Origin of the sequence: Bradyrhizobium cytisi (assembly GCF_008123515.1) — a bacterium.
In the GTDB taxonomy this organism is placed as follows: Bacteria; Pseudomonadota; Alphaproteobacteria; order Rhizobiales; family Xanthobacteraceae; genus Bradyrhizobium; species Bradyrhizobium cytisi.
The window spans coordinates 1-57,671 of sequence record NZ_VSSR01000074.1 but is presented as its reverse complement, the minus strand read 5'-3'; the positions used below and the strand labels follow the sequence as shown (position 1 = coordinate 57,671).

Genomic DNA, 57,671 nt, shown 5'->3' with positions numbered 1-57,671 from the left:
GGAGGTGTAAATGCGACGCATAATCGGAATGGATATCCACCGAACTTTCGGCGAGGTGGTTTTCTGGGAAGATGGCAGACTTCGACCGGCCGGTCGCGTCGATATGACCCACACGGCACTGGAAGGCTTTGGCAAAAGCCTTCAACGGATAGACGAGGTGGTGATCGAAGCGACCGGCAACTGCATGGCGGTGTCACGGGTGCTGTCGCCGTTCGTGAAGCGGGTGGTCATCGCCAACCCATTGCAGGTGAAGGCAATCGCGCATGCCCATGTGAAGACCGACAAGGTCGACGCGGGCACGCTGGCCAGCTTGTACGCGGCCGGCTATCTGCCGGAAATCTGGACGCCGGACGCGGCCACAGAACGGCTGCGCAGGCTGATCGCCCGGCGTTACCAGGTCGTGCGGCATCGTACCCGGATCAAGAACGAAGTGCACGCAATCCTTCACGCGCACCTGATCCCAAAATGTCCGCACGCCGATTTATTCAACGGCCGCGGCCGCGATTGGCTGGCGCACCAGCCAGTACCCGACGACGAACGGAATGCTATTGAGCGGCATGTGCGCGAGCTCGATCGGCTCGCCGAAGATCTCACGATCCTCGATCGGGAGATCGCCACAAACAGCCTGGACGACGGCTCGGTCAGGCGGCTGCTGACGATCACCGGCGTCAATCTGGCGGTGGCGGCCGGGTTGATGGCGGCAATTGGCGATATCACGCGTTTCAAGAGCCCGCAGAAACTGGTCAGCTACCTCGGGCTCAATCCGCGTGTGCACCAGTCGGGCCTCGGTGCCGCTCATCACGGCCGGATCAGCAAGGTCGGACGTAGCCACGCCCGGGCCATGCTGGTAGAAGCCGCCTGGGCTGCCGCCAAGACACCCGGACCGCTCCACGCTTTCTTCGTGCGCATCCGCGCCAGACGGGGCCATCAGGTGGCCGCCGTCGCCGTAGCGCGCAAGCTGACCGTCCTGTGCTGGCATCTGCTGACGAACGAAGAGGATTACCTCTGGGCCCGCCCCAGTCTTGTCGCTCACAAGATGCGCGGCATGGAGTTACAGGCTGGCCGAGCGCAGAAAAAAGGCAACACGCGCGGACCTGCCTACGCGTACAATATCAAACAACTCCGCGATCAGGAGATGCACGTCGCCGAGCAAGCGCAGAGAAGGTATGAGCACTTTGTCGAAGCCTGGCGCCCGCGCCCGCCAAAAGAAAAGGCGCGCGGGCGCCTCAACCCGGCAGGACACAGATAGGGCTGCCCGACGACGCTTACAGCCGACGCGCCGCTCTTCGCCACGAAGTCACCCGCGCACGACAATAACAATCGCCGTTTCGGGCTAGTTCCCATCCCCCTCGGACACTGGGCCGGTGAGTCATTGTTTCTTTCCAGGCCCGATCCGATCGAGGATGCCGCCGTGCTCGGGCCGGTCAAGGCCGAGCCTTGCGGTGGCCGCAAACTGCGGCCAGCCTTGACCGCCCCTGCGCGCGGCAGCTGCGAGAAGGGCGGTCGGGACGGAAGAATGCCGGCGGCGCGGTCGAACAAAAGAATGCATCTTCCGGAGCCCGCTAAAAACTGCTTGTCGATCTCATCCGTGGTCCGTAAGTGTTTCCAATGCTCGGCCGGGAAGTCGTAGAATGCCAGCAGCGTATCCCGATCCTTGGCCAGGCAGTCGGCCGCCTTGTCGTATTTCAACGCGTAGCTCTCGATGAAGGCCTCGAACGCCAGTTCGGCGGCGGCCTTGGTTTCGGCCATCCAGATCTCCTGCAACGCGCGTTTCGCTTTCGGCTGCTGGCTCTTCGGTAACTTGGCGAGCACGTTGGCGGTTTTGTGCACCCAGCAGCGCTGCTCGCGCGTTTTCGGCCAGACCTCGCCGGCGGCCTTCCAGAACCCGAGTGCGCCATCGGCGATGACGAGCCGCGGGGAAGCATCGAGCCCGCGCCGCTTCAGATCGAGCAGCAGATCGCGCCAGTCGTGCGCGCTCTCGCGGGCGCCATCGGTGAAGCCGACCAGTTCCTTGCGGCCTTCCGGCGTCGCGCCGATCAGCACGAGGATGCACTGCTTTTCGTCCTCCAGGCGTGCTTCGAGATGGATGCCATCCGCCCAGATGTAAACGTAGCGTTTCGCCGACAGATCGCGCTTCTGCCAAGCGGCGTGTTCGTCGAACCAGCCGTCCTTCAGGCGGCCGATGGCCGATGCCGACAACCCGGCAGCATCCTTGCCGAGCAGCGCCGCCAGCGCCTCGGAGAAGTCGCCGGTCGAGATACCCTTCAGATAAAGGATCGGCAGCAGCGTCTCGATCGACTTCGACCGGCGCATGTAGGGCGGCAGGATCGACGGCGAGAACCGGATGCGGCCGGGATCGCCGGCGGCGGCTTCGCGATCACGCACACGCGGCTGGCGGACGGCGACCGGACCGATACCGGTCATCACCTCGCGTTCCGGCAGGTGACCGTGGCGGACGACGCGCTGGTGACCGTCCTGGGTCTTCAAATCGGCATGCTTGTCGAGAAAGTCCGCGACCTCAACCTCGACCGCTTTGGCGAGCAGGGCTCGTGCCCCATTACGCAAGATTTCGGTGAGTTGATCGTCGAAGAATCCTGGCTGAATCAGTCTGGTGACGTTATCGTTGGGCACGGCATATCGCTCCTTTGGTGGAGAAGTGGAGGCGTCAAGCACCCCCACGATATGCCGCCTTCCCGATTCCCGCCGTCACCAACTTTCGGCGATAGCTCCCGGGGAGCAACGGAGAAGACTTTCGGTCGCAGCCGAAACGTGGACGAGAGACCAGCCATCTCACTGCGCAGTCGGCGTGCTGTTAGGACGCCTGGACTATTTGCGCGTCGGGGCGGCCGGCAGGCGGTCGCACTGCAGTGCAAGGGGTGCCGCACTCATCCTCTGAGCCCGAGGGTCTGAATTGCAGGATTCTGCCTTGAGGATGTCGAAGAAGTGGTCCTACCACCTCTCCCGCGGCCTGCCTGCTGACGAGACGAAACTGTTAGGAAAAGGAGGCTGCCTGTATACACAGCGCTTGGCGATCTCAAAAGAACCCCCGGGTTCTCAAAGCAAGGCGATGTCTTATTGCGGTTCGAGTTTATTACCGTTCGAGTGCTTTGACGTACGTCCTTAAGCAGAATTCCGCCAGGTGCTAGGTGGAACCTCGATTTGATTAGAAGAGGAAGCGTTGAACGTGTGATCAATCAAATCGCCAAGAACGCAGGCGCCATGATTTGGGTCGGATTTGAGTTCACTTGTCGTTCCCCTAGCTAGAACAAGTTTTGCGATTTGCGTACGATTGGCGATAGTACGGCAATCTGGCGGTAAAGCCGCGACTGCCTCGTCGAAAAGTTTAGCTAGGATGCGGAGGTCTTCTGGATAGAAGAGGCCACCGTATTTTTCCGCTGGGACTGTTCGCCTGCTGGCGCTCGCCTCGCCTATTGCGCCAAGTTCCAGTTTTGCCGCGACCAGTTGGCTTGTGAGTTCGTCGAGCAGCTTGACCGCTCCGAGCGCGAATTTGTCCTGGCAGATCAGTTGAGCCACGACCTCCAATTGTAGAGCAATGCGGTGTTCAAGGTGCTGAATGCGCGACATGCAAACAATCTCCTTCGGTTTATCTGTTGTGGGGGCCGGGTACAAAAATTTGCCATGCCTTCCATGTTCGTCGGGCAAATCTGGCGGTCTGCGCGAGAGCCAGTCGCTGTTGCTCAAGGTGCAGAGCGTATAGGCTTTCATCGGGAGCAGGAGGAAAATGTTGATCGGGGTGTGCAGCGAGAAGCCGAGAAAGCGAAGCTCGCCGGCACGAACGGCCGCTACGCTGCATCGAATCATGGTCATCGCGACGATGGTCATACCGGTCCACCAGGGCACGCTGCCCGTGAGCGCGAGCTGAGCGAGCGCAGCAATCGATGAGATGGCGAGCAGCAGCGGCCCGAGGTTCTGTCCGAGCACATCGAGCGTGAGGTACCGATCGAGGCCGGGCAGCAGGTGCAAACCGAGCAGCGTGTCGCGGTATGTGCTCCGCGCCCAGCGAAGTTGCTGCCGCAGATACGGCAAGAGCTTGTCCGGGACCACCGTGGCGGCGATGGCGTCCGGAACGTACTCGGTTCGAAACCCTACCTTGAGCATGAGGATCGTCAGATGACGGTCCTCACCGAAATCGCTCGGCTTTCCCCGGAAGAACTGCGTCTCGTACTGGTCGAGCAGCAACATGAGCGCGGAACGGCGGTACATGGCACACGGCCCGCAGCAGCACATGACGGCACCAAAGCGCGTCTGCGCCGCGCGCTCCTCGTTGCAAGCCAACCAGTACTCCATGTCGATCAGGCGGGTCAGCCAGCTGTGGTTCCGGTTGCTGGCCGTCAATTGGCCCATCGCCGCGCCGACGGCCGGATCCTGCATCTTGCGTACGAGCTTGCTGACGACGTCGCTGGCGATTTCCGTGTCGGAATCGACGTTGAGCACGAGATCGCCGAATGACCGGCGTATAGCGGCGATCTGTGCCTTGCGTTTTCCCACGTTGCTTGGCAGCAGAATGACACTGAACCTCGGGTCATATGCGTAGCTCGCGTGCACGGGTGCCACTGCACCGACATTTGCAGAGCCATCATCGACCACATAGACCTGCAATCGCCCTGGGTAGTCCTGGCTCGCGATCGACTTCAGGCAGGCCGCCAGCGTGCGCGGGTCCTCGTTGAAGCAGGGCACGATGACATCCACGCTAGGCAGAGCACCGGTGTCAATCTGGTCGTACGGCGGCAGTGAGGCGTCGGTTCGCCGCGCGTAAAGCGCCTGCGCGCTCTTATGGACGCTGGAGAGCAACGCGTAGGAGGCAACAGCAACGGTGCTGATTGTGGCAAGCAGGCTCATGGGAATTGATCTATTCAGTGAGGTTGAGGAAGCGACCGGATTGCAAATCCACGGTCATGCAGTGCTGGAATAAGCCGGGCGAGCGCCGTCACAGTCTGGTCGCGCCGACCAGCATGAGGGCAGCGTCCCAACTCGTTGGGTGGGCATCCGTCGTGCAGGAGGACGATTGCCCCCGGCCGGACCGAGGAAAGCACCGCGGCAACAATCGCCTCGACGCCAGGACGAGACCAGTCTTGCGGGTCGACTGACCAGGGCAGCGGTGCCAGTTCGGCCTTCGCCGACGCGGCGAGGGCCTCCTTGGTCCATATCCCATACGGCGCGCGCATGTGCCGCGGCCGCGAGCCCACATCGTAAACACAGTTCCTTGTTGGCTCGCAAAGGGCTCTCGATCGGCGCGACGCCGGACCGACCGGTGCGCGTCAAGCGCAGCCATCCGGGATCAGGCTGCCAGAGCGCTGCACCAAACGGCGCTAGACCGCCCTTGTCGCTATCGGCTTGCGCTGCGCTGCTCCTGCTAACGTTGGCTAGAGATCTGAAGGCGAGCTGCCCACGCTGTCTCAAGGCTGGTGTTGGAGCCAGATGAATGCATGCAAGCAGCTCGCGCGTGCCACGATAGCGAGACCAAGACTTGCCTCTATCTGGACGCAAGGGGTGGTCATGTGCTGGCGCTTGCTCGTCATCCGCACATTGCGTTGAAAATCGCGAATACGTCGTCACGCGCCTTATCCTGAATCATCCTTGCTATAGGCGGCGGCTAGCTATGTGGATACGGAGGATATCGGTAAAATCTATTGTTTTGATGAGAGGTATTCATGCTGCGGATGGGCCAAGAGGATACATCAACGTCGGGTGGGTGAGCCGATGCTCTTGATCCGATTGATCAGGCGCATACCGAAGAATGGCTCAACATGGGACCTTCGTTCGGTAAAGGTCGTCGCCAAACATCGAAACCATCGCGCGAAAACGCGAACCATGATGCTTGAGCTGGATCAACTCGAGTGCTATGTCCCACGAACAGAATCGAGTCTGCGCCACTGCCCGATGACGACGAGTGGCCGGCCCTTGCGATGAATAAGCTACAGAGCTGAGGGGAATCGCATATTGGCTCGACGCAGAGGACGCTAAAGATGGCCAGAGAGAGCCTGCTTCCGGATGCTTGAGACAAACCGGAGCCTGCAGCATTTTCGGCGGGTTCCAACCCAGCCTGCCGGTCCAAGGAAGACATTAGATTCAACAACTAGCGAGGTCGCTGTCGCTCGATTCCACCAGCTTCAAAGCTCCTCATCAGGAGTTCAATCGAAGCGCCTCGGCTAACATCAACAGTGCACAGCCAAGTGTTGCGGCGGGCGATGGCTGAGCGGGCATGGATCAATGCATCTTGGGATTAGCGCTGCAGATACCGACTTGGCTAAGAGGATCCTGAGTGCGGCGCCCTTCGCTGGTCATAAACATTTTCATCGCAAAATCGAGCGACCCGTATGCTCGGTCGCGCGCCGCCTGCGGCAAATCAGGAGTCGCGTCGATCGCGGCGCGCGCGTCGCTCATAATCTTATCTTTTGCGGAAAGAAGCTTTGCGTCCAATATTACATGAAGCGTATCTCGCATGTCAGGTGAGATCGAGCTGTCGCCATCGATCAATTCTCGAAATTTCCAAAACATACGCTCGACTGCTACCATCGACCCGAGGACTGACATCAGTCTTGGTGACATCATTGGCCATCTCCTTCTCCAGCCAGATTCTGGCGACCATCCCAGCGAATTCAGATCTGTCCCTGTTTGACACCTGCGCGCGAGGCGACCAGGCAAATGACTGGGCTAATTTCCTCTGCTACGCCCCAGGGGGCGTGAGCCGGAACGTTCAAGATATGCCTCAGGGGAACTCGCAAAGAGTGCGATTGCGAGCAAGCATCTATCTCTCCTGTGCTCGAGGCCGTAAGCTGGGCGCGTGCGGTGGCTCACCTTCAAAACCGACATGGAGGGTGTGCGCAGTTTTCTGTTGCCACAATATTGCCAGCGAATCGGACTGGACTTCTATGCCACGCGACCGCGCTCTTCCGGTTGTTCACTCGGATCGCTCAGTTAACCAGTCGGAATCGGCTGAGTGATCCTGGTCACGCAAAGGTGGTCATTCGATATCCCGGTGCTCGGGGCCGGCGCGTTTTGTGATTGCATGGGTGCATCGAGATCGAGCCTCCCGATCTGTCGACGGTGTGTTGGTCGTGCGCTACGTTGACCTCGATCGATCTCTTGAGTCTTCATCGGCCGTCCGGTCGAGCCCAGAAGAGATACCAACTTAAACGCACAGATCATTTCCATGTGCCGGATTCCGTATCTCGGATTGATTCATCCCGTCTCTCTTACTGTTCTCGTCACTGCACGGCTATGCAGTGCAAACCGTGCATTTCACCCACCAGCGGCCACCGCGTTTCTCCGCGCGCAACTTGCCGCGGCGGATCCGAGAGAGCACGGCTTCGGGGCTTATGTGGTTCATCGCTGCGAACCGCTGAACAGTGAGGTAGTCCTCATCGAGAGGTCGCGGGGTGCTAATGCCGTGCGCGGCCAGCAGAATGCGCAGCGAAGCCAACTCCGCCAGCACGATCTCGAGCTTACGCGCGATCTCCTCCGTCTGGGCGGAGCGCTGCCGGGACCGCGTCACGACAGGGCCGCTCGGGCGATAAGCCACACCTTGGATTCGTGTGGAATGAGATCGAGGAATCGGCGCGCCAAAGCGGGATGAACGTGAGCCAACTCACCTGTCCAAGCAAACCACTGCTCCGGCAATGTCAACGCACGCAAAATGAGGGCGAGGCCATTTATTGCCGTCAAGCCTCCTGTTTGGTGATGTAGTCGAAAAGGTCGCATGCGCGTAAAAGCCATTTGAACCATAAGAGCGGCCTGATTGATGCATTCGGCTGCGGTACTCATTGGCCTCGGTGTCGCCATTTATTGCCGGGTCAAGGGCGAATTTATTGGAACCGCTGTTGGGTCACCGTCAGCGATCTGCCGCTATGAGCTCGGAGTGAATCGCAGTCGCGGTGTTGAGGCAGGCATCCAGTGACAGAGATCCGAAGGCGAGCTGGCAAAGGAGATAGTTCGCCCCTGCCTCTTCCAGATGATCGAGAAGAGTTTGGCGCACCGAAGCGCGGGTTCCGACAACGCACAGTTCACTCTCAATTGCGGCATCCAAGGTCAGCGGCAGGTTGGATGGAGGCGGGATGTCATTGAGCTCGTACAGGAACTTAAAGCTCTTGAGCCATGTTTCGTAGGCTGGCGCCGCGAGGGAGCGGGCCGCTGCATCAGAGCTGGCAATTACAACCATGCGGAGCAATGCCAGAAATGGTGCTGCACCGCTGGTGTCATGCTCCGCGTTTCGATGAGCGCGATAGACATCGGTTATCTTGCGAACGGCAGAAGAGGGACCCATGCACGCGAGATTGGCGCCATTTGCTGCAGCCCAGCGGGCTGAGTCTGGCCGATTTGTAGCAATCCATGTCGGGGGACAAGGATGCTGGTGAGGTGAAAGTGTCAAGGGAACGTCGCTCAGCGCAAAATGTTGCCCTTGGTATGAGAGCGGACCGCCATTCATCGCGCCAACGAAGATTTGGGAAGCTTCCTCGTAACGGCTCGAGGCAACATCGGCTCCAACCCCAAAGTAGCTCAGTTCGATCGGTAGGGAGCCGCGACCAAGGCCGACCTCAACTCTGCCGCTGCTCAGGTGATCCAACATGCAGATCTCCTCGAATGCACGCAGCGGATGATAGAGGTTGAGCAGCATGACCAAGGGACCAACGCGAAGTCGCCGTGTGCGTTGTATGACGCTCGACAGAAACAAGTTCGGCGATGGACCCCGTCCATGAGGAGTGCAATGATGCTCCGCCAGATGATAGGCATAGAAACCGAGCCGGTCGTAGGCCTCCGCGAGGGTGAGGCGGTCCGCGTATTGCCGTGCGATATCGCGCCCGTCCTCGTCAAGATGATCAAAGATCCCGCAGGTTAGGTGTGAGGGAAGAACGTTTCTCACTCAGTTATCTCCTATATAGAGAGGACCGGAGTCCGCCGGGTTTCGGGGTGCAAGAGGTGCTCGCTCGGAATGCGCTGCATATGCTGCGGAGCCGTTCTCAACAGCTCGCAATGCGCCGACTCGATAAAAACTGACTCCGGCTGCGTCGCGAAGCTGCATCAGACGTTCGTCCGGATCGATCACGAACGGGGATCCGTGACATGCGTGGAACGGGCACTAGCCACGGCATCCCACTTTCTTAAGAATGCTGCCGACAGCCGGAAGAAAAGCATCCATCTGGCGCTTTGTACCGATGCTAACCCGAATGCACTCTTCCAGGCCGGCATCCGGAAAGAAGGCAACAAGGACTTTGTGGTCTTCCAACGCCGCCTGCCACCAACTGCCACTCTGGCCTACCGGCACACGGGCGAGGAGAAAATTCGCGTGGGAAGGCGTTACAGAGAACCCAAAGTCTGAGAGGGCGGCCGCTACGCGCTGCCGCTCAAGCCTGACGTGGCGATGGTTCTCCTCGTAGGCGTCGCGATGCGCAAGGACGCTCATGCCCACCGCTTGAGCGACCACATTCATGTTGAAAACATTCTGGATGTTGCGAAGCCGCCCAATCAGCTCGGGATGGCCGAAACCGAAGCCGACGCGAATGCCAGCGGCGGAATAACTCTTGGAAAACGTGCGCAGGACCAGAAGATTCGAATGGCGCTCAACAAGGCGTAGGCCGTCCTCAGGTGCGAAATCGACATAAGCTTCGTCCAATACGATCAATCGGTCAGATCGTATAACGAGGCGTTCGATCTCAGCGAGCGGAACAAAGGTTCCGGTCGGATTGTTCGGATTGGCCAGCAGAATGAATTTGGCATGTTTAGCCGCACCGAAAAGCAGCTCGTCCATCGGCAAGCAGTCAGGTTCAGACCAGGGAATTTCAATGAAGCGGGCCCCTTGCAACATGGCAAGCTTGCGATTGAATGAGAAGCCGGGCGACATCATTGCGATACCGTCCCCCGGGGCAAGAAAGGCTCTGTAAATGAGACTGAGGAGTTCAGACGATCCATTGCCAGCCATCACGCGATCAGTTGCAATGCCATAGGCAGCTGCGGCCGCTTGTCTCAAGCTGACATTGTCGTCCTCTGGATAGAGGTATTGCAACTCAAGAGCTGCAATTGCGCTTCGCATCACGATGCCTGGCAAAGGAAATGGGTTCTCATTCGTGTTCAGTTTAACGCAACCATTGTCCGGGGTGGGCCGCCCGGACGGCAGAGCATCCAATTCGCGAGCGACCGGCGAGAGCGAGGAAAGCATAGCTTGCAGTTTGGCATCCAATTTGGTGTTCTCCCTTTTGTCGACGCGAGCAGTTGACGGCGTTCATCGAGCCTATGTGGCGCGTGCTATGTTCGGAGCCGGGAAGCGCAAGGCGTGCATGAATGTGAATGTTGGGTGTTCAATAGGCGGGCTTAGATCTAAGGGCCGCACCGGATCAGAGCCTGCCCAACTCAAAGTCCGGTAGCGATCAGCACGGATCAGGCGCCGCACGGCGTTATCCCAGCGAACACTGTTTCTGGGAGGGGATGGAACGCCACGTCCACTCGGCCGAATAGCGCTGCTAACGCTTGGCTTGAACTCGCGTAATCGGCAGACAGACTGCGCGCGACTGACATCTTGCCACATGGTGCGTTCCTTCTGAAGAGGCCCGGACAGCTCACTCCCGAGAGCAAGACGCGCATCAGTTTGACTAGCTGGAAGAAGGTGCCGATGTTCGTTGGCCTTACGAATGTGAAAGTGGTGCTCACTGCAGTGGCACCAGGCGAATGGGAACGTACTCTTCGGACGGCCGTACGGGCTCGCACGACAGCTGTGATAGCATCGCCGCGAGGGTGAGAAATGCTGCGACTGCGGCGACTGCGAGGCACGTGAGCAGCGCGCAATCGCTATATCGAGGATGGTTCATCATTCGAACGCTCCGTGCGGTGTTGGGACGGGCGATCAGTTCTGCTCGACCGCTTCGACGGTATTGTCGCGCCAGCGGTAAGTGATGAAGCCAGGAGCGGCATTGTCTCCCCTGGAGTCGAATCGAACCGTGCCAATGGCCGTTTCGATTGAGCCCGAGCGTAGGGCCGCAGCGACCCGGGTGGCATCGAAGGTGCCGGCCCGTTTGACGGACTCTGGCCTGCTTGCACCGCGGCATAAGCGTAGAGCGTGTAACCCGCGGCAGATAGGCTCGAAGCCTTGAGCCTGGCGACAGCGGCTGCCCCTGCAGCATTCTTCGTCGGGTCCGGCATAAAGGTGAAAAGCGTGCCGTTTGCGGCCTCGCCGGCAATGGCCAAAAAGTCGCTTGTCATCAGCGGATCGTTGGCGATCACAGTCAGGCGTGCGCCCGCCTCCGCAGCTTGACGCACGATGAGGCCGATCTCGTTGTAATAGCCGCCGATATAGACGATCTGGATTCCCTCTCTCTTTAGTCTCGAAACCAGAGCGGTGTAATCCTTCTCGCCGGCAACATAGCTTTGTCGAACAGTGTGCTCGCCAGCTGCACGAAGCCGCGATTCAACGATATCGGCGATGCCTTTGACTGCTATACTCTTATCGTCGAGGACCGCGAGCTTTACGCCTTGGTGGTGCCGCACGATGTAGTCGGCCGCAACCCTGCCTTGTTGGTCATTGCGGCCGCAAATCCGAAACAGCGTGGTTAGGCCACGCTCTGTCAGGCGTGGATTCGTCGAGCCAGGTGAAATCTGAATCACCTTGGCTTCGGCGTATATATCTGAAGCCGGAATCGACGAAGATGAACAGAAGTGCCCAACGACAAGCTTGATCCCGTCAGTTGTCAAGCGATTGGCAACAGCGACGGCCTGCTTGGGATCGCATGCGTCGTCGGCAATCCTCAATACGAGCTTTGTGTCAGGCAGCAGACCCGATGCATTTATCGAATCCACGGCCGCGGCCGCTCCGTCGCGTATCTGCGCGCCCAGCGCCGCAGTACTTCCCGTCATTGGGCCCGCTACCGCAATGTAAACATCTTTTGCCCAGGCGCTCGAACCCAGGATCAAGGAAAGGAGCGCGGCAGTTGCAAGACTATGAACGCGAAGGATCGACATGTGGAGCTCCCGATATCGCGCCACGTCTTGGTCTGCTTCGCCATCCTGGTATGACGCGGCGACCAGCAGTCCGGCGCAATGATGTTTGAATCGATCTCAGATTGGTACGAATAGGCTCAGGTTGTTGCCAGGTTCAGCCATAAGTATCGGGCGGGGACGGACGAACGGACGTTCCGGGACTGGTCAGGAGAATCCGTCCTCTAGGCGTTGACAGGACCCATATCGAACATCCTGCCGGCATCCGGTACACTCGCCAATGTGCTCGGCAGATGTGTGCCGACGAGGCGCTTGAAAGGCCCGAACGATCATCCACCGACTTGTTCTCGCCGAGGCGTCTCACCGGGACGTTCCGAAAGTGGTGCCGCTCATTGGAGTCTCCCTCGGTCTAGCCGACGCTCTGTCCGCCCCGACGCTGCGACGATGCGTTAGACGGTACAATATGACGCTACGTGCGAATCAAGTACTTCGAAGCTTGCTCGTCGAGGTTGTTTGCCAAAAGATACGGAGAGAAGACCCAATGAGTGCCGACAATGGAGAGTCGGAGAGGAACTGCTACAGGCCAACGATCTTGTCAGTCAGAATTGAACGGTCACCATCAACTCATTGGGTTTAGAGTCATTCCGACAACCGAGAGCGCGCGCAACCGCGTCAATTCTGTCCCAGCTGATCCTCCAGCGCGGCGAGGGCGAGATCGAGGTATCGCATGAGGCTCGCATCCCAGCCGGCGAGATTGTGTGGTTCGGTCAATCGCGTCAGCACCTTGAGTATCATTGAGACAGTCGAATCAACTCCTGCGATCTCAGTCAGGAGCGAACGGGCCTGACGCGCGACTGCATTTGCCCGCTCACTGCATGGAGGCTCACCCTGATCCATGCAGCTTCGTAGCTCGTCGCGAATCTTGCGCCACCGATCTTCGCGGCTAGCGTTAGAGGCGCATGTGCAGATCGCCGAGGGGGTGCGCTTCTCAATCCGTGACATTGCGTCTAACGTGGCCGGCAGTTCGTCGACACTGACTTGTGTCTCACCTTGCGTCGTCATATTGCGCAATCGGTCCCTTAATAATGTCGTCCGCGCGACTTGAAGTTCAATCCGTTCCAGATGGTTGCGCAACAGGTCCGTGAGAGACGTCCGCCCCTCTATTGCTTTGCGGATCTCAGGAAGTGAGAAGCCGAGCTCACGCAGCGCGCGAATCTGAGAGACGCGTTGTAGGCTTTCACGATCGTACATGCGATGACCACCATCGGTACGTTCCGAGACCGTCAACAATCCGGTATGTTCGTAGTGATGCAGAGTGCGTACCGTTACGCCGGTCGCCTCTGCAAGCTCTCCAATGCGCCATCGGCGCCGTCGTGGTGTGGCGTTTGTCATGGTCCTCAATTTTCAAGCCTACAACCTGACGTCACGTGAGAATCAAGTTATTTCAATGATCTAGATGGTGCGTCTCTTGCTGCGGACCGCAGAAGGACTGAGAGCATGCTGTTGATCAAGCGGCCGAGACAAGTGCAAGCATCAAGTTCGCTAGTGACCCCAATTCATCCCTCGCTGCGCGTTGCAGAACGAGTCTCGCGATTGCCGCGCGGTTCTCGCCGGTTCGCATGCATGTCGGTAAACATGTGATTGCTTGATCAAAAAGGTGTCCCAACATCGCGAGATCCTCCGGATCGTAGACTCCACTCGACTCATCCAAGAGTAGGCTCCTTTCATTGTCGCACTCGCGCCGCACGTGACGAAGCCGTTTGGCCGTGGTGGGGCAAAAACGAGACGGACCGGCGACGTGCGCGAAAGAATGCGACAGGGAGGGGTCGCGTGATGCCGTTGTGCAACACGGCGTGTGCTTACTTTTGTCCAAGACTGCGCTAACCGGAAACTGTGCAATTTCTCCTGGATGCTGCCGCAGCGGTAGCCATCTGCTGTCTGATCCGCACGAGAAGCGAGCGCAGGTGCATGCAGCTCCGCTTGATCTTAAGATACTGCGTCACGAAACGGCGGACCCAGACACAGTACTGATCTGATCTGATGGGCCTATTTCGATCGCAATCCTCGCTGTGGTGTCTATCGTTGAGCCGGGCGTTGATTGGTCAATCATCGCAGATCAGTTCTACCACCACGTCGTGGCGCGGCCGCCGGCTCAGCGCCTAAGAGCGTTTTCAACACTCTGCTAGTGCTGTTGAGATGGCATTGTGGGCGCGAAGGCGTTGCTCGCGCATGGCTACATCTGTTTTTGGAATGCCACAAGATGATGGCTGCTCTTTATTGGCGCAACTCCGCGGCCGCAAAGCGTCGGGAGGATGAGCGAAAGCGGGCCTCAAAACCATTCCCGGCATGCATCTCAACGCAAGCGTATCTCGCGCGGCTGGCGAAACGTTGTTCGCGATTGAGGACCGAGTCTCGAAGGAGCACTCCGGCATCCGCTGGACGTGGAGGCGCTCGAAACGGGTCTACGGGTGCCCCCGGCACAGCGGCCACGCCCGGCGAAACGACGACGTACCGTGGCTCCGACAGCAATAACTCGCATATCCAGACCCGTGCCGGGTCAGTGTCGCGGAGCGCAGTACATCGGACGGCCTCGCCAGATGCAATGCACTAGAAGTGCAAGGATCCGTAGCGGCATTGTCTTTGCACAAAGCTTGGCGAGCCGTGCTGGCAGCCGCGCTATACGGGTCGCAATAGCAAAGGAGGACGATACTATAGCTTGGACGAGAATCTTAAGGCGCATCTTAAGACCATGCTCAAGCCGAAGGTACCCCTCGAATCTGGGGGGCCATTGTCTGGCGAATTCGCCGCAAGTATCCTATCGAACATAAGGCTGGAAGTTCTCTCGCGGTATTGGCTTGCTTGTCCGGCAGCTCAGTCACTCAATTCCATCCTCGAGCAGTATCGCTTTGGCGTGCGCGCGCGCTGGACATAGATGCTTCGGGTAAGATAGGCAAATCATGTTACCGCGCCGAAGGAGCCCATCGGGCTCAGCGGTGAGGGGCAGCAACTCGAGACCGACGGCGGTGGCGTCGCGCGCGTCACGCCACGACACTTTCGAAAGAAAGTGTCTGTCGCGAGATCCGAAAGAAGGACCCCGCACGCATGATCCGGTTTGGCTTGGGTGAACATGTCGGCCGAAATGATCAAAAGCTGTAGGTGGAGCAGGGGTTGGCGAATGGGAGCGGCGAGCCTTTCCGTTCCGTGCGCGGACATTGGTACAGTTGCCGTCCTCTCATCATAAACACTCATCACCGAAACACGCGCGCAGCGGGACAATGCCGCGAGTTCATGGCCGGCGGATCCAGGTTGAGCCTGCGGCCAGCGACTTTGCGGTTGCGCTCGATCATGCCGGATCGAGTACAATAAGAGTAAGATAAGCACCGTTGAGATGACGTGTCCCAACCTCCATTCCAGCCTTGCGCAATACCTCTCACTTGCCGGCTCCGCTCTCCCGAGTTTACGTCAGCTCGCGTTGGGCTTCGCGGGCGCGACAGTGGAGGGCGTTGGCGTTCGGCAGAACAAGTTGTTGGTTCGACGCACACGAGCAGGCATCGCCCTTGTAGGTCGCCCGCCACATAGACGTCTAGCTACTGGCGTGCTTCGGCATTACTTCGATCGCCGGGACAGTTGACGGTAAGGAGAATGTCTACCGTCAGGCGAAGAGCGGCGGGTGCGCTTCGAACGTCCACGTTGCAGCCTCGATCGCAGGTGCTGTTCTACAACCTGACGCGGCGTGCGATTCAAGCGAATTTTAAGTGCTGAGGCCGGATATTGTTCACCCGACTCGCCGGATCATTTCGCGAGCTCTGAGCTCGGCTCACATGGACCGGTGCGATGCAGCCGGTCCGGGTCAGCGCAAAATCATTGCGGAGCGCGCCGAGCGAGTCTGTATGATGCGCAAGATCGTCACGGCAGCGCGAGATCAATAGCGCCTGCGACCCGACCAAACGACCAAACTGCGCTCAAGCGCGCCAATGTCGACCATGCCGAACACCGGTCAGAGGACGGGAGCTTCGAGCCTGGCGTAGATCTGTTAACGGAGAGCAGGTCGCAAACGGCCGAACAATCCTAGCGTGCGCCGTGACATTGGCTGGTCTCGGACGGGGAGACCATCATGGATGCTTCTTGCAAGAATATGTTGCGCATCCAAATGCTTGCGGGATCAGTATTATGAGTGGCGGGCCATTGGACGGCCTCGGTGAATGTGAGAAGTCGCAACGGAGGTTCGACAACCCGCAGGGGCATCGTCTTTGCGAAATGGCTGACGAGTCTTGAGGGCATGCTCGCTATGCGGTTGGTGCCCAATAACATAGGCGGAATCATACCAAAACCCTGCACGGCGACCTCGGTGCGTATCTTGAAACCATGCTCGAGCAAGAGCCATTCGTGGAACGAGGGCCTCAGGAAACGCCCAAACTGAGCTTCCACGTGCCCGATCGACATGTACTTCTCGAACGTAAGTCGCGGCGCTAGCTGCTTGTTCATGGGGCAGCCCACGCAAACAAAGTTGTCCTCGAACAGCGCCGCCTTGGGATGCGCACTCGACATGAACATCTCCGGATACATGAGAAAATCGACTTCACCGCGCCGGAGAAGGTCATCGGGTTCCTCTGCGGGCGGCAGCAACTCGAAAGTGATTCTAGGAGCCTCCCCCACGACGCGGTCCACGATTCGTCGAAAAAATACGACAGTCATGAAGTCGGACAGGATGATCCTGAATCGCCGATTTGATTGGGACGGATTGAAGTCGTCCGGAGAAATGATGGAGAGCTGAATGTGAGCGAGAGCCTCGCGAATCGGGGCTGCGAGCGCTTCAGCCCGCGGCGTTGGAACCAGTTTTCGGCCCCTCATCGTGAATAGCTCATCGCGAAAGTAAGTGCGAAGCCGCGCGACGGCGGCACTCATGGCAGGTTGACTGAGGTTGATGCTTCTTGCCGCCGCAGTGAGATTGCCTTGCGTCACCAGGGCGTCGAACGCGACGAGGAGATTCAGATCGAGGCCCTTGAAACGCATGATCCTGAGTGATCCACGGTGTGAATGTGTTCTATCGATACAATCGATTTTACCATTTGTACCGAGTGAGGATAGCAAACGATAGTTTAGCGAGAAGTCAGATCTACCAGAATGGTTACAAATCGTTGCGCGTCTCAGCCCAGCGCAAGGGATCGATCAAGACGTCTGGATTGTGCGGTCGCAGTTTCGCGCGTGTTGCGCAAGCCATATCTCGATCCAGCACGGTGGGGATCCGCAAACTTGCGTTGGCGTATAAGACGAGCAAACCTTCGTTTGGCTTTGCCAACCCATTCTATATCCGCCGTGTACCGCCGTAGAATTGAGCGAGCGCTCAACTTGGCCGTAGATTTCCGTTCAGTCGGACCCTCCCGGTTGCGGGTGCCGAATGGGTTGTGGCCGCAGTCGATTGGATTGCGTCCTTGCTACGGGGAAATCGAGCGGAACATGCAAGCGAAGGCGTCCTTGGCAAATCTGATGCGAGTTGCGCACACGCTCGACGTCGTCTGCATTGTGAATGCAGATCGGTCAGTGCGTGAGGCTCTCACGGATGTGGTGTTTTCCGCGGGTTACGTGCCCGAACCGTTCGAGAGCGCAGACGGGTTCTTGAAATCGGGCCGCCGTTTGATCACGTCGTGCTTGATCGCGGACATGCAGTCGAGCGTGATGAGTGGTCTTGAGCTTTTCCGTCATCTGGTTGCATCCGGAGGCGCGATTCCCACCATTCTGCTCACAGACCACGCCGATGACGATGTGAGGCGAGTCCTGCAAGCTGGGCTTCAGTTCTTGAGCAAGCCTTTGGAACCTAGCGAGCTGCTGGCCTGCGTCAGGACCCAGATAATGAATAGGAACTACTCTCTATGAACATGATCGCGCCCGAGTCCACACGAGGTGTATCGGCGCGCCCTCCAGTTCGTTGGAGGCTGTGCTGGGAGAATGAGCTTCAACTTGCCGACCATATTGAATTGTCCGACTTCTTCCGGAAGACCTATGGTCCGACGGGGGCATTCAATGCAAAGCCCTTTGAAGGTCATCGAAGCTGGGCCGGCGCAAGGCCGGAGATTCGGGCAATCGGCTACGATGATCGTGGCGTCGCGATTCACATCGGCGCACTGCGCCGCTTCATAAAAGTTGGTGAGATCGATCTGCTCGTGGCTGAACTTGGATTGTACGGGGTACGCCCGGATCTCGAGGGGCTCGGAATCAGCCACTCCATCCGCGTGATGTATCCCGTATTGCGAGATCTTGGCGTGCCGTTCGGCTTTGGCACGGTCCGATCTGCCCTGCAGAAACATATTACCAGGCTGCTCGGGCGACAGGGATTGGCGACTGTTCTACCAGGGCTCCGCGTCCGGTCCGCTCGTCCGGATATCTATCTCACTGTGCCTCCGACGCGCGTGGAGGACGTGGTCGGTCTCGTTCTGCCGATTGCCAGGCCAATGAGCGAATGGCCGGCCGGTGAAATGATTGAACGGAACGGGCCAGAACTGTGACGTCAACAAACAACGCGACTGAAGCGCGGAGCGACTACGCCGAGGCCGGCGGAGAGCACTGCGTCTATCTGACCTTTGATGACGGTCCCAACCCGCATAGCACGCCGGCTATCCTCGACGTGCTGGCGCAGCATCGGGCCCCCGCCACCTTCTGCGTGATCGGTGCATATGCGGCGGGCCAGCCGGAGCTGATCCAGCGCATCATTGCAGAAGGGCACGAAATCGCAAACCACACAATGACGCACCCGGAATTGTCCAAATGCATGCCGGATGAGGTGGAATACGAGATCCTCACGACGAACAAGGTCATCGGAATGGCCTGCCCCGGAGCCTCCGTGCGGCACATGCGTGCGCCGTATGGGATATGGACCAAGGAGGCCCTTGCCGCGTCGGCGAAGGCCGAACTGGCAGCCCTGCACTGGTCAGTCGACCCGCAAGACTGGTCTCGTCCTGGCGTCGAGGCGATTGTTGCCGCGGTGCTTTCCTCGGTCCGGCCGGGAGCAATCGTCCTCCTGCACGACGGATGCCCACCCAACGAGTTGGGACGCTGCCCTCATGCTGGTCGGCGCGACCAGACTGTGACGGCGCTCGCCCAGCTCATTCCAGCACTGCATGACCGTGGATTTGCAATCCGGTCGCTTCCTCAACCTCACTGAGTAGATCAATTCCCATGAGCCTGCTTGCCACCATCAGCACCGCTGCTGTTGCCTCCTACGCGTTGCTCTCCAGCGTCCATAAGAGCGCGCAGGCGCTTTATGCGCTGCGAACCGACGCCTCACTGCTGCCGTACGACCCGATCGACACCGGTGCTCTGCCTAGCGTGGATGTCATCGTGCCCTGCTTCAACGAGGACCCGCGCACGCTGGCGGCCTGCCTGAAGTCTATCGCAAGCCAGGACTACCCAGGGCGATTGCAGGTCTATGTGGTCGATGACGGCTCTGCAAATGTCGGTGCAGTGGCACCCGTGCACGCGAGCTACGCATATGACCCGAGGGTCAGTGTCATTCTGCTGCCAAGCAATGTTGGAAAACGCAAGGCACAGATCGCCGCGATACGCCGGTCATTCGGCGATCTCGTGCTCAATGTCGATTCCGACACGGAAATCGCGCCCGACGTCGTCAGCAAGCTCGTACGCAAGATGCAAGATCCAGCCGTCGGCGCGGCCATGGGTCAATTGACGGCCAGCAACCGCAACGACAGCTGGCTGACCCAGCTGATCGACATGGAGTACTGGTTGGCTTGCAACGAGGAGCGCGCGGCGCAGACGCGCTTTGGTGCCGTCATGTGCTGCTGCGGGCCGTGCGCCATGTACCGCCGTTCCGCGCTCATGTTGCTGCTCGACCAGTACGAGACGCAGTTCTTCCGGGGAAAGCCGAGCGACTTCGGTGAGGACCGTCATCTGACGATCCTCATGCTCAAGGCAGGGTTTCGAACCGAGTACGTTCCGGACGCCATCGCCGCCACGGTGGTCCCGGACAAGCTCTTGCCGTATCTGCGGCAGCAACTTCGCTGGGCGCGGAGCACCTACCGCGACACGCTGCTCGGTTTGCACCTGCTGCCCGGCCTCGATCGGTACCTCACGCTCGATGTGGTCGGACAGAACCTCGGGCCGCTGCTGCTCGCCATCTCATCGATTGCTGCGCTCGCTCAGCTCGCACTCACGGGCAGCGTGCCCTGGTGGACCGGTCTGACCATCGTCGCGATGACCATGATTCGATGCAGCGTGGCGGCCGTTCGTGCCGGCGAGCTTCGATTTCTCGGCTTCTCGCTGCACACCCCGATCAATATCTTCCTCCTGCTCCCGATGAAAGCCTATGCGCTCTGTACCTTGAGCAACAGCGATTGGCTCTCGCGCAAAGTAGCGAAATCAGCAGACGTTGATGAATCGAAGGCCTCGATCGAAGACGCGACAACTGGACCAAGCCTTAACCCGGCATCGGAAACGCCTGGCTCAATTCGCAGGGCGGGCCTTTCGCGCGCTTCCTCGCGGCTGATCGTGCCGGATGGCATTGCGGCCGAGACTGACTAAGCAGTTTTGTAGGGGTATTAACTCGTGAGCGTAGACAACACATATCAGTCGTTGGAACGGGAGCTGGCTAACGACGACCCGTGGCGGCTTGACGACAATCCGTTTGAACGTGAGCGTCACACCCAATTGCTGCGGCTGTCGCTGTCGAGCGGTGCTGTGTCAAACGGCCTCGAGATCGGGTGCGCGGCCGGTGCATTCACAGAGAAGCTTGCTCCTCACTGCAAACGGCTCACGGTCATCGATGTTATGCCGCGAGCGATCGGTCGCGCGTGCCAGCGGACCAAGAGGTGGTCGCATATCAGCTGGGCCGCGACTGACATTTTGCAGTTCTCGGCCGCGGAGCTGTTCGATCTGATCGTGGTCGCCGAAGTTCTCTACTATCTCGAGGACCTAACACGGATGCGTACCGCAATCGACAACATGGTGAAGATGCTTGCTCCAGGTGGGCATCTGGTCTTCGGATCTGCACGTGATGCCACCTGCAGGCGATGGGGGCATGTCGCTGGCGCCGAGACGGTCATCACGATTTTGACTGAAGCGCTCACTGAGGTCGAGCGCGTGCAGTGCCAGGGGCAGTCGGCTGACGAAGACTGCTTGTTGGCCCGTTTTCGCAATCCGGAGCGATCTTCGATCCGCCCCAACGGGCGAGCTTGAAAGGGAGTCACTATGCGTATCTGCGGTATCAAGCTGACGCATGACGGGGCAGTCGCTCTGATCGAGGACGGCCGGGTGGTGTTTTGTGTCGAACAGGAGAAGCTGAACAACAATCCGCGTTATCAAACCATAGACAACCTGGATGCCGTCGTTAACGCCTTGGCGGAGCACGGGCTGGATCCGAGCGATGTTGATCAGTTCGTCATTGATGGCTGGGATGGAGAGTTCGAATCGCAGTTTGAAGTCCTTAGTGGGACGACGACCATCAAGCTCAAGGGCGCGCCGTATGTCGAACGGCAAGGCGACAGCCCCCTGACGTCCCGCGATCGCATCGGCCTCATGCTTGCTGGCAAGCTATATCCCTATCAAAGCTATCCCCATGTCACCGGGCACATCGCGTCCGCGTACTGCGCCAGCTCGTTTGCCCAATCCGCACAATCTGCTTTCTGCTTGGTGTGGGACGGCTGCATGTTTCCACGCCTCTACTATGTCGAGCCCCACGGCATCCGATTCATCGAGTGCCTGTTTCCGATGATAGGTCACGCCTATGCGACGGCAGGACATCACTTTGGACCTTACCGGCGGGCAGACCGGACCAGCTGGGATCTCGGTATTGCCGGCAAGCTGATGGCCTATATCGCGCTGGGATCGCCCGACGAGGACATTATTAAGACGTTTCAGGAACTTTACGAGGCGCACTTTGCCGCGGATGCTGACGGCGCTTGTCCTGAGCTTGAAGATATCAATAGCTCACAATCGCCACTCGAAGCTCTGCACGACTTCTTCGATGCGTGCGCACTGCGATTGAAGGCCAAGCAAGCCGAAGACGTCCTTGCATCATTTCATGTCTTTCTAGAGCGTCTGCTGGTCCGCACAATTGCTGATGTTGTGGGGCGGCATTCGGATCTTGCGGGGGCGCGTAACCTCTGCATAACCGGCGGTTGTGGCCTAAATATTAAGTGGAATAGCGCATTTCGTGCGACCGGCCTGTTCGATGTCGTGTGGGTGCCGCCCTTTCCGAACGACAGCGGCTCAGCCATCGGTGCTGCTTGCTCTGCACTGGCGGCACAGCAAGGCTTTAAAGCTCTCGAATGGTCGGTCTACAGTGGACCGGCCGTTCGTCCGAGCGAAGTGCCGCCCGAATGGGAGAGCGCGCCCTGCAACATGGGCGAACTTGCGGCAATCCTCGCGAGCGACAAGCCCGTCGTTTTCCTAGCCGGGCGTGCCGAGCTCGGACCGCGAGCCTTGGGTGGCAGAAGCATTCTCGCAGCTGCGAGCTGGGAGGGAATGAAAGATCATCTCAACGACATCAAACTTCGCGAGCATTTCAGGCCGGTGGCGCCGATATGCCTGGAGGATCGCGCGGCGGAGATGTTTAGCCCTGGAATACCCGATCCGTACATGCTGTTCGATCACCAGACGCGACCGGAATGGCGGGACAAAATTCCTGCCGTCGTGCATCTCGATGGATCCGCTCGCCTACAGACGGTTTCCAGAACCTCTCAGCATAAAGTGGCCGAGCTTCTCGTCGAGTACGAGAAGCTCACAGCCATTCCGCTGCTTTGCAATACCAGCGCCAATCTGCATGGACGCGGCTTCTTCCCGGATGCTGCCGCTGCGTGCCAGTGGGGACGCGTTGATCACGTCTGGTGTGACGGCCTGCTTTGGACAAAGAAGCGCGCGAGCGAGGAAGCGGCGCGAACGACGTCCGTCGCGATGGCGTAAGAAAATGTCAACCGCGGCAGTCGACATTTTTGAGGTGAGCAAGTCCTACAACGACAGGGTCGTCGTGGACGCTCTTTCGTTTACGGTCTCACCGGGAGAGTGCTTCGGTCTGCTGGGACCAAACGGCGCGGGCAAAAGCACGCTTGCGCGTTTGATCCTGGGTGTTGCATCGCCCGACGCAGGTAAGATATGCGTCCTCGGCGAGCCGGTGCCGGCGCGGGCGCGCTTGGCGCGGCGGGGCATCGGGGTTGTCCCACAGTTCGACAACCTTGATCTTCAGCTCACGGTCCGCGAAAACTTGCTCGTTTTCGGGCGCTACTTCGCCATGAGCGCGACCGAGGTCAAAGCGGTGACGCCGTCACTGCTCGAATTCGCCCGCCTGGAGAACAAGGCGGATGCCCGCGTCGCGGAACTGTCCGGTGGCATGAAGCGGCGCCTGACGCTGGCTCGTGCCCTCATTAACGACCCGCAGCTCTTGGTGCTTGATGAGCCGACGACCGGCCTCGATCCGCACGGCCGTCACCTGATTTGGGAACGCTTGCGCTCGCTATTAGGGCGCGGCAAAACGATTCTTCTCACCACCCATTTCATGGAAGAGGCGGAGCGATTGTGCGACCGCCTGTGCGTGCTTGAGCACGGCCGTAAGATCGCCGAAGGCCGGCCTCACGCGCTGATCGAGCAGCAGATCGGCTGCCAAGTGATCGAGATTTACGGTGGTAATCCGCATGAACTGCTGCCGCTGGTCAAACCCCAAGTGCAGCGCGCTGAGGTGAGCGGGGAGACGCTGTTCTGCTATGTCACGGATCCAGAGCAGGTGCGCCTGCGGCTCGCCAACCGCACGGATCTCCGCCTTCTGCAGCGTCCTCCAAATCTGGAGGATGTCTTTTTGCGGCTAACCGGGCGAGAGATGAAGGACTGAACGATGTGGCAACGTTTTGCGCCGGCGCTCCCTGCTAATCCATGGAACTGGATCGCGGTATGGCGCCGAAATTTTCTAGTCTGGCGGAAAGTCGCTCTGGCATCGATTCTTGGGAATCTGGCCGAGCCGATGAGCTCTCTGTTCGGTCTCGGTTTTGGCCTTGGAATGATCATAGGTGGCGTTGAGGGGACCTCATACATCTCGTTTCTGGCGGCAGGCATGGTGGCCACAAGCGCGATGGTCTCCGCAACCTTCGAAACGATCTATGCAGCTTACGCTCGCATGCAGACAAACTGCACGTGGGAGGCAGTACTCTGTACGCCCCTTACGCTCGGCGACATTGTTCTCGGTGAAGTGGCATGGGCAGCGAGCAAGGCCTTGCTCGCCGGGACGGCGATTACGATTGTTGCCGTCGCACTGGGTTATGCGGAGTGGTCATCCATCCCCTATGCGTTACCAGCCATCGCCCTCACTGGCGTTACGTTCGCGAGCCTCGCAATGGTCGTTTCAGCACTTGCACCGAGCCACGACTATTTCATCTTCTACCAGTCTCTCATTCTCACGCCCATGATGTATTTGAGCGGGACGATCTTCCCAATGAGCCAGTTGCCAGGGCCATTTCAACGCATAGCCGCCTTCTTGCCGCTGACTCATTCGGTCGATCTCATTCGTCCGGCAATGCTCGGTCGGCCGGTCGACAGCGTCGGCTTGCATGTGGGCGCACTTTGCATTTACGCAGCGTTTCCCTTCCTCGTCTCGGCCGCGCTGCTTCGGCAACGGCTGATGCGGTGAGAGGAAAAAGACCTCAAGCGAAGCATCGCGTGTGCGAGATCAGATATCGGGCGTAACGCGATTCGCGTGCGACGCTTATGTGAGCCTCGTTACGCTAGCGATGCCTGATCTGCCCCGTGGCGATGTGCGGTCTACTCGCAAGGCAAGCGACACGAAATAGGCCAACAGGCCTCTCAGGATGAACGGAGAACAAGATGCTGTGTCTAGGATTGAGTGGCGGGCTCGACAGGGTCTATGAAAATCCGCTTGAACTACCGAACACGTTTCTGCACGACGGCGCCGCAGTACTTGTCAAGGACGGGCGCGTGATCGCTGCCGTTGAAGAGGAGCGCCTCAACCGGATCAAACACTCAAACAAGCTCCCGAGCAGTGCGATTGAATACTGTCTTGCAGCTGCGGGTGTGGAGCTTCGCGACGTCGATCGTATTGCGTTCTACGCCACCGAACCCTATTGCAACGCGATGCTCGAACGGCTGTTCATCTCACAACCTGAGATCTCAATTCCGCTAAATGCTAATTTGCTGTTACGGCACCTTCTGGCGGCGGAGTTCGGCACCGAAATTGATCCCTCGCGGGTATCATTCGTAGGCCACCATCAGGCCCATGCCGTGAGCGCTCTGGCGATGTCGGGTTTTGAAGAAAGCCTGGTTCTCGCGATCGACGGTTGTGGCGACTTCCTCTCGGGTCTCTTGGCGGTCGGGTCGGGCACCGAAATGACCGAGCTTATGACGTTTCCAGAGAATAACTCTCTCGGGCTGTTCTATCTGGAGACGATCCGATATCTCGGCTACGGCTTGTTCGACGAGTATAAGGTTATGGGACTGGCTCCTTACGGAGATCCCGCACGCTATCGCGAGCTCTTTGCCCAATTCTATGAGCTCTCCGCAAACGGTGGCTACCGCGTTCACCTCGACCGGATCGGCCCGGCATTGCTGCGCAATATCGAGGTCCGGCGAAAGGGAATGCCGTTCACGCAACAGCATCAAGATGTGAGCGCATCGTTGCAGGAGGCGCTGGAGCGGATCGTGTTTCACATTCTTCGGCATTACCGTGAGTCGACCGGAATGAAACGGTTGTGCCTGGCTGGCGGGGTGGCCCACAACTGCACACTGAACGGAAAACTTCTGTATTCAGGCCTGTTCGAAGACATCTTCGTGCAGCCCGCTGCGCATGATGCCGGATGCGCATTGGGCGCGGCACTGATGGTGTCGAACGAGGCCGGGCAGCCGGCGCCCCGCGAGCGACTCCAGGCGGTTTATTGGGGGCCAGATGTCGGCAGCGACGACAGCATCGAACAGGAACTGAAGGGATGGGCCGGACACCTCGAGATTGAACGGACCGCTGACGTCGCAGCCAGAGCAGCCGAGTGGATCGCTGATGGCGCCGTGATCGGGTGGGTACAGGGCCGGTCCGAGTTCGGCCCTCGTGCGCTCGGCAACCGCAGTATTCTTGCGGACCCGAGGCCCGCCGCAAACAAGGACCGGATCAACGCGATGGTCAAGAAGCGCGAAAGTTATCGACCATTTGCGCCATCGGTTCTGGAGGAGGATGCGGGCGCGTTCTTCGAGTTGCCGGATGGCCGCGCAGAGTATCCCTTCATGAATTTCGTCGTTCGCGTGCGCGAATCCAAGCGTGCTTTGCTGGGCGCGATCACGCATATCGATGGTACGGCCCGGCTGCAAACGGTTTCCCGAACGAGCAATGCCGCCTATTGGGAACTCATCAATGCGTTCAAGAGCCGGACAGGCGTGCCGATTCTGCTAAATACGTCATTCAACAACAATGCCGAACCGATCGTAGATTCCGTTGCCGATGCGATTACGGCGTTTTTGTCGACCGAGCTGGATGGCCTTGTGGTCGGGTCATTCCTCGTCAAGAAGCGGGCAACAACGCTCGAGAGCTGGACCGCACTCGCTGTATCACTGCCACCCCATGTATCCCTTTACCGGGTTCGCGCTCATTCGGGCCGAGAACGCCAGGAGACAGTCTGCGAGATCCGTATGGGTCACTCCAGCCAGGACAGCGTGCGCGTCTCGCATGACCTGTTCGAGATGCTGATGCAAATTGAGAAGGAAGCTGTTCTTGCCGATCTTCTCGCCAGGGTCACCTCTGACAGGACTAGGCACGAAGCTCTCGTGAACGAACTGCGCGGGCTCTGGGATCAGCGCCGTATTCGGCTGCATCCGTCACAGACAGCGCGGTCGTAAAAGGTGAGCGTGCGGAAGAGGGCTTCGTGGACGCCTCTTGCATGACCTGCCAATCGCGGTGCCGTGAAGGATAGGCTTGCGGGTTGATCGCCTTGCGTCCAGGTGACCAGCCGTCCATTGGCGTGGATCGGAATCGCAGATGAGTAGGTCCGCCACACAAAACTGATCTTGCGCAACGAGAAGGGTTTGATAACTTGACGAAGGAACGCTTTGTTATTTCTCGGAGGCGTACCGGCTTTGGTGATTGCCTCTGGTCGCTGGCGTCGGCTTGGTCGTACGCGCAGCGGACCGGGCGGACGCTCGTCATCGACTGGCGCGGTTCCTGTTACGTCGACCAACCGTTCAGCAACGCCTTTCCGGTGTTCTTCGAGCCGGTTGAGGACATCGCTGGAGTGCCGGTGATTTGCGATGACCGGGTCAACCAGCTCTCGTTTCCCGGACCGTTCTTCCCGCGGTGGTGGAATAGGCCATCGATCGACTGCATCAATCGCCCGGATGAGCAGATCTTCCGAGAACGTGACGAACTGACCGAGCTGTTCCAGGCAAGAGAAGATAACGAAGCCAACACCATTGTCTGTGACGCTTGCCTGATGTGGCGTTGTGGCGAGGAAGCCGAACGACTGATCTTTCGGAACATCAAACTCAGGCCTGAGATTCGAGCGCGGATCGACGCGTTCTGTGAGGAACACTTTAGCGGCCATAGCATCATCGGCGTTCATGTTCGGCACGGCAATGGCGAAGATATCATGGAGCATGCGCCGTACTGGGCCGATTCGGAGCTCGCCCTTCGTCAGGTCTGCATGGCAATCCGTAAAGCTAAGGCTTTGCCATATCCAAAGCCTGTAAAGGTCTTCCTGTGCACGGACAGTGCACAGGTGCTCGATCACGTATCGGGTATGTTTCCCGATGTCTTCGCCGTACCAAAACGTTTCCAGGCCGATCGGGCAGGGCCGTTGCATAGTGCGGAAATGGGAATTGAAGGTGGAGCTTCCGCTCTCGTCGACATGTATCTTCTTGCGCGATGCGCTACCGTGATCCGCTTTCCCCCAACCAGCGCCTTCACGCGCTATGCCCGTCTGCTCGTGCCACGCATTATTGAGTTTGATCTGAGCAATCCGGAGCATTTGACCATGATCGATAACCCATACGAGCATTTCGCGGCTTCATGAAGTGCCGCGAGTCTGAGCCTGAGCAATGGTCGGCTAGATCATCAGGCTGACACTGCTGGCTAGGACATCATCGAGTTTCGCAACCTCTCGCAGAAACGGTGGATGGTGACGTCCGTCCGCAAGCGACGGCTGACCGGCGCACTACCACGGATGCGGTGCGGGTGGGAGGGCGAACGCCCGCGAGACGTAGGCCAATGCCGGCGAGCGCCGGCGGCCTTGCCCCAATGCTTCGGGCCGTCCTGTGTAAGTCGAGTCGCGCGGAAAGGTTATGGCCTGTCCTGATCCGGCCCAAACCGCCATCGCTGGCCAGACGGTGAAGAGCACGCCAATGGCGGTCCGGGCTGCCGAGGAAATCTGACGTAGCAGATAATCACGTCAGAATGTCCCAGCAGCAAGGAGGCGCGTCCGGTAGATGGATGGCCTTTGCTGGGCAATCCTTTTCCGGTCAGCTCGTTATCTTGACTACAGCCTTATTCATGCGCCGGTTGCAGAAATCCTTTCGGCCACAGCCGATGAACAGCACGACCCGCAGCCCATCGATAGGCCGCATGTGCGCCCGCGCGTCCAACGGCCGAGAGCAACTTGGACGAACTGGTCATCGCTCCTGACCTCCGCCAAAGGCGGCTGATCTATCTCCGCCAGCCCGAATGAGCCACCGACCACCCTGGAGCGCGACACCAGTCAGCTCGCCCTGGGAGCAGCACAAGCCTCTCGGCTCCAAGACGTAGCGCGCGCGCATTGGGCGGCGCGCCCGGAAAGCTCGACGACAACAATTGCTGCGGCGTTGCTGCTGTCGAAAAGCAAACAGGCCAGATGTTCCGAACCTGCCATTTGGGTCGCAAAAGTGCGCCCATTGTGACCTGCATCGTTGTGGCCCGGATCCTGCACCAGGTGCGCAGGCGAGGGGGGCGGAAGGGAGCGGCGTGTGAATCGAGGTCTACTAGATGACAAAGCGGTCGCAGCTCAATCGTCGGAAACGGACCCTGGCGGTCCAGTTCACACTCACGCTGGTCGAGCGGGCCGCCCGCTGCGTGACCGGAAGACGCTGGTATTGACCGGGGCATCGCGCGGTATCGGTCGCGCCACTGGAAAATTGTTTTCGGAAGCCGGTTGGCGCGTCATTTCTTGCGCGCGCCAACCATTCGACGCGGTGCGCTGCCCATGGGACTCAGAGGACGACAGCTATATCAAAGTCGACCTGAGCGATCATCGGACGCTGCCGCGCCTGATTGCCGAGATCAAGGAGCGCCTTGCCGGCGCACCGTTGCACGGACTGATAAACAATGCCGGAAATTCACCAAAAACGCCGAACGGTGCCCGGCTGACGTCGCTGGCGACCTCAGTCGATACCTGGATGAGCGTGTTCCACCTCAATCTGGTGGCGCCGATCCTGCTCGCTCAAGGTCTGTTCGATGAGCTAAAAGCGGCTTCAGGCTCGATCGTCAATGTGACTTCGATCGCCGGCTCGCGGGTGCATCCATTTGCAGGCACGGCATATGCGACTTCGAAAGCTGCGCTCGCTTGTCTTACGCGCGAAATGGCGCACGATTACGCCTCACATGGCATTCGCGTCAATGCGATCGCGCCCGGAGAAATCAAGACGGACATTTTGTCGCCTGCCACGGAAGCGCATCTTGTGCCAAAGATCCCACTTCGCCGAGTGGGTACACCCGAAGAGGTCGCCAAGGTCATTTTCTTCCTATGTTCAGATGCGGCAAGTTATGTCACTGGCGCCGAAGTCCCGATCAATGGCGGACAACACTTGTGATGAATTCGCCCCCTGGCGAAGCCCGGCTAATCTGAGCCTCATGGATGGAACTCATGTTGGCCAGGGCGAATCCGCGCAGGGAGTTGGAAAGAATAACGCAGCAAATCTAGTCACTGTAGGTGCTGCCGACGTGCCATGAAGAGGCGTCATCTCTCGCCCGCCCTGAGAACTGGATGTCAGATCGAGGGGGCATGCAACACGCGTCCAACAAGTCCGATCAAGGTGATGGGAGGATCAAGAAAGGAACGGAGAAGTCGTTATGCTGGACAGCGTTTCCCTGCGCGAAAAACCAAACTCAACCTCCGACGCGGACCCCTCCGGTTATATTGTGCCGTTGCAAGAGAAATCGCTAAGCACGATCTTTGAAATAGCGCACACGCTCGCCGGCCTATCCAGGCTCGAAGCCAAGCTGGAGAGCGTCATCGAGCGTCTGCAATCGCTCGTGCAGATGCGGCGCGGCATCGTGTGTCTCTTCGATCATGACGGCGTGCCCGATATCATCGTAGACGACGGTCGGAACGAAGGCCGCGATGCCCGCTGCGGGGTGCGCTTGTCGCAAGGAGCAATTGATCAAATCGTGGCGTCGGGGCGGCCGCTCATCGTCGAGAACGTCGCGCTGCATTCGGCCTTCAGTCCTTCGGACGTCGAGATGCTAGATGCCGCCGGCAAAGCGCGTGTTGCGTTCATCGGCGTTCCCATAGACATTGACGAGAAAGTTGTGGGTACGCTGAGCATTGACCGCATCGCGGACAACGGGACGCGCGCGCAGCTTGAGGACGACCTCCACCTGTTGACCATGGTCGCTAGCCTTCTGGGCCAGACGGCGAAGCTACATTACTTTTTTGAGCGCGATCGCGGGCGCCCTATGGACGAGGAGTTCCGGCTGCAGAAGCAGCTGTCCGAACTCAAGCCTCTTGGGCGGGAGCGTAAGAAGGTTCAGGTCGAGGGAATTATCGGCGACAGCCCGGCGCTGCGCGCGTTACTTGAGAAGATCGAGGTGATCGCAAAATCCAACAGCACGGTTCTGCTGCGTGGCGAATCGGGTACCGGAAAAGAGCTGGTCGCGAAGGCGATTCACGAGCGTTCAGCGCGCGCCAAACGCCCCTTTATCAAGCTGAATTGCGCAGCCCTGACTGAGACGGTGCTGGAATCCGAATTGTTCGGTCACGAGAAGGGGGCGTTTACGGGCGCATTCAACGTGCGCAAGGGGCGCTTCGAGCTCGCCGACAAGGGAACGTTGTTTCTAGATGAGATCGGTGAGATCTCGGCGTCGTTTCAGGCGAAGCTCCTGCGCGTGCTTCAGGAGCAGGAATTCGAGCGGGTGGGTGGCAATCAGACGATCAAAGTCGACGTCCGCGTGATTGCAGCCACGAACAGGAATCTTGAAGAGGCGGTGGCAAGGAAGGAGTTTCGTGCCGATCTCTATTACCGCATCAGCGTGGTTCCTCTGATACTGCCGCCGCTGCGCGAAAGACGCACTGATATTCCGCTTCTCGCCGCTCGGTTCTTGAAGAACTTCAATAATGAGAACGGCCGTGCTCTGGTGTTCGATTCAAGTGCGATTGAGGTCCTCATGAATTGCGAATTTCCAGGTAATGTTCGCGAGCTCGAGAACTGCGTGCAGCGGACCGCGACCCTCGCGCAAGGATCGTCGATCGTAAGACAGGATTTTGCCTGCTGCCACGGGCAATGCCTGTCGTCCATGCTATGGAAGTGTGGACCGGAGGAAATGGCGCGACGGCCGAGCCCGACAATCTCACTGCCCGCGAGTCTGAACATGCCGCCTCCAGAAACTGTGACAGCCGTTCAACCGGTCAGTAGCGAGTTGACACCGCTAGGGCCACCCGGGCGACCCGTAGTGGGGGCTGCGAAACTCACCGATCGCGAGCGCGTCATCGCAGCCATGGAAAGATCCGGGTGGGTACAGGCGAAGGCGGCGCGCCTGCTTGGACTGACCCCGCGCCAGATTGGCTATGCCTTGCGAAGACACGGTATCGAGATCAAGCGCTTCTGAACAAAGCGTCGGGCTCGCTCCTCTCTCGCGCTCGGCCGACTGGGATAGGAGAGCGTGGCAAGAGGCGGTTGCCAGCTCTGATGCATAAAGCGGATGCTAGCCTTATGCCTTGGTTGGGACAGGCTCGCCGGCGATGTGTAGGGCGTCTTCGCGTCGGCCGCTCTTGTCATCGTCTGTTTGCAACGTATTCGCCCTGAAAACTGGCTTGGCGTCGAGCCGGCGCGTGATCGCTGCGGCTCCGTTGCTGCCTGTAATTCAGATCAGCTTGAGATCACGCCCATGCTCAAGCCGTCGCAATTGCGACAACCGGCTCGCCGTCAACCGTCAGTCATTGCATGCCTTCCTCATCGGCGAAATGCCTGGGGTGGTATGACATTTGCTGCTCGTCGGGAGCCGGCTCAGCATCTTAGGAAAAGTACATGCACAGCATCGTCTGCATCAAACAGGTCCCCGACTCCGCGCAAATCCGCGTGCACCCTGTTACGAATACGATCATGCGCCAGGGCGTGCCGACAATCATCAACCCATATGATCTCTTCGCACTGGAAGCTGCGCTCGAGCTACGAGATAGGTTCGGCGGCGAAATTACCGTCCTCACAATGGGGCCGCTGTCGGCCGCAGAATCTCTCCGAAAGGCACTGACATTTGGTGCCGATCGCGCTGTCCTGCTCACCGATCGTAGCTTCGCGGGCTCCGATACGCTGGCGACGAGTTACGCGCTGGCGTGCGCGATTCGAAATATCGCGAGGGAATATGGCCCACCGGACGTCATATTCACTGGCAAGCAGACGATCGACGGCGATACGGCGCAGGTGGGGCCTGGCATTGCAAAGAGGCTCGGGGTCCAGCAGCTTACTTATGTTTCCACAATCAAAGCGTTGGACTTCAAAGTACGCACGATCGAGGCGGAACGGCGCTGCGAAGGCGGCGTCCAGGTGCTGCGTTCCAAGCTGCCGTGTCTCGTCAGCATGTTAGAGGCAACCAATCAAATTCGCCGCGGTGCAATGATAGATGCGTTGCGTGCCGCCCGTGCCACTATCGTAAAATGGAGCGCCCAAAATGCCGGCGTGGATGACATGGCCAAATGCGGTCTGAGGGGGTCGCCGACCGTCGTCAAACGTGTTTTCGCGCCCTTCGCGCGAGCGGAGAAGGCGACGTGGGTGGAGGCGGCCGAGCAGCCGGCGCAAGCATTGATCGACGCCATGTTCAAGCGCAACCCTATGCTCGAAACGGAGCTCGCACAGCTCGCGCGCGGTACCTTATCTGCGCAAGCTAGCGGTGCGTGAAGTCGCGGCTGATCGAGCGGAGCCGGCGATGGCCCGGGTCGTGGTCATGCATGGGCCCGTCGCTCGGTTGCACTAGGCACGATCAACCTTGTCGACCGCTCTCCGCGAAATGCGATAAGGGTGAGCATTCAACTTGCGTATCTCAGCGCCGAGAGGCCGGTATCGGATCAACATACCAGTCGTCTCGTTACGCTAACGTTCGGCGACCTGCGATCCGCCAATTCACTGGGGAATTCATGCAGCCTGAAGACGTGCCCGTTCAGTTTGTGTGGCAGCCGCACAGAATGCCGCTAATTTCAACGCGTGGACCTCGCGCGAGGGATCTATCCCCTCGCGCGAGATCTGCCGTGTTTCACGTAACTGCAAAGTGCGAGCGTCATCGCGCCGTTCGACCACAGAACGAAGGGTGGCGATAATGTTCAGCCATTCCTAGTCAACGCCAGTTCGTCCCGCGAGATCGCATAGGACGAACCGTGACCGGCAGAGTGGCCCGCCCACTCACCGCAAGGGCAGTGACGCACCAAGTTCAGTTCAGTCTTGGGCCGTCAACGTCCCAGTGGGCGCGTGCTAATGCGTGGTAAATTGCGCGGCTACGGCCTTGTTAGACCGCTCGGGACGCGACGGCTTCGCAACTCTCTTGGTGCTTCCTGGATAAATCGTGAGTGCGGCGATGATGCCGAGCAAGGCGGCAAACATCAACCAGAAACCGGGCGAAGCCTTGTCGTCGGTCCTATCGATCAACCAGGTCGATGCGAGTGGGGTAAACGTGCCAAAGAGAGCTGCCGCGAGTGCGAAGGCCAAAGAAAAGCAGGTTGTGCGAACGTGCTTCGGCACGATTTCGACCAAAGCGCCCAACATGGCGCCGCTATAGGTGCCAAAGTAGAACGAGAACATCATCTCCACTACCAGCATCTTGCCAAAGCTTGGGTCGGTCACAAGCCAAGACAACGCCGGATATACAGTCACCAAGGCGAGGCCGGCAATGGTCAGTAAGACCGGCTTCCGGCCGATTTTGTCTGAAATCGCGCCGCCGATTGGGTTCCAGATGAAGTTCGTCACGGCGACCAAAAGCGTTACCAAGAGCGTGTTCTGCGACGACAGCTGCAATACGTGCTTGCCGAACGTAGGCGTGTACACCGTGACGAAATAGAAGGTCGTGGTCGTCAGCATCGCGATCATCATGCCAAGAAGGACAACGCGCCAGTTCGCAACCGTGGAGGCAAAGACCTCGCGGGCCGTTGGGTGGGTCTTCATGGCCAGGAATTCCGGAGTTTCCTCCAGCGTCCGGCGCAGGAAGAAGATAAGCGGAACGATCAAGCAGCCAAGGAAGAACGGGATCCGCCAGCCCCAGGCTGCAACCATTTCGGCCGGAAGTGCTTCGCTCAAAAAATATCCGATAAGAGCCGCGACAAAGATCGCAACCTGCTGGCTCGAGGACTGAAACGATGTGTAGAAACCGCGATTGCCCGGAGTGGCAATCTCGGAAAGGTAGACGGAAACGCCCCCAACTTCAACGCCGGCAGAAAAGCCCTGCAACAGCCGTCCGAACAGCACGATCACGGGTGCGGCAATGCCGATCGTCGCATAGCCGGGACAAAAGGCGATGATGATGGTGCCAATCGCCATTATCGAAAGCGTAATGATCAGGCCTTGCCGACGGCCAATCTGGTCGATATAGGCTCCAAGCACGATCGCGCCAACAGGTCGCATCAAGGCACCCAGCCAGAACACACCGAAGGTGTTCAGCAGCGACGCGGTTTCGCTTGCTGATGGAAAGAACGCGTTTCCGATGGCACTGGCGTAGAACCCGAACAAGAAGAAATCGAACTGCTCGAGGAAGTTGCCGCTCGTCGCACGTAAGATGTCGCCAATGCGCAATTTGGCATTTGACGCGTGCTCAATGGACGCTGGTGACATGGCGAGGTTCCTCTCGGTTTGAAATGGCCGGTTCCGAGAAAATCTCACGCCAGCCGAGTGCAGTGTCACGGCCGCGAATCTGCCATCAGGGCACTGTCGACCAACCCGTAAGCGCCTGACGTTTCCGGCATATTTTCGGCAATTGCCGCAATGTCGCATGGATTTTCCGGCCTTATTCCGCTCGCGCAGCAGGAGTGACTCTCAAGCTACTGAAACCTCGGGCGATTCTAGGTGACAAGGTTGGACTGCACCCCTCAAGTGAGACACGATAATCTCGGTGACAGGGTCGGTTGCCACGACGGGTTATCGTGCCTTATTTTGCGCGAACATGGCTTCGAACTCAAGGGGCGATTGATAGCCGAGCGCTGAGTGCAGGCGTTCCTTGTTGTAGACGTCCGCGATGAAGCTATCGATCCGGCGACGCGCGTCTCGGATGTCGGAGAACGCCTTCCCGTTGACCTCTTCGGCCTTGAGCGTCTTCATGAAGCTCTCAGCCTTGGCGTTGTCGAAGGGGTTGCCCGGCCTGCTCATGCTGATCGTGATGTCACGATCCGCTAATATTTGGCGATAGGCGATCGAGGCGTATTGCACACCGCGATCGGAGTGATGGATCAGGCTGCCGCGTTGCGGCTTGCGGGCCTCGATTGCCCTGTCCAATGCCGCGATCGCGAGGGAGGCATCGAGCGTGTTCTCGAAGGCCCAGCCAACCGCCTTGCGCGAGAAGGCGTCGAGGATGACCGCGAGATAGGCGAAGGTCCTGGCGAGATGGACGTAGGTGATGTCCGCGACCCAGATCTGATCAGGAGCGGACGGCACCAGGCCGCGCACGAGATTCGGGACGACGACAATGTCCCTTGGTCGCTCTGCCGGCGGCTTCAGGAATGGCGCCTTGCGCTGTGCGAGAAGATTATCCTCGCGCATGAGCCTGAGCACCTTCTTGGCATTAACGACCATGCCCTTGCGTCGGATGGTGGCAGTCACGCGCCGGTAGCCGTAGAACGGATGCTTGAGGCAAATGCGTTGGAGCTGGTCGCGCAGCTCGCAGTCGGCCGTCTCACGACTGCGTCTGGTGAGGTGCCGGTAATAGGTCGCGCGTGGCAGACCGGCCAGGCCACAGAGCCGTTGCACGTCGGCATTGGAATCCGTTGCCTCCGATGTCATGGCTTGGATGACTTCGACGATGCGGATGCGGGTTTGCCTTGCGCTACCGGCCGCTCCAATGCGCGCAAGGCTTGCCGAAAAAAATCAAGATCCATCTGCTGGCGGCCGACCAGCCGTTCGAGTTCGGCAATGCGGGCATTCGCTCGCGCCAGTGCAGACCGCTTGTCGTCATAGGTTGCCGGAGCTTTGAGCTTCCGGGGGCCAGGCTTCGGTCCTGGCTTGCGGTTCAATCCCTCCGGCCCTTGCGCCTTCCAGGCCTTGATCCAGTCGTGCAGTATCTTACGCGATATCCCAAGCTCGCGCGCCAAAGGCAGAACGCCTTCGCCTCGCTCGACACGCTTGATCGCCTTCAATTTGTAAGCCGTCGGAAACTGACGGTTCTTCGCTCTTGCTGCCACAGGTCATCCTCGGAAATGCCCTGTCACCGAGATTATCGTGTCTCACTTGAGGGGTGCAGTCCAAGGTTGTTGTTTGCGGCGTGGCGGGTTTCTCATCGAGCGCATCGACCTGGAATGAAAGGGAAGCACGCGATGCGTGGCATACGCCGCGCGGCAGGGAAGAGCTTCGTGAGACAGGTCGCGCTAGAACAACTCGCCAGAATGCGATTGGGGCCGAGCCGGACTAAACATGTCACCCGATGTCCAGCGATTTGGGTTGGACGGAAAAGGTTTGGTGAGCGTGCTGGCGATCAAGCCCGTCCGCGAACGCCGATCGCCATGCTCGGCAAGTGCCACGTTGTCCTTCGAAGCGAGACGCGCCTCGTACTTCGAGGGGCGCTGCGGTCCGAATGCGGTCCAAAACCCGCACTGAGCGGAGAGGAACATAGCGGCCTCCGCAGCGATAACGGGCATCGTTTGGATCAATCCAATAGGTTCATCTGGCTTCCACGCCGCATGAAAAACCTGGTTGTTCGTCACCAATTATAACCTGGTCCAAGCAATCGGAACGCCGCGATCGGTCATATGCGACTCCTTGTTTGCCGGAAGACGCGCCAGCCTCTTAACCTGATTGGCCGTAGATTTTGCGCATGAGTCTCAGCTTCCCGACCATGAACCGGCACAACCAAATACGCCATGCGATGGCGTCGGGCCTGGAGTTGGGCGGCACATCATGATGAGATCTGCCGGGGCTTTGCGCGCCCTCGGTAATGACCCACGCCGATTCCAGGTGGCGTTGCCTTGGCTCATTCGACGGTGACCGATTTCGCAAGATTTCGCGGTTGGTCGACGTCCGTGCCCATCAAGCTGGCCGTGTGATAGGCCAGGAGCTGCACCGGAATTGCATAGACAATGGGCGTAAATGTCGTCCCCATCTTCGGCAGCACGATCGTCGCGAGTGCATCCTTGGACACCTCCGCGGCTCCGCTAGCGTCCGTTATCAAGATAATCTTGCCGCCGCGTGCGGCGACCTCCTGCATGTTCGAGATGGTCTTTTCGAAGAGCCGGTCGCAAGGAGCGATGACAATTACGGGAACGCTCTCGTCGACCAAGGCGATGGGGCCGTGCTTGAGCTCTCCGGCCGCATAGCCCGCGGCGTGAATATAGGAGATTTCCTTCAGCTTCAGTGCCCCTTCCAGCGCCAGTGGAAACGACGTGCCGCGACCAAGATATAGCACGTCACGCGATTTGGCGATGTCGCGTGCGAGCTTCTCGATCTGCGGCTCGCTGGCAAGCGCCGCTGTAACTAGCCGGGGAATTTCGATCAGCGCTCGCACGAGATCGATCTCGTCGCTCTCCGACAATTCACCCCGCGCCTTGCCCGCAGCGACCGCAAGCGCCGCCAGGACGACCAGCTGGCATGTGAACGCCTTGGTCGAGGCAACGCCGATTTCAGGTCCGGCGAGTGTCTGCAACACTGTCCCGCTTTCGCGCGCAATGGTCGAACTTTGAACGTTCACGATCGAGAGCGTATGCAGGCCTTGCGATTTGGCGTAGCGGAGCGCGGCCAGCGTATCGGCCGTCTCGCCGGACTGCGAGATGAAGACAGCAAGATCTCCCTTGCGCATCGGTGCCTCACGATAGCGAAACTCGGAGGCGACATCGAGCTCGACCGGAAGACGAGCCAGCCGCTCGAACCAGTATTTGGCGATATGGCCGGCATAGCCTGCCGTACCGCAAGCCGTGATCGAGATATGTCCGATCTCATTGAAATTGAACGGAAGCTCCTGCGGCAGTGCCACGCTCTCGTTGGCGATATCGACGTAGTGCGCCAGCGTCTGCCCGATCACCTCTGGCTGTTCGTGGATTTCCTTCGCCATGAAGTGGCGGTAGTTTGCTTTGTCGACGAGAACCGACGACGTGGCAGATTTCACCACCTCCCGGCGGGCGACTGTGCCTTGTGTGTCGTAAACCACGGCGAAGTTGCGGTTGAGCACAGCCCAATCGCCGTCCTCAAGGTAGGTGATCAAGTCGGTAAGGGGCGCGAGCGCGATAGCATCCGATCCGAGATACATTTCGCCTTCGCCATGGCCGATCGCAAGCGGTGAGCCCTTCCGCGCGCCGATCATGAGGTCGTGTTGACCCTTGAACAGGATTGCAAGCGCAAACGCGCCCACTAGCCGCGGCAGCGACGCTTTTACTGCGTCCTGCGGCGAGCAGCCATTTTTCAGATATGAGTCGATAAGATGCGCCACCACCTCGGTGTCTGTTTCAGAGGCGAAACAGGCGCCATGCTGTTTCAGCTCCGCGCGCAGCTCGCGGAAATTCTCGATAATGCCGTTATGGACGACTGCAACATTGTCCGTTGCATGCGGATGAGCATTGTGCTCGGTCGGCTTGCCATGAGTAGCCCAGCGCGTATGCCCGATCCCGACATGGCCTGAGAGCGGATGGCAGCGAACGCGTGTCTCAAGGTTCCTCAGCTTGCCCTCGGCGCGCCGAAGCTCGATATGATTTCCTTTGAGCGTTCCGATGCCTGCTGAGTCGTAGCCGCGATATTCCAGTCGCTTAAGTGAATCGATGAGTCGATCCGCGACCGGACCGCGCCCCAAGATGCCGACAATTCCGCACATGCTAATCAGTTTACCTCAAGTTCACAACAGAGCGTCCCGCAAGTCGCGCCTGACCAATTCGCTCGCCATAGCTATCGGCCAGTCTAGCCGGTGCCTGCCCTCGATCGGGCACGCGTCACCCGGCGGTGCGCGAGCTCCAAGCAACACGTGGAGCCCTGTCGAATTCGCCGGAAGATCCTAAAGCAACTTTCTGGGAACGAACAATGAGCGCCGTCAGCGGCTAGCAGCTGCATGGTTCTCTCCTTTTGTCCGATGTAGCCGATGCCGCCAAGAAGGCCTGGTAGGCCTGCCGCATTCCATGTGTGAGCCATGTTCTCGCGCGCCAGCCGAGGCTCGCGAGCCGGCTGACGTCGAGCAGCTTGCGCGGCGTGCCGTCGGGGCGTGAGGTGTCGAACGTGATCTCGCCGATGTAGCCGACGACCTCGGCGACGATGCGGGCAAACTCGGCAATGGTGATGTCCTCGCCGGTGCCGATGTTGATCAGCTCCGCACCCGAATAGGTCTTCATCAGGTGCACGCAGGCATCGGCCATGTCGTCAACATAGAGGAACTCGCGTCGCGGCGTGCCGGTGCCCCAGACTACGACGCTTCTTGCGCCCGAAACCTTTGCCTCATGGAAGCGCCGGATCAGGGCCGCGACCACGTGGCTGAGTTCGGGATGATAATTGTCGCCAGGGCCGTAGAGATTGGTCGGCATCACGCTGATGAAGTCGCTGCCATATTGGCTGCGATAGGCCTCCGCCATCTTGATGCCGGCGATTTTGGCGATCGCATAAGGCTCGTTGGTCGGCTCCAGCGGGCCGGTCAATACGGAGTCCTCGCGCAAGGGCTGCGCGGCGAGCCTCGGATAGATGCAGGACGAGCCCAGAAACAGCAGCTTTTCGGCGCCGTAGAGATGCGCGGCGTGGATCACGTTCGCCGCAATCGCGATGTTGTCATAGATGAACTCGGCACGCAGCGTGTCGTTGGCGACGATGCCGCCGACCTTGGCGGCAGCGAGGAAGATCACCTGCGGCCGCGCCGTCGCGAACCAGTCGAACACCGCGGCCTGGTTGCAGAGATCGACCTCGCACCGGTCCACGGTGACGAGCTTGACGTCCTCCCGCGCCAGCCGGCGCACCAGCGCGCTGCCGACCATGCCGCGATGGCCGGCGACGTAGACGCTTTTGCCTGTCAGCTCAAACGGTGCGTTTGCCACTGGCGGCGTCCCGTTTTGCTTCCGTCAGATCGCTCGCCATCATCTCCGCGACGAGCTCGGCAAAATTCCGCTTCGGTGTCCAGCCGAGCACCTCGCGCGCCTTGCTGGCATCGCCGACGAGGAGATCGACCTCTGTGGGGCGGAAGTAAGTGGGATCGAGTTTCACCACCGTCTTGCCGCTCTTCGCATCGATGCCGGTCTCGTCGACGCCCGCCCCGCGCCATTCGATGCGGCGGCCGACCTGCGCGAAGGCAAGCTCGACCATCTCCCGCACCGAGCGCGTCTCGCCGGTGGCGAGCACGAAGTCGTCGGGCTTGTCGGCTTGCAGGATCATGTGCATGCCTTCGACATAGTCTTTGGCGTGGCCCCAGTCGCGCTTGGCCGAGAGATTGCCGAGATACAGCGTCTGCTCCAGCCCGACCTCGATGCGGGCGACGCCGCGGGTGATCTTGCGGGTCACGAAGGTCTCGCCGCGGATCGGGCTCTCGTGGTTGAACAGGATGCCGTTCGACGCGAACATGCCATAGGCTTCGCGGTAGTTCACGGTGATCCAATAGCCGTAGAGTTTTGCCACGCCATAGGGCGAGCGCGGATAGAACGGCGTGGTCTCCTTCTGCGGGATCTCCTGCACCAGGCCATAGAGCTCGGAGGTCGAGGCCTGGTAGAACCGCGTCTCCTTCTCCATGCCGAGGATGCGGATCGCTTCCAGCAGCCTCAGCACGCCGATGCCGTCGGCGTTCGCAGTGTATTCCGGGCTTTCGAAACTGACGGCGACGTGGCTTTGCGCCGCGAGATTGTAGATCTCGGTCGGCCGGATCTGCTGCACCAGGCGGATCAGATTGGTCGAGTCCGTCATGTCGCCGTAGTGCATCAGGAACGGCACGTCCCCCACATGCGGGTCCTGGTAGAGATGGTCGACCCGCGCGGTGTTGAACGAGGACGAGCGCCGCTTGATGCCGTGCACGACATAGCCGAGCGACAGCAGGTATTCGGCGAGATAGGCGCCGTCCTGTCCAGTCACGCCGGTGATTAGAGCGACCCGCCGTTTGCTCTCTTGGTTTGACAAATCTTTTCTCTGCGCAGGTTAATGTCGTCCCGCGATCGACGACCTTCTATCGCGTCTGGCCTCTTCGAATGCGGAAGCGTCACGCTCTCGAAGCACCGAATTCTGGACCGTGTATAGACATTGCATCGATCGCTCAACTGTACGGAGGTAAACGTTCCACATCGAAACGGTTTTGAAGGACTATACGAAAGTTTGTAGTCGGGCGTTGCTCCATTGCTTGGGTGCGACCAATGGAATTGCGGCGCGGACAGGAGGTAAGCAGGCCCGTCGGGACCGAGAAGCGTTCCACTGTCTCTGCTTGCTCAACTCGCGCGGCGAGCCAGGGAGTTTCTCCTCATTTCTTGTCCTCGCCCAAGAGTTTTCCAGTCTTGCTGTTCATCCAGTGCAACTGCGAGCAAGCCGGGCAAACAAAGCCTTGAAAGTCGTTCTCTGTCGCGCAGCCCTTATCATCATCGATCCATTTCTGGACAATCATGTTGGTGATGGGGCAAGCAAAAGTGAAAGCGCGCATATTGACTCTGTGCTGTTTGAGTTCACAGAAAACGCTGCACGAATGAGGCCAATGCACCTGCATGCCAGACCTCAAGGGAGGTCTTCGCGACGATCAGTGTGCTCTATGCCCCTAACGACGAATTCAATAGCGGAAAGAATCTGGCGGTTCATTGCTCGCGAGTGGCCACGGAATCAACAAAATGGTGCGTCTAGGCGCGGACGATATGGCTCAGAAGGTCAGCGCTCGGTTCGGCGACCATTCCGCCGGGGGTCTTTTCCGCGCTCGCAAGCATGTCTTTGGACCGGCGGTACTATGACCAGGCAAAGCCCGCATCAGCGTGAACAAGCCGCCTTGAGCACATGCCGGTGCCATTGAAACTCGCGGTTTGCTGATCCCGAGCGCCCCTTCTCTTATCGACGCCGGCGGCAAAGTCCCGGTTCTTGAGCAAGCTCAGCCGCTTTGGCAGAGGACCTCTCATCGCACGCGATCGGCCTGCTCCGCTGTTGTCCACAGTAATTCGGAAGCTACCCAGCTGGGCACTCTACAATCTGACGCTGCGTACGGTTCAATCCCCCTGCGGGCTTATCGCGTGAAAATGTCAAACTCGTATTCGTTCGCCGGCAGCGCGATATTCTGGTCAATGAGCCCAATTCCGTCAGGGCACCAACAGTGACTTCGCCGTTCTAGACAACTTTGAACTATCGACCTCGAAAGGCGCCGTCAGGTGCCACGTCAGGATTGCGGGTTCGATAGTTGTGGGAAGGTCTGCCTCGGTGTCATACGTTGGAAAGGCCGCGCCCAAGCGGTGCTCAGCCCTGGTCCCGTTGAGGATCGTGGCTTGGGTCCAGATTGGCGTGGTTGCTACAATGGTGGCTGGTATCAAAGAGTTGCTATGGGGGCGTGCAACTCCAGATCGGCCGCGGGAAAGACGGCGGTATTGCAGGCAACAACGGCTTTTGGAACGAGCGGCGCAGTGAGCCATGCTCTTTGATGGCCAGGGTCTCGTAGCGGTGCCGATCGGCGGTTCCTCCCATTCATCTTGAGGCGCGAGCGATTGTTAGGCCCGCATTCTCCAGCGCATCCAAAATCCTATCAGCAATCGCCCGCGGATCGCGTTGGTCCTCTATTCTCACGTTACAGGCTAACGTAGCAGCGATAATCGCGTGCGCCGTTTTGCGCAGGAGGCAACCGTACTCGGCATACTCACCGCAAGTATTGCAGGTGATCACTGGTCGGCCAGTCCAGGGATCGTGCATTGGGATCTCGCGCCAGTTTTCTGTGTGACATTTCGGACAGAGCATAGATCGAGATTTCCTTGTGGTCTCAGCTCGCGCGCTACATGGTCATCAGTTGAACGACTGCTTGATAGCCAAAGCCGCAGAAGCCATCGATCCTCCGGAGGTCGTGTTGCGCGTCCCGAAAAACACGATCGAGGCGGGCACGGAAGCAATCCAGGCGCCCGAAGGGGCTCCGGCGTGAGCGACCAGTTGACGCATCCCCCGACAATGCCTTCGATGGCGCCGCCTCGGTGCTCTTCTGGGCGCCAAGACGGCCTGACCGCCTCGGACATGCGACCTGCTCGAAGGGCCAATCGTTGGGCCGCGAATGAAGCGGACATGCAGTCGGGCTCCTTGAGCTTTCGATGCGTATATCGAGGAGGCGTTGGTAATTTCTAAGGCGTGAACCCTCCTGAGATTGCTCAGCAAGCTGTGAGCCAGCTCATAATCCGAACGGCTTTCGTACGATCGCCCAATCATCGCAGCCAGGCATGACGAAAACGTCACGATAGGAGGATGCGTATCGAACACTATGCAAACGTGAATGCCTACAGCGGCCCCGTTTCGGCGGGAGCAAGCCATTTGCAGGTTCGCGGTAGGTAGATCACGACCACCTAAGTTGGGGTATGGCCTCCAACTTCCATTCCACTCTGAACAGCAACGCGCTGATCTCCAGACGGCGACTTCCGCCGTGAGCAATATCTCAAATCGGGCACCACGCGGCGATGCTCAGCATCCGGTTCTCCTGCACTCCCGGTTTCCTCGCGAGATCTTGCAATGATTCGCCGAGGCTGCCTCACTGAGGCGTTTGGGGCACCGCGGCGCTCTGCAATCTGAGCTCCAAATGACACACACGCCCAATTTGGTCGCCCGGAAGCTGTTGTGCGGCCAGGCACGGTCGCCAGTTGCATTGAAGACCTTACAATCTGACGCTACGTCCGATTCAAGCCCTTATGTCGAGAGTCGCGCATTTTGCGCGGGATCTGGCGCGAGCCACCAGTGAGTCCAATCTCCACTATCATTTTGCGTTGGCGTGGGTGTTTCCAAGCGGGCGTTCTCAACCGAGAAGACCGCAGTGAAGCTTACTCGACGCGCTTGCGTTTATTGCGAGTGGCTTGTTGCATCTCAGACATTGACAGAGCGGGCGGCAGATGACGGCAAATGAGGTGCTTTTGCGAAAGCCAGCCTACGGGATCTTACGTAGGGCATGTGTCGCATTTTCTTGATCTAAAAATCGCATGGTCTTTTGCATGAAGCAGAAGAAGCCATTCTCCGACGCCAAACATTGGCGAGGCCGTGCGGAAGCGACGCGAGTAAAAGCGGAGTCGCTCGAGAACGACACATCCAGACGCAGGCTCCTCAAGGTCGCTAAGGAATATGATAAGCTGGCTCGCCTCGCGGAGAAGCGGCAAAGAAATGAGGTTGACGACGGGCAGTTCTGATCGCCGCCGGAGCGAACGGTTGCATCGAAGGTTAAGGCGTTTTGATCGCAGCGCGGAAGCCTCTCCGTTGGACGGCTCTAGGGCAAACGCCCTCATACGGTAACGCCAATGAGCGAGGCTGCTAAAAAGTGCGGTCCGCGCGTCCGAGCCTCTGGCCGTGAATCGATTGTGTGAGTTGTGGTCCGCCACATAGATGACGCATTGACGGTGTCTCAGGCGGCAAGCCGGCTGACCGCTGGACATGAGAAGGAATGAGATGAAAGCCCACCGTCAGATCGTCGCAAGAGCGAAATTACAAGCCTCTCGCTCGACGAACTGGCGAAGCATTGGCGTGGCTTTGCATCATCTGCTGAAGCCGGCGACGTGTCTTTGGGTGACAAAGTAGTCGGTTCGCTGGATCATGCCACGCGAATTGGCTTCCGCCGCCATTTTGGCTGTGCGGCGTGTTCAGTCGAATTCTGGCATCTTGCACCAAACACGGTTAGCTCAACGCCATAACGTTGCGGACTTGTTAAGGCGAAGAGGCGAGCAGAAGCTCCTGCTGGCATGGCTTGCGTAGCCAAACCATCGTAGATGTCTGCGCGGATCGTCTGCATGAGGCAAGTTCGCAACGAAGTCACGCATGACGAGAAAATCCAATTGAAAATCATAGTCGAAAGACCAACCACAACAGAACTCTCCGGTGGACGATTCCGGACAGAACCGATGTTCTTCGTCCAGATAAGTTCGGTGCAGATGATCAGTAGTATTTGGGGCTGCCCATGCCGGGGTGGCAGCCGCTCGATGTATCAGTCGGACGACACGAGGGGTGCCGGAGTCAAGTCTATCGGCCGAAGCAAGGAGAACGCGTGAGGAAGCAAATTGTAGAAAGACTCGAGGCGGGGCGCGTCCGCGATGGCCGATTCGCCACCGCACCGGGATCTGGTCCTTCCGGTCTCTTCTTCGTGCAGGGGCCTTGTGGGTGTCAACTCAAGATCATCGGCTTCGTCCGTCCGGGATGGGAGCATGTCTCTGTGTCGACGCCACGGCGATCTCCAAACTGGGACGAAATGTGCCTCGTCAAAGATCTGTTTTGGGATCAGGAGGAATGCGTGATCCAGCTGCATCCTCCTCGCTCGCAGTATGTCAACAATAGTCGCTATTGCCTGCATCTCTGGAGGCCGACACGTCAGGTCATTCCGATGCCTCCGGCAGCGTTCGTGGGCATCGTCGGGCTCGGGCCGTCTGATGCGGCAATTCTGTTTGCGCAGATAAGTGCGGTGTCATAACAGATTTCGCCGCGTCGGTGGTAAGTCGAGCGGCGGCAAAGTACTGTGCTGTTCCCGCGGATGATCTTCGAGAGTCCAGACGGATTTGCTCAACACAGTCACGGGCGACGAGCACACCGTCGATGGAGCATGGGTGACGAAATGGTGCACAGGCCCGCCAAGGGCGTGCGGGCTACCACTCTGCGCCCTAGAGCCCAACCCGCTGCGCTTCTGAAGGCGGCGGGAGGCAACGCTCGCAGAGGCGGCTCTCCCGGACCACCATTTTTTGTGCGGAATGTGACGTGCATACACCAGCGAGGAATCGGCCGGGTGACGAATTAGAGCAGATCCGTCGATCCGTTATACATGGCGCGCGGCCAAACACATTCGTATCAGGAAAGGATCCTATGGGGCGCAACCACCGGACGCATCGGCTAGTTGCCTGAGTGAGGGACGTCGAGGAGAGTTGTTGCGCGTGCCTTGATGCTGCGAGGAAATCCTGCATGAGAGGCGGCTATTAGCCTGATATCAGCGCCATCCCGGCGCAACTCGACGATAATTCTCGTTTAATAACGGGCAAGAGGGTTGCTTTGCGGAGCTACGCACGACGGTGTCGTCTGTATGCTCGAGCGAAAGTCTTGGGGGGCTGTGGAAGTCGAAGGCAATAGCGGCCGCAACGGCGCGCCGGTCCGCCGCGACTGGGAACGTGCCGAGGCGGAAGGGCTTTACGCGCTGCCATTTGCCGACCTCCTATTTCACGCCCAGACCGTTCATCGCGGCAATTTCGACCCAAACCACGTCGAAACCGCAAGTCTGCTCAGCATCAAGACCGGCGGTTGTCCTGAAGATTGCGCCTACTGTGCACAGAGCGTGCATCACGACACTGGCCTGAAGGCAACTCGCTTGATGGATCGCGCTGATGTGGTCGCCGCCGCGCAGCGCGCCAAGGCTGCCGGGGCGACTCGCTTCTGCATGGCCGCGGCCTGGCGCAGTCCAAAGGACCGCGACCTCGATCAGGTCTGCGACATGATTGCCGCCATTAAACGTGTTGGCATGGAGACGTGCGTAACGCTCGGCATGCTCACGCCAAAGCAAGCCGCACGGCTCGCCGACGCCGGCCTCGACTTCTACAATCACAACGTGGACACTTCGCCGGAGTTCTACCGCAGCATCATCACTACCCGGACCTTGCAGGATCGGATCGACACTCCTACTCGCGTGCGCGAGGTGGGCATCAAAGTTTGCTGCGGCGGCATTATTGGTATGGGTGAGCACGTCGAGGACAGAGCTGGTCCCGTTTGTCTGAACAGAATCTCCGCGTCGATAAGTGGAGCCTCTGCCGGGGTTAGGCCGCCGCGCGGAGCGGCGGAAGATTGAAGTAGGCTTGATCCGGAGTCATGTCGTCAAGACTCGAATGCGGACGTCGTCCGTTGTAAAAATCGAGATACCGGCCAATCGAATGTCGTGCCTCGCTGACGCTGTCATAGGCCCGCAGGTACACCTCTTCGTATTTGATGCTGCGCCAGAGCCGTTCGACAAACACGTTGTCCCGCCATGCGCCCTTGCCGTCCATGCTGATCGCGATGCCGTTGTCGGCGAGCACGCCGGTAAAAGCCTGTCCGGTGAACTGCGAGCCCTGATCGGTGTTGAAGATGTCCGGCTTGCCGTGACGAGCCAAGGCATCCTCCAGCGTCTCGACGCAGAAGGCTGCTTCCATGGTGATCGACAGCCGCCACGACAGAACACGACGGGTTGCCCAATCGAGCACGACCGCGAGGTAGACAAAACCGCGCTCCATCGGGATGTAGGTGATGTCCATCGCCCAGACCTGGTTCGGCCGCGTGATCTCCATGCCGCGCAGCAGGTATGGATGGATCTTGTGGCCGGGCTCGGATTTCGTGGTGCGCGGACGGCGATAGAGCGCCTCTATCCCCATCCGCCGCATCAGCGTCTTCACATGCCGGCGGCCGATCTTGCACCCCTGCAAAGCCAGCAGGCCTCGCAGCATCCGCGAACCGGCGAAAGGATACTCCAGATGCAACCGGTCGAGACGCCGCAGGATCGCGAGATCGGCGTCCGGCACTGACCGAGGCAGGTAATAGACGCTGCCCCGGCTGATCCGCAGAACCTCAGCCTGCCTGGTGATCGACAGATCGTGCTCACGGTCGATCATCGCTTTGCGCTCAGCAATCCCGCCTTGGTGAGCGCTCCTTCTAAAAAACTATGCGCGGCGCTGCGCTCCCCCTGTGGGATAGAAACGGGCCTGCGCTAGATTGCGGACCGGAAGGGAGCGGCCGATACGATTTTGGTGGCAAGTGACCCCGTTAAAAAACCTGGTCCATGGGTTGTTGCGCACTTGAGAATGGTGACGCCATCCGGCGATCCCGTTTAGGAATCTGACCAATAGCGCAGCCCAGCCCTTCTGCCCGTCGTCAACAGGAGGATTCGAGATGAAGCAGAAGAGATCGAAACCCAAGATCTACCACAAGATGCCGATGGTCTACCCGAACGCGGCGGCCATCGACGTCGGGGCGACCATGCACATGGCCGCCGTAAGGGCTGATCGAACGTCCGAACCAGTGCGCAGCTTCGGTACCTTCACGACCGACCTACATCAGTTGGTGGATTGGTTCGCAGAGTGCGGCGTCGAGACGGTCGTCATGGAATCGACCAGCGTTTATTGGATTCCGATCTTCGAGCTCCTCGATGCCCGTGGCTTTATTGTATTCCTCGTCAATGCCCGCGATGCCAAGCACGTGCCCGGACGCAAGACCGACGTCAGCGATGCGCAGTGGCTACAGCGGCTTCATTCCTACGGTCTGCTGCGTGCCAGTTTCCGGCCCAAAGACCAGATTGCCGAGCTGCGAGCATACGTACGTCAGCGCGAGCGTCTGCTCGAGTACGCGGCCTCTCATATCCAGCACATGCAGAAGGCGTTAATAGAGATGAATCTCCAACTCCACCACGTCGTCGCCGACATCGCTGGCGCGACTGGTCTGCGGATCATCCGCGCGATCCTCGCTGGCGAACATGACCCCAAGGTACTGGCATGCTTGCGTGATTATCGGTGTCACGCCAGTGCGGAGACCATCGAAAAGGCGCTCACCGGGAGCTACCGCGCCGAGCACCTGTTCGCGCTGGAGCAGGCACTCGCCCTCTACGACGCTTATCACGAAAAGGTATCGGCCTGCGACGCCCGGATCGAAGCCGTGTTAAAGGCACTGATCGTCCATCGCGGTCATGGCCATGGATCAGCGCCGCGGGCCTCGCGGCGTCGGAATCGAACCGATCAGGCGAACGCTCTAGCTTTCGACGTCCGCGAGGCGCTGTTCGCGTTGCTCGGAAAAGACATCACCCAGATCGACGGTCTCGGTCCCTACCTCTCGCTGAAGCTGATCGCCGAGTGCGGCGACGACCTCTCCGCCTGGGGGAGCGCAAAACACTTCACCTCATGGCTAGGCTTGGCGCCGAACAACAAGATCTCCGGCGGGAAGGTTCTGTCCTCTCGAACACGCCGTTGCGGCAGTCGGGCAGCGGCGCTCCTGCGCCTTTCCGCCGTAACTGTTGGACGCACCGATACCGCGTTGGGCGCATTCTACCGGCGGCTTTCGGCGCGCATCGGCAAGGCCAAGGCGGTGACCGCCACGGCACGCAAGATCGCCGTGCTGTTCTACAACGCCGTGCGTCACGGAATGGAGTACGTTGATCCTGGTGCGTCGTTCTACGAGACGCGTTATCGGTCACGGGTGATCGACAATCTACATCGACGCGCCAAATCCTTCGGATTTGTTCTCCGGCCTATTGAGCCGACACCGGAAGACGCCGTTTCTTAGGAATCGTTCTCCAGCGTCAACTCCCCGATCTTGGCGTGCAGCGACTTCACGTCAATCGCGGGCGCGGCGGGCGACATGCTGCCCGAGCCGAAAACCCCGGAAGCGCCGCCTTCCAATTGGGCCTTCCAGGCCGTGATCTGATTGGGATGGACATCAAAGTGCTCGGCCAGTTGGGCTATCGTCCGGTCGCCCTTGACGGCGGCAAGCGCCACCTTCGCCTTGAAGGCCGGTGTGTGGTTCCGGCGTGCTCGTCTGCTCATCGTCGCTCCTGATTCGCAGGCATCAGCGTGCCCGCTGTCAGGCAGAAACTCCACTTATCGACCTGTTCAAAGTTGCGGAGCCGGCTCTGGAGATCGGAAACCTTGACGCCTTTGGGATATTTCTTTTCGTCCAGCTCGGCGCGCACCTTGAGGCCGGCATCTGTTGTCGTCGCGGCGATCAGCTGGACGATCGTGCGATAGCTACGCAGTGGCTTTCCCCGCCAGTTGATGGTGATGAAGAAGAGACGATGCTCGATCTTGTTCCACTTGCTGGTGCCGGGCGGCAGGTGGCAAACCGTGATCGGCAACTTGAGCTCGTCCGCCAGTTTTTGAAGCTCGACCTTCCATAGGCGCACACGAGACCCGTTGCTGCCGCCACCATCGGCGGATCGCATTGACCGCGAAGCTGGCGGTGTCGTGGTCCGTGCCGACGCTGACACAGCCGACATTATTGGTGATGTCGTACACGCCGTACGGCACGGCGCGGCTTAGCTTGGGATCGATAAAGTCATGAATGTTGACGAGCTCAGGCCTGCCTTGGCGACGCCATTCCCGGCCGTTGTTCTTGAAATTGCCTACTTCTTCTTCGTGTCGACCGATATGACCGGTTCGTTCGCCGCCAGGAACGTCGTGGCCTGCGTGTTGATGTATTGAAACTGCGCGTCGCGATCGATGTGCTGGCCGCCTTCTCGTGTCTTGTTGTTCGCTTGCAGGCTGTAGCCCATGCCGCGCAGAAGCTCGCTGACAACCGTCGGGCAAACCTTATGACCCTCCTTCGCCAGCTCGGTCACGAGGTTACGCAGGCTGCGGGTCGTCCACAACAATGGCTGCATCGGGTCGCCCCGCGTCACCGGTTCGACCAGGCGCTTGAGATCGGCCGCGAGGGTCGGATCCCGGGACGACTTCTTCTTGTGCCCGCCGCCCGCCTTACCGACACGTCCAGCCAGAACCGCCACGTTGTCGCGAATGTCAGAAAGTCCGTGATAAATCGTCGACCGCGCCAATCCGCTGATGCCGGACATCAAGCTGACCCCGCCGTGTCCCAGCGCTTTCGCCTCCAGGGCGACAAAGCGCCGGAGGCTCTGTTCATTCAGAACAAGGGCCATCTCCCGATAGCGCTTCCGCGCGGCGCGCGCCTGAGCGGCTCGAACCACCCCACGACGCTACGTCGCGCGACTCATCATTGGGAATTCCGCGCAAAGAATCCTCGCGATCTGTGGCAATTATGACTCAGTTGTTTATGGATGGGCCCTTATTGTCGACGACGAACACCTTGACGCCGTCGCGCTCGATCACGGTGTCGTCAGGCTTAGCCTCGCCGGCCAGGCTCATCCGGTATTTGAACCCATCGCAGCCACCGGCCTCGACCATGATGCGCAGGCCGCTCGTCGGCTGCGCCGAAGCCGAGATCGCGCTCTTGAGCGCATTCACTGCGCTATCCGTCAGATTGATCATGGCTATCCTTTTTGCCTGGGTCGTTTGCATAGGAATTGGCAAGTCGCATGCCAGCGCGCCCGAGCTTGACATTGTCCGAGATCGCGCCTGTTGGCTTTGCGGCGCGTGTAGGGTTGCTGACAAAGGTCTTCGAGGGATTGCGGCGGCTTTGCGTGTCTTCTTTATGGATTCCGCCGATGAAGCGTAAGGAACGCGGCGGCAAGCAATTTGCATAACATGTCTAAGCCGGCCGAAGTGTCCGGTGATGAGCTTAGATCGGAAACCACTTTCATGACGAACACTGCCGAACAACTAGAACACGCATCGGGGGTCTTTGTGGACAACATCTGCGCAGGCGGTGCGCCCATTCAGCTTGTTTTGCACAATGACGGCAAGACGACTCTCGGTTTCGTGGTACGCCTGCTGCGCGAGGTATTCGACAAACAGGAGCGGGATGCCATTGCGCTCGCCGAACTCGTCTTGCAGCATGGCAAGGCCGTCTGCGGACGCTATCCTCCCTCAGTCGCAAAGGCGCTCCTCGAGGCGGCGCAAGAGCGTATCCGAGCTGAAGGATGTCCCCTGCTGATCACGGGCGAAGCCGCGGGCGAAGCGGACGGCCCCGACCTGTCCGACGTGCAATTCGAATATGCCTTCGAAGCGCTTGAGTGGCACTTCACCAATATACCGCCGAGCGAACTCGCCACTACTGTGCGGCAATTCCCGGGCCACATGCAGGCCGATGTTCAGGTCGCGATCGATAAGCTATTCGCCGATCCGGTCCGCTTCTTCGGCGCCTATGCAGAACATAGGTACGAGACGCTTTCATTCGCTCGGATGAAACGGCGTGGACGGAATGCGATTTCGCTGGTGCCGCCGCAATATCACCAGGTTGATACTGGCGAGACGGCGCCGGTCAAATGCCTGTACAATGGACTGTGGCTTTGCCGGGCGAGCGAATTTTTCTATGCCGTCGTGCTCTCTACTGAGTTCGAGTTCAAGCAAGAGCCGAGGATCCGGATTGAAATCGTTGCCCCTGCGGGGTCTGGCGGCGAAGCCTTTGTTCAGCGCAGCTTTGACGAACTGGAACGGGCGGTACACGCGGCACGTTCTTATCGCGGCAAGATCCTCTCATTCGAGAAAGGTGCGGATTACAGCGGCCGCTCAAGAGGCATCATGGTGCATCGATTGGCACCAGTGAGGCGCGAGGACGTGATCCTGCGGGAACAGGCTATCAAATTGCTCGATCGCAACGTGTTGAGTTTTGTCGCCACACGCGGCGCACTCCGCCGATTCGGCCAGTCGACCCGCAAGGGCATCCTGCTCTATGGCCCGCCCGGCACCGGTAAGACCCACACCATCCGCTATCTCGCCACCAACCTACCGGGACACACCACGCTAATCATCACCGCCGAAGAGGTCGGTGAGCTGAGCGCCTATATGGCGCTCGCGCGCCTGCTGCAGCCTACCATGGTGGTGATCGAGGATGTCGATCTGATCGCCAGCAAGCGCGACGACTTGACAACATGTGAGGAGGCCGCGCTGAACAAGCTCCTAAATGAAATGGACGGCTTGAAGGAAGACGCTGACATCCTCTTCGTGCTCACCACCAACCGCCCCGAGCAACTCGAGGGCGCCCTGGCCGGTCGCCCCGGCCGCATCGACCAGGCGATCGAGATGCCGCTGCCTGATACGACCGGCCGCGACAAGCTGATCCGGCTTTACGGCATGGGCCTGCCGCTTGAGGCGGAGATCGTAGCCGAGACGGTGCGCCGCACTGAGGGCGTCAGCGCCGCTTTCATTAAGGAGCTGATGCGACGCATTGCGCAATCATGCATCGCTCGTGACGGCGGAAACTCAGTGACCACAGCTGACATCGAGGAAGCGCTCGACGACATGCTGTTCACCGGCGGCCGCCTCAACGTGAAGCTCTTGGGTGGGGCCGGAGCGATGGCTGCGGGGTCTGAATGAAGGCGAAGGGAGGAAGATCACCCGCCAAGGGCTGCGCCAACTCCCGCATGCGCCGGGTGTCGACGACGCGTCTATGATTGATGAGCAGCGAGGCGGTTCGTGAACGCGAACCGCCTCGACAATCGCCCGCTCAACCGTCGCTCGTAATTCCTGTTCCATGCCGGCCTGCCCCCTACAGGCGGGCTTCGATATCGCGAAGGCAACGCCTCGCCACAGCCGACATGCAATGAGCAGAGCAGATATGCGGTAGCATGGAACTCTTATCGGAAGAGCAGGCTGGAATGGCGCACTTGTCGGACGATCAATTGGAGCTTCGCCATCCGTCAAGGAACGAGAACGGCTGCGGGATTGCCGGCGAAAAGTCCCTCTGCGAAAGCGTCCACCTGGTAGTACATGCGCATGCAGTTTTCTCCGGCCGATGGCATCGGCTGACTCATACCTCATGATGGGTCCGACGAGCCGACAAGACGCGACACCAACACCTAGATCGTGCGGCCAGCTGTCGCATTGATTGGACAAAAGAAGTTCAACCGCGCGGCGCTTGTGCGCGGCATTGGCGTGGATCCCAATCTTCCTATCGAGATCGTCACCGTGCCAGCCGTGAGAGAACCGGACGGGCTCGCGATGAGCAACCGCCATCTCAGGGAAGAACAATGCCACCAAGCTGTGGTCATCACTTGCGGCTTGTTCGTTGGCGAAAGGGCATTTCGGTCCGGGGAGCGCCAGGCTGAAAGCCTCATCTCGACTCGCGATGAGGCAGCAGAGTGCCGTCGATCGGTTGCAGCATTGTGATCTTCTCGATGCCGAAACACTCAAGCCGGTATTAGCTCCGCTGCTCTCGTCAGCGTGCTGTGCGCTGCCGCGTATATTGACGCGACAAAGCTTATCGAGCACGTGATGCGGCCGCTCTCCACCTAGCGAGACTGAGCGTCGAGACCGACCGCGAGAAAACCGAACTTTGCAGTGGATGGATATTGACATGGATGAACAGTCGATTAGCGGGCGTGCACCAGTTCGCGATCTGGTGGGCAGCGCAGATCGCTTGATCAAGGCGAGATTGATCGAGCTGGCCGAGCGATATGAGCGGCTTATAAGCCGACCTACGCAGCCAGCGAAATCGTTTCTGGCGAACCAGCCCGCAGAACCGAAGGCGCATCCCACGTTGGAGAATGTGCGCGGAAAATGACGGGCAACACGGACATGTCCGCTGCGGATGTGCTCAATTATTTCGGTGGCCGTCACGGCCATAGCGCTCGGCTCGCCTCTCCACACTTGTGCCTTGCTCTAAAGTGAGCTGTCGGCCGCGTGCAGTGTTTGATAGGCGATGGATCTGCCTGGCTCTGAAGATGGAGAGAGCCGACCAAAGCCTCCGGAAGGCGCCACATACGTTGATATACTTGACCGCGGACTGACGCGCGTGATTGAGGAGGAGGTGCCTAAGACATCACCCTCAGCTGGAACCGATCCCGTGTCAGAAGTACATCAGCACATTCTCTCGCTTCTCAAAAAGCCAGATCCCATTATTTTGGAGATAGGCTGCAATGATGGGGCCGACGCAGGGCATTTTCTCAAGCTGTGCCCAACCGCCGGACTCTACTGTTTTGAGCCGGATCCCAGAGCGGTGGCCCGCTTCAGGAAGAACATGGATGTCGACCTCGACAAGGTAAAGCTATTCGAGATCGCAATCAGTGATCGAAATGGCAAGATCGATTTTCATCCAAGCAATGGCGATGGAGATTCGAGGGACTGGGACCTCTCGGGTTCAATACGGCACCCGAAGAACCATCTCGCCGAATATGATTGGATTCGGTTCGATCGCCCGATCTCGGTTGAAACCCGGCGGCTAGACACTGGTACAGTGAAGCGAATCTGAAGACGATCGATCTTATCTGGATGGACGTGCAGGGAGCCGAGTCCGATGTCATCGCCGGCGGCACACACACACTGAGCAATACGCGCTTCATCTACACGGAATACAGCGATCATGAGCTCTACGAAGGTCAGCTATCGCTGCAAGGCATTCTTGACCTCTTGCCTGACTTCGAATTGATAGCGCGGTATCCGCGCGCAGCGGAGGGCGATGCACTACTAAGAAATACGCGCCTTCAAGACTAGCCGGCCCGAGCTGTTCGCTTCCGAGGGATGACACAAGAGCGAGGCGGGCGCCCTGCGCAACGGTACCGACCACAGTGGACCTTTCATGCTGGTTCGATGGGCTGGCTTTTATGCCCGATGCCAGTTCGACGGTCGCGCACCCGTTCGCAGGTCGCGTCTAGGTTCCAACCCTATTCCGGCGCCGTCACAAGTCGATGCTGCTCGCAACGCCCTGCCGCACTCAAACGATCAAATCCATAGCTAGTTCATTGCAGGTTTGGCTTGCGGGAGACCTGAGCGTGGTGGCATTCCGAGGACGAGCTGAGACAGATATGGAACGCCACGAACAATCGAGCGGACCGTTAGCGCGATCGCAACAATCGCGGCACCGAGCACACCCGCGATGATCAGCCGGGTCGTGAGATCCCAAAGTTCTCCGAACTGTATGAAATCCATGAGACGGAACACGGTACCCTGGACGAGATAAAGCAGCAGCGTGGTTTGGCCCAACTCCACAGCGATAAAGCGGGCGATTCGATTTGAATGGCCAAAGCTCCAGCATTGCAGCAGGAGCTCGATAGCGATTGCTGAGGCAGCTGCAGAGCCAACAAACATCAGAAGCACGTCTTTGGCCGACCGGAAATCGTGAATTATCCCAAGATTATTGTAGATATAAGTGTCCTTTCCCCAAGCTAGAAAGCATACGCAGGTCACTATCGAGAGAAATAAAACGAGCAGCGTCTTGTGAGGTCGCGATATACTCGTCCATCGTTCTCTCGATTGAGCAAGCAAGAATCCCAAGCAGAAGAACGGGTAAGTGAATCTGATCAGTGGTGATATGGAGAACGTCAGAGGCGCGAGTGCGACCAGTATGGCTGAACCAGATATGACCCACGATCGGTGTTTGAGCCTGGTAAAGATCTTGATGAGAAGGTAGGAAACAAACGTGGCCCAGATGAACCAGTATGTGCCGGCGAGATCGTCTACAAATTCCGAAAGTCCGCTCGTTAGGCTGGTCGCGCGCCACAATGCCGCTAACTTAGCTGTCTCCATTATCGCCCACCAGAACAGCATCGGCAGCAAGAGCTGCTTCGCACGGTCGCTGGCGGCTCGAGTGAACGACTTTTGCAGCAGCGATCGAGAAGAAAGATATCCGCTTATCGCCATAAAGAGTGGCATGTGAAACATATAGATCGATTTGTAGTACGGCGAATACCAAAACCCGTCATCTCGGTAGATGACATACTGGATGAGATGCCCAACAATCACCAAAACAATAAGCGCACCTTTCGCGAAATCTAAACTTAGATCTCGATCGTTTGCCTCTGTCGTGCGCGAACTGGGAACGATCGTTCCAGTCACGGGTAGCAATGTATCAAACATCTAGATATCTGTTGTTGACGGACCCGCGGTCCGTTGTCCGCTTCTTCTGCCTCATTTTTGATCCAAACGAAAGGTGATGGCGGGAGTTTTTGGAAGGCGAATAGGCTCAGCTTGTTAGGCCTCCAAGAACCAGCTGTGGGCCGAGCATCTCTGAATGCCTCGGGGAACTTTGCGGCACAGACCAGATATCTAATTTGAGACGCTGCTGTAGCAGCACGGGCACGGCATACTACTTGCAGACGCGTTTGTGGGAGGGAGACTGTCGCGCACAGTCTCCCACTCGGCCCGACGCATCTCAGACCCGGCAGATGCGTCGGGCTTCCTCCCTCGGTTGGCCCAGCATAGTTGACATTTTGTCCGTCGCCCTCGCTTGACGCCGAGGTGCTCACGCCAATAGGGCCTTCTGATAGCTGAACGCGAGCACGCCATCATTGGGGTTACGGCAGCGCGCTACGCGCGCACACGGATAGCGGTGCTCTGCAGTTCTGGAGCAAAAGCTGAGGACCAACGCTTTCTGACTGAGATGCTCGTTCGGTTTCTTGTAACTCACGCCGTGAACCGCGCGTGCCGTGACGACTTTCGTCGCGAAGCCGCCGCCGGGAGTGATTGCTGCTGCACCTATGCAGTAAATGGCTCGGGCTGCATCGCTGCTGCACAATGTCTACGGTCCTGACAAAGTCCGCACCCGTGCGCTGGGCAGTGCCCACCAAGACCAGCCCTGCAAGGGGCTGGGCGACTGGAGTGCCATCTGTAGGTGAAGCTCGTTGCTTGGTGTGCATCCGAAGGCCCTAGTTGGATCGTACTGGTCGGATGACCGATTGCATTCAACCAACACGAGCGATGTTCTGAGAATGCCGGTTCTAAGTGTCTGTCCGAGAA

General features: G+C 59.0%; 37 protein-coding genes and 8 pseudogenes. 24 read left to right on the top strand and 21 right to left on the bottom strand.

Going from position 1 to position 57,671, the window contains the following annotated elements:
* Nucleotides 1-28 precede the first annotated feature (28 nt).
* Nucleotides 29-1,249 carry an IS110 family RNA-guided transposase gene (locus FXB38_RS36060; RefSeq protein WP_187435384.1) on the top strand — a complete coding sequence of 407 codons (1,221 nt, stop codon included), beginning with the start codon at nt 29-31 and terminating at the stop codon, nt 1,247-1,249.
* Nucleotides 1,250-1,503: 254 nt separating this feature from the next.
* Here FXB38_RS36060 and FXB38_RS36055 read toward each other — a convergent pair.
* The 9 genes and pseudogenes from FXB38_RS36055 to FXB38_RS36005 all read right to left on the bottom strand — a co-directional run.
* Nucleotides 1,504-2,631 (bottom strand): annotated as a pseudogene (locus FXB38_RS36055) (IS256 family transposase); the annotation flags it as partial.
* Nucleotides 2,632-3,621: 990 nt separating this feature from the next.
* Nucleotides 3,622-4,860 (bottom strand): annotated as a pseudogene (gene nodC, locus FXB38_RS36050) (chitooligosaccharide synthase NodC); the annotation flags it as partial.
* Nucleotides 4,861-4,874: 14 nt separating this feature from the next.
* Nucleotides 4,875-5,232 (bottom strand): annotated as a pseudogene (locus FXB38_RS44185) (chitooligosaccharide deacetylase NodB); the annotation flags it as partial.
* A 996-nt stretch (nt 5,233-6,228) separates the two neighbouring features.
* Complete coding sequence (locus FXB38_RS36040) at nt 6,229-6,573, bottom strand: hypothetical protein (protein ID WP_148755690.1); 345 nt, start codon at nt 6,571-6,573, stop codon at nt 6,229-6,231.
* A gap of 1,279 nt (nt 6,574-7,852) precedes the next feature.
* On the bottom strand, nt 7,853-8,881 hold the full coding sequence (locus FXB38_RS36030) for an LLM class flavin-dependent oxidoreductase (RefSeq protein ID WP_148755689.1): 1,029 nt from the start codon (nt 8,879-8,881) through the stop codon (nt 7,853-7,855).
* A 216-nt stretch (nt 8,882-9,097) separates the two neighbouring features.
* Nucleotides 9,098-10,174 (bottom strand): histidinol-phosphate transaminase, encoded by a 1,077-nt coding sequence (gene hisC, locus FXB38_RS36025; RefSeq protein ID WP_187435383.1) that lies wholly within the window; start codon nt 10,172-10,174, stop codon nt 9,098-9,100.
* Between the two features lie 626 nt (nt 10,175-10,800).
* On the bottom strand, nt 10,801-11,967 hold the full coding sequence (locus FXB38_RS36020) for a branched-chain amino acid ABC transporter substrate-binding protein (RefSeq protein WP_246230402.1): 1,167 nt from the start codon (nt 11,965-11,967) through the stop codon (nt 10,801-10,803).
* 648 nt (nt 11,968-12,615) lie between these two features.
* Complete coding sequence (locus FXB38_RS36015) at nt 12,616-13,335, bottom strand: MerR family transcriptional regulator (RefSeq protein ID WP_187435380.1); 720 nt, start codon at nt 13,333-13,335, stop codon at nt 12,616-12,618.
* Between the two features lie 2,676 nt (nt 13,336-16,011).
* Nucleotides 16,012-16,956 carry a LysR family transcriptional regulator gene (locus FXB38_RS36005; protein ID WP_148755686.1) on the bottom strand — a complete coding sequence of 315 codons (945 nt, stop codon included), beginning with the start codon at nt 16,954-16,956 and terminating at the stop codon, nt 16,012-16,014.
* 444 nt (nt 16,957-17,400) lie between these two features.
* Here FXB38_RS36005 and FXB38_RS36000 point away from each other — a divergent pair, with 444 nt between their 5' ends.
* From FXB38_RS36000 to FXB38_RS35940, 13 genes are all read left to right on the top strand, one after another.
* Nucleotides 17,401-17,817 (top strand): response regulator transcription factor, encoded by a 417-nt coding sequence (locus FXB38_RS36000; protein ID WP_148755685.1) that lies wholly within the window; start codon nt 17,401-17,403, stop codon nt 17,815-17,817.
* Nucleotides 17,814-18,446 (top strand): NodA family N-acyltransferase, encoded by a 633-nt coding sequence (locus FXB38_RS35995; RefSeq protein ID WP_148755684.1) that lies wholly within the window; start codon nt 17,814-17,816, stop codon nt 18,444-18,446. Before FXB38_RS36000 ends, FXB38_RS35995 begins: the two co-directional genes overlap by 4 nt.
* Nucleotides 18,443-19,102 (top strand): chitooligosaccharide deacetylase NodB, encoded by a 660-nt coding sequence (gene nodB, locus FXB38_RS35990; protein WP_148755683.1) that lies wholly within the window; start codon nt 18,443-18,445, stop codon nt 19,100-19,102. The genes FXB38_RS35995 and nodB overlap by 4 nt, the downstream gene beginning before the upstream one ends.
* A gap of 14 nt (nt 19,103-19,116) precedes the next feature.
* Nucleotides 19,117-20,475 carry a chitooligosaccharide synthase NodC gene (nodC, locus tag FXB38_RS35985; protein ID WP_148755682.1) on the top strand — a complete coding sequence of 453 codons (1,359 nt, stop codon included), beginning with the start codon at nt 19,117-19,119 and terminating at the stop codon, nt 20,473-20,475.
* A gap of 24 nt (nt 20,476-20,499) precedes the next feature.
* Nucleotides 20,500-21,129 (top strand): nodulation methyltransferase NodS, encoded by a 630-nt coding sequence (nodS, locus tag FXB38_RS35980; protein ID WP_148755681.1) that lies wholly within the window; start codon nt 20,500-20,502, stop codon nt 21,127-21,129.
* 12 nt (nt 21,130-21,141) lie between these two features.
* Nucleotides 21,142-22,854 carry a nodulation protein NodU gene (gene nodU / locus FXB38_RS35975; protein WP_148755680.1) on the top strand — a complete coding sequence of 571 codons (1,713 nt, stop codon included), beginning with the start codon at nt 21,142-21,144 and terminating at the stop codon, nt 22,852-22,854.
* Between the two features lie 4 nt (nt 22,855-22,858).
* Nucleotides 22,859-23,773, top strand: a complete 915-nt coding sequence (gene nodI, locus FXB38_RS35970) for a nodulation factor ABC transporter ATP-binding protein NodI (protein ID WP_148755679.1) — start codon at nt 22,859-22,861, stop codon at nt 23,771-23,773.
* A gap of 3 nt (nt 23,774-23,776) precedes the next feature.
* Nucleotides 23,777-24,565, top strand: coding sequence for an ABC transporter permease (locus FXB38_RS35965; RefSeq protein ID WP_148755678.1), 789 nt, complete (start codon nt 23,777-23,779; stop codon nt 24,563-24,565).
* Nucleotides 24,566-24,759: 194 nt separating this feature from the next.
* A complete protein-coding gene (locus FXB38_RS35960) occupies nt 24,760-26,772 on the top strand; it encodes a carbamoyltransferase family protein (RefSeq protein ID WP_148755677.1) in 2,013 nt (670 codons plus the stop codon).
* Between the two features lie 194 nt (nt 26,773-26,966).
* The gene (locus FXB38_RS35955) at nt 26,967-27,941 is read left to right on the top strand and encodes a nodulation protein NodZ (protein ID WP_148755676.1); all 975 of its coding nucleotides are present in this window, start codon (nt 26,967-26,969) and stop codon (nt 27,939-27,941) included.
* A 925-nt stretch (nt 27,942-28,866) separates the two neighbouring features.
* Nucleotides 28,867-29,709, top strand: coding sequence for an SDR family NAD(P)-dependent oxidoreductase (locus tag FXB38_RS35950; RefSeq protein WP_148755675.1), 843 nt, complete (start codon nt 28,867-28,869; stop codon nt 29,707-29,709).
* A 259-nt stretch (nt 29,710-29,968) separates the two neighbouring features.
* Nucleotides 29,969-31,723 (top strand): nif-specific transcriptional activator NifA, encoded by a 1,755-nt coding sequence (nifA, locus tag FXB38_RS35945; protein ID WP_148755674.1) that lies wholly within the window; start codon nt 29,969-29,971, stop codon nt 31,721-31,723.
* Nucleotides 31,724-32,142: 419 nt separating this feature from the next.
* The gene (locus tag FXB38_RS35940) at nt 32,143-33,009 is read left to right on the top strand and encodes an electron transfer flavoprotein subunit beta/FixA family protein (RefSeq protein ID WP_148755673.1); all 867 of its coding nucleotides are present in this window, start codon (nt 32,143-32,145) and stop codon (nt 33,007-33,009) included.
* Nucleotides 33,010-33,576: 567 nt separating this feature from the next.
* Here FXB38_RS35940 and tcuC read toward each other — a convergent pair.
* The 7 genes from tcuC to FXB38_RS43220 all read right to left on the bottom strand — a co-directional run bounded on the left by tcuC (nt 33,577) and on the right by FXB38_RS43220 (nt 41,872).
* Nucleotides 33,577-34,926 (bottom strand): MFS transporter, encoded by a 1,350-nt coding sequence (tcuC, locus tag FXB38_RS35935; protein WP_148755672.1) that lies wholly within the window; start codon nt 34,924-34,926, stop codon nt 33,577-33,579.
* Between the two features lie 303 nt (nt 34,927-35,229).
* Complete coding sequence (locus FXB38_RS35930; RefSeq protein WP_148755671.1) at nt 35,230-36,087, bottom strand: IS3 family transposase; 858 nt, start codon at nt 36,085-36,087, stop codon at nt 35,230-35,232.
* Nucleotides 36,084-36,485 (bottom strand): helix-turn-helix domain-containing protein, encoded by a 402-nt coding sequence (locus tag FXB38_RS35925; protein ID WP_148755670.1) that lies wholly within the window; start codon nt 36,483-36,485, stop codon nt 36,084-36,086. Before FXB38_RS35925 ends, FXB38_RS35930 begins: the two co-directional genes overlap by 4 nt.
* A 785-nt stretch (nt 36,486-37,270) precedes the next feature.
* Nucleotides 37,271-39,097 (bottom strand): glutamine--fructose-6-phosphate transaminase (isomerizing), encoded by a 1,827-nt coding sequence (glmS, locus tag FXB38_RS35920; protein ID WP_148755669.1) that lies wholly within the window; start codon nt 39,095-39,097, stop codon nt 37,271-37,273.
* Between the two features lie 220 nt (nt 39,098-39,317).
* Nucleotides 39,318-40,295, bottom strand: coding sequence for a GDP-L-fucose synthase (fcl, locus tag FXB38_RS35915; protein WP_148755668.1), 978 nt, complete (start codon nt 40,293-40,295; stop codon nt 39,318-39,320).
* Nucleotides 40,276-41,361: a GDP-mannose 4,6-dehydratase gene (gene gmd, locus FXB38_RS35910; RefSeq protein WP_148755667.1), complete on the bottom strand. Its 1,086-nt coding sequence runs from the start codon at nt 41,359-41,361 to the stop codon at nt 40,276-40,278. Before gmd ends, fcl begins: the two co-directional genes overlap by 20 nt.
* 334 nt (nt 41,362-41,695) lie before the next feature.
* Nucleotides 41,696-41,872, bottom strand: coding sequence for a hypothetical protein (locus tag FXB38_RS43220; protein ID WP_187435379.1), 177 nt, complete (start codon nt 41,870-41,872; stop codon nt 41,696-41,698).
* 2,509 nt (nt 41,873-44,381) lie between these two features.
* On the opposite strand from FXB38_RS43220, the gene FXB38_RS35905 reads away from it, so the two are divergent.
* The 3 genes and pseudogenes from FXB38_RS35905 to bioB all read left to right on the top strand — a co-directional run.
* Entirely contained in the window at nt 44,382-44,573 is a 192-nt protein-coding gene (locus tag FXB38_RS35905; protein WP_187435378.1) for a hypothetical protein, read from the top strand.
* 848 nt (nt 44,574-45,421) lie between these two features.
* Nucleotides 45,422-45,841 carry a DUF7694 domain-containing protein gene (locus FXB38_RS35900; RefSeq protein ID WP_148755665.1) on the top strand — a complete coding sequence of 140 codons (420 nt, stop codon included), beginning with the start codon at nt 45,422-45,424 and terminating at the stop codon, nt 45,839-45,841.
* Nucleotides 45,842-46,441: 600 nt separating this feature from the next.
* Nucleotides 46,442-47,125, top strand: a pseudogene (gene bioB, locus FXB38_RS35895) (biotin synthase BioB); the annotation flags it as partial.
* A gap of 40 nt (nt 47,126-47,165) precedes the next feature.
* Here the strand turns inward: bioB and FXB38_RS35890 are convergent.
* Nucleotides 47,166-48,041: pseudogene (locus FXB38_RS35890) on the bottom strand (IS3 family transposase); the annotation flags it as partial.
* A gap of 229 nt (nt 48,042-48,270) precedes the next feature.
* On the opposite strand from FXB38_RS35890, the gene FXB38_RS35885 reads away from it, so the two are divergent.
* The gene (locus FXB38_RS35885; RefSeq protein WP_148755664.1) at nt 48,271-49,653 is read left to right on the top strand and encodes an IS110 family RNA-guided transposase; all 1,383 of its coding nucleotides are present in this window, start codon (nt 48,271-48,273) and stop codon (nt 49,651-49,653) included.
* A 2-nt stretch (nt 49,654-49,655) separates the two neighbouring features.
* Here the strand turns inward: FXB38_RS35885 and FXB38_RS35880 are convergent.
* From FXB38_RS35880 to FXB38_RS35865, 3 pseudogenes are all read right to left on the bottom strand, one after another.
* Nucleotides 49,656-49,913 (bottom strand): annotated as a pseudogene (locus FXB38_RS35880) (transposase); the annotation flags it as partial.
* Nucleotides 49,910-50,746 (bottom strand): annotated as a pseudogene (locus tag FXB38_RS44180) (ISAzo13-like element transposase-related protein). The pseudogenes FXB38_RS35880 and FXB38_RS44180, both read right to left, overlap by 4 nt.
* Before the next feature lie 430 nt (nt 50,747-51,176).
* Nucleotides 51,177-51,368: pseudogene (locus tag FXB38_RS35865) on the bottom strand (HesB/IscA family protein); the annotation flags it as partial.
* 71 nt (nt 51,369-51,439) lie between these two features.
* Between FXB38_RS35865 and FXB38_RS43210 the strand changes: the two are divergent.
* From FXB38_RS43210 to FXB38_RS44705, 6 genes are all read left to right on the top strand, one after another.
* Nucleotides 51,440-51,583, top strand: coding sequence for a hypothetical protein (locus tag FXB38_RS43210; RefSeq protein WP_187435377.1), 144 nt, complete (start codon nt 51,440-51,442; stop codon nt 51,581-51,583).
* 55 nt (nt 51,584-51,638) lie between these two features.
* Nucleotides 51,639-53,315: an ATP-dependent Clp protease adaptor ClpS gene (locus FXB38_RS35860; RefSeq protein ID WP_148755660.1), complete on the top strand. Its 1,677-nt coding sequence runs from the start codon at nt 51,639-51,641 to the stop codon at nt 53,313-53,315.
* Between the two features lie 489 nt (nt 53,316-53,804).
* A complete protein-coding gene (locus tag FXB38_RS45160; RefSeq protein WP_187435376.1) occupies nt 53,805-54,107 on the top strand; it encodes a pantoate--beta-alanine ligase in 303 nt (100 codons plus the stop codon).
* A gap of 187 nt (nt 54,108-54,294) precedes the next feature.
* Nucleotides 54,295-54,501 carry a hypothetical protein gene (locus FXB38_RS35850; protein WP_148755659.1) on the top strand — a complete coding sequence of 69 codons (207 nt, stop codon included), beginning with the start codon at nt 54,295-54,297 and terminating at the stop codon, nt 54,499-54,501.
* 138 nt (nt 54,502-54,639) lie between these two features.
* Complete coding sequence (locus FXB38_RS44710; protein ID WP_283812797.1) at nt 54,640-55,188, top strand: FkbM family methyltransferase; 549 nt, start codon at nt 54,640-54,642, stop codon at nt 55,186-55,188.
* A 20-nt stretch (nt 55,189-55,208) separates the two neighbouring features.
* The gene (locus FXB38_RS44705; protein ID WP_283812796.1) at nt 55,209-55,430 is read left to right on the top strand and encodes an FkbM family methyltransferase; all 222 of its coding nucleotides are present in this window, start codon (nt 55,209-55,211) and stop codon (nt 55,428-55,430) included.
* 240 nt (nt 55,431-55,670) lie between these two features.
* Here the strand turns inward: FXB38_RS44705 and nolL are convergent, their stop codons facing one another.
* Nucleotides 55,671-56,792 carry a nodulation factor fucose acetyltransferase NolL gene (gene nolL / locus FXB38_RS35840; RefSeq protein ID WP_187435375.1) on the bottom strand — a complete coding sequence of 374 codons (1,122 nt, stop codon included), beginning with the start codon at nt 56,790-56,792 and terminating at the stop codon, nt 55,671-55,673.
* Between the last annotated feature and the right edge of the window lie 879 nt (nt 56,793-57,671).

What these genes read in the sequence shown, in the direction of transcription:
- FXB38_RS35850 (WP_148755659.1), top strand. Translation starts at nt 54,295, where the DNA reads ATGGATGAACAGTCGATTAGCGGGCGTGCACCAGTTCGCGATCTGGTG.
- nodI (WP_148755679.1), top strand. Translation starts at nt 22,859, where the DNA reads ATGTCAACCGCGGCAGTCGACATTTTTGAGGTGAGCAAGTCCTACAAC.
- nolL (WP_187435375.1), bottom strand. Translation starts at nt 56,792, where the DNA reads ATGTTTGATACATTGCTACCCGTGACTGGAACGATCGTTCCCAGTTCG.
- FXB38_RS36015 (WP_187435380.1), bottom strand. Translation starts at nt 13,335, where the DNA reads ATGACAAACGCCACACCACGACGGCGCCGATGGCGCATTGGAGAGCTT.
- FXB38_RS44710 (WP_283812797.1), top strand. Translation starts at nt 54,640, where the DNA reads ATGGATCTGCCTGGCTCTGAAGATGGAGAGAGCCGACCAAAGCCTCCG.
- FXB38_RS35960 (WP_148755677.1), top strand. Translation starts at nt 24,760, where the DNA reads ATGCTGTGTCTAGGATTGAGTGGCGGGCTCGACAGGGTCTATGAAAAT.
- FXB38_RS35860 (WP_148755660.1), top strand. Translation starts at nt 51,639, where the DNA reads ATGACGAACACTGCCGAACAACTAGAACACGCATCGGGGGTCTTTGTG.
- FXB38_RS36060 (WP_187435384.1), top strand. Translation starts at nt 29, where the DNA reads ATGGATATCCACCGAACTTTCGGCGAGGTGGTTTTCTGGGAAGATGGC.
- FXB38_RS36000 (WP_148755685.1), top strand. Translation starts at nt 17,401, where the DNA reads ATGCAAGCGAAGGCGTCCTTGGCAAATCTGATGCGAGTTGCGCACACG.
- FXB38_RS35940 (WP_148755673.1), top strand. Translation starts at nt 32,143, where the DNA reads ATGCACAGCATCGTCTGCATCAAACAGGTCCCCGACTCCGCGCAAATC.
- FXB38_RS36005 (WP_148755686.1), bottom strand. Translation starts at nt 16,956, where the DNA reads ATGCGTTTCAAGGGCCTCGATCTGAATCTCCTCGTCGCGTTCGACGCC.
- nodU (WP_148755680.1), top strand. Translation starts at nt 21,142, where the DNA reads ATGCGTATCTGCGGTATCAAGCTGACGCATGACGGGGCAGTCGCTCTG.
- FXB38_RS36040 (WP_148755690.1), bottom strand. Translation starts at nt 6,573, where the DNA reads ATGATGTCACCAAGACTGATGTCAGTCCTCGGGTCGATGGTAGCAGTC.
- nodC (WP_148755682.1), top strand. Translation starts at nt 19,117, where the DNA reads ATGAGCCTGCTTGCCACCATCAGCACCGCTGCTGTTGCCTCCTACGCG.
- hisC (WP_187435383.1), bottom strand. Translation starts at nt 10,174, where the DNA reads ATGCTTTCCTCGCTCTCGCCGGTCGCTCGCGAATTGGATGCTCTGCCG.
- FXB38_RS36020 (WP_246230402.1), bottom strand. Translation starts at nt 11,967, where the DNA reads ATGTCGATCCTTCGCGTTCATAGTCTTGCAACTGCCGCGCTCCTTTCC.
- FXB38_RS43220 (WP_187435379.1), bottom strand. Translation starts at nt 41,872, where the DNA reads ATGCGCGCTTTCACTTTTGCTTGCCCCATCACCAACATGATTGTCCAG.
- nifA (WP_148755674.1), top strand. Translation starts at nt 29,969, where the DNA reads ATGCTGGACAGCGTTTCCCTGCGCGAAAAACCAAACTCAACCTCCGAC.
- FXB38_RS35965 (WP_148755678.1), top strand. Translation starts at nt 23,777, where the DNA reads ATGTGGCAACGTTTTGCGCCGGCGCTCCCTGCTAATCCATGGAACTGG.
- FXB38_RS35885 (WP_148755664.1), top strand. Translation starts at nt 48,271, where the DNA reads ATGAAGCAGAAGAGATCGAAACCCAAGATCTACCACAAGATGCCGATG.
- FXB38_RS35930 (WP_148755671.1), bottom strand. Translation starts at nt 36,087, where the DNA reads ATGACATCGGAGGCAACGGATTCCAATGCCGACGTGCAACGGCTCTGT.
- FXB38_RS35905 (WP_187435378.1), top strand. Translation starts at nt 44,382, where the DNA reads ATGAAGCAGAAGAAGCCATTCTCCGACGCCAAACATTGGCGAGGCCGT.
- FXB38_RS35995 (WP_148755684.1), top strand. Translation starts at nt 17,814, where the DNA reads ATGAACATGATCGCGCCCGAGTCCACACGAGGTGTATCGGCGCGCCCT.
- FXB38_RS44705 (WP_283812796.1), top strand. Translation starts at nt 55,209, where the DNA reads ATGGACGTGCAGGGAGCCGAGTCCGATGTCATCGCCGGCGGCACACAC.
- glmS (WP_148755669.1), bottom strand. Translation starts at nt 39,097, where the DNA reads ATGTGCGGAATTGTCGGCATCTTGGGGCGCGGTCCGGTCGCGGATCGA.
- tcuC (WP_148755672.1), bottom strand. Translation starts at nt 34,926, where the DNA reads ATGTCACCAGCGTCCATTGAGCACGCGTCAAATGCCAAATTGCGCATT.